The organism is Agrobacterium sp. LMR679 (assembly GCF_027157905.1).
GTDB lineage: Bacteria > Pseudomonadota > Alphaproteobacteria > Rhizobiales > Rhizobiaceae > Agrobacterium > Agrobacterium leguminum.
The window spans coordinates 1,057,692-1,115,362 of sequence record NZ_JAPVOJ010000002.1; the positions used below are offsets into that span (position 1 = coordinate 1,057,692).

Genomic DNA, 57,671 nt, shown 5'->3' on the forward strand with positions numbered 1-57,671 from the left:
GATCATGCGAATGGCGATATCCGCCTGCTCTTCGGTAAAGGCGGACAAATCCGCCTCCTCGCGAATGATGGCGAAGGAGCGCTCATAGATCGCATTGCCGTCGCGAATATAGTCATAGTCGGTCATCGGTCATCCTGTCGAAGCGCCGCACCGATCGTCTGTTTACCCAGCCGGGCAAACAGGGTGGCGGCGTTTTCACCGGGCTTATGTTCTTTTTCGTAAAGACGGGCAAGCCGCGAAAGCGCCGTCCTGTGATGCTGGAAAGGTAAAATGCCATCCGGCAGGTCACCGGCGCGACCCGAAATCGAAAAGGCCAGGCCATCGGCGGTGCCGGAAAAAGTGAGAAGCGACGGCGCGGGGTGCGCGCAACCTTTGCCGCAGCCGGAAATATGCAGCGTGAAGGAGCCATCCAGCAACGAGGCGCATTCCTCAGACGCAAAGGCGGCCAATTCATGGGTGGGGAGAAAAGCCGAAGCGCAGCCCGGCGCGCCGGGACAGGCGGCAATAGAAGAGCGCGCGTCACCTGCCGTCGTGACGAAACCGGACGCCCTTGCAATCTCAAGCAATGCGCCGCAGGCAGATGACGATCCAAAGAATAGCAGGCTATGGTTTGGTGCCGGCCGCAGGGCCGTGATGCCGAGGGTACCGGCCCGTTCGCAGAGATGCGACAAATCGTAGGCCCGGATTTGCCCGAAAGCAGGCGCGACAGCAATGGCGAAGCGATCCTTTCCCGTCATCATCAGTCCCAGAGACGCAGAAGCCGCTCTGGCGTCATCAACAATCACCCGATCCAGCAGGCGATCACCGCAGATCGCTTTTATCGTCGAATGGCCCAGATCGCGGCCACGGGCAAGCGGCCCTTCGCCGGCAAGATAGACGAGCAGCGACAGGACGACACTCGCCGCTATGTCCGTCTCGACCAAGCCGGCATTCAGCGCCCTGCTTTCCGGTCCACCCACGAGCAATCGCCAGACGGTCCGCCCATCAAACGACACAGCTTTCAGGCGAATATCGGCCAGCAAATCTTCCATGGAGAGGCGCCCGCCGCCATCGATGACGACAGACATTTTAGCGGCAAGCTTTTCATGGAGAACGAGCCTGTCGGCCTCTTTTCGAATCTCCTCGGCGAGAGGGCGACCATCAGCAATTTCCGCGTCATCCCGACCGGCAAGAGGCGACGTCTCAACCGCAAGCCCCGCACGCAACGGCAAATCCAGCGCCAGAACATCTTTTTCCAGAGCGCGGCCACTTTCCGGCGTCAGGCCGCGAAATTGCAGGCCGCCGCGGGCGGTAATGTCGATCAATCCGTTGCCATGCCGCTCGGCAAGCTGACAAAGCACCACCATGTCGCGCGGGTCGATATCCGCCTCGAAAGCGATCCGCGACAAAAAACCGTCCCCGGTGCGCATGGGAGCGGACAGGGCCGGGCAGAGGCCACGGCGGCCAAATGGCTGAACGGGATCGGCAGCGGCCATCATCACGCCTCCACCCTTTGGAGGCGCGGAAGGACCAGCATTTCAAGTTCCGCATCCACCGCGTTGCGGCGGCTGTGCCACAGCCCGCGACGGCGGGCAGATAAGAACCGTTCGGCCATCACCTGCGCAGCTTTCGGGTTTTCCCGCAGGATGAAGTCGCGCACATCCTCATTGCCGAAATAGGCATCGTAAAGCGCCTCGATCAACGAGGAGGACACCGCATGGGTGGTTTCGGCAAAGCCGATCAACCGATCCACCGTCTCGAGGAATTCCGCCGCCCCGCGCGGACCGTGCCGCATCTGGCCGGCAATGAAGCGGGGATTGACGGCGCGCGCGCGCACCACCCGCGTCAGCGCCTGCGTCATCGACCTTGCACGCGGACGCGCCGGATCTGTCGTGTCCAGAGCAACAATATCGGCGGCGACGCCAAGCACGGCTTTCGCGGCGGAAAAACCGCCGATGAAGGCGACATCCGAAGAACCGTCCAGAAGGTCGCGGCCCGGATCGTCACCGGTATGAACCAGAAGATCGGCGCGCCTGACCAGCTCCACAAAACCGGTATCTTCGAAAATCTCCAGCCCGTCCGCACCGCCGAAAGCGTGGCTCGCCGCATCGAGATAGGCCTGCCCCAGCTCCTCGCGTTCGTCCCATTTGCCGCTGGCAAGCTTTTCTTCGATGCCCGCACCATAGGTGCCGGGCGCGGAGCCGAAAATGCGCGCCGGAATATGCCCGAGCGTGGCGGCCTCTTCCGCAAGCGGATTGTCGCCCGGCGCTTCCTCCCGCCGCGCAACGGCCTTGGCGGCGGCGTCGAGAAGCGCGATCAGCGCCGGGAACATGTCGCGGAACAGGCCGGAAATGCGAAAGGTGACGTCGACACGCGGCCGCCCCAGGCTCGCCGGCGGCAGAACCTCAATGCCGGTGACCCGGCCCGTGGCGGGGTCGTGGATCGGTCTTGCCCCCATCAGATGCAGCGCCTGCGCTACATCCTCACCGCCATTGCGCAGGCTGGCGCTGCCCCACAGATCGAAAACCAGATGTTTCGGCCAGTCGCCATGGGACTGCAGATGATGGCGCAGCACCTCTTCGCCCGCCATGCGGCCCAGCTCGAAAGCCGTCGGCGTCGGCATGGTGCGCGGATCGGCGGCATAGAGATTGCGGCCCGTGGGCAACACATCGAGCCGCCCGCGCGCAGGCGCGCCTGAAGGGCCGGGGACGATATGCCGGCCATCGAGCGCGGCAAGCAGGGCGGTTTTTTCCGATTTGGCGCTTTCGAGCCTCAGAAAGTCGGTCTCACCCTCGGAACTGCGGCCAAAAACATGCTGGCCGTCCTTGATGGCGAAATCCTTGAGGTCGCAGAGAAAGGCGTCGATGCGTGAGAGGGCCGCATCGGCATCATCCTTCGCAGCCACGCCCGCTTCCGCCGCAAGCCCGGTCTCCAGCGCCTTTTCGACGATCAGTTTCGCCAGCCGGTCACGCCGGCGGCGATCCAGCCCATCCGCCTGCGCATATTCATCGACGAGCTGCTCCAGCGCCGACTGTTCCGGCGAAAGTCCGGCGTTCACGAGTGCCGGCGGAACATGGCCAATGGTTACAGCCGCGATCCGCCGCTTGGCGACCGCCGCCTCGCCCGGATTGGAAACGATGAACGGATAGACTACAGGCAGCGAGCCGGTTACGATTTCGGGAAAACAATTGCGGGAAAGCGCCACCGTCTTGCCCGGCAGCCATTCCAGCGTGCCGTGCGCGCCCACATGCACGATAGCATGCGCACCCGCAACCCGCTGCATCCATGCACCGAAGGCAACAAGCGCGTGACGCGGCGGCAGGGCAGGGTCGTGGTAGTCCACCCGACGATCCTCATTGCGACCCCTGTCCGGCGCGAGCGCCACGAATACTCCGCCGAAACGGGCAGCGCGGAACCGGAATGCACCATTGACGAGTGCATCGTCATCGGTTGCCACGCCCCATGTCGCGTTTACGGACCCGGCAGATGCCGACGGCAGGGCGGAGAAAAAAGCCTCGTAGGTGGAAAGATCGATTGCCGCTTCCTGTTGCTCGACGCAGTCGAGCAGCGCCCGCGCGGTCTTAGGAATATCCTTGACCGTATAACCGGCCCCGGCGAGATCCTGCAGCATTTCGAGAACGCTTTGCGGCACATCGAGACCGACGGCATAACCGGTTCGCCCGGGCGCCGCACCGGGATAATCCGGCATCAGGATGACAATGCGGCGATCCCGTGGAAGGGCATTCCTCAGCCGCAGGAAAGCAGCGATGCGATTTGCCACCTGCTCGACACGATCAGCCTCGGGTACATTGAGCAAACTCGCGCCGCCATCCACGCGCGCCTGTTTGAAAGAAATCGCACCGGCGAGAATCCGGCCATCCAGTTCCGGCAGGACGACATGCATGGCAAGATCGGAGGGATTGAGACCCCGCGCATTTTCCGCCCATCCGTCCCGCCGCGTCGTCGCCATCACCACCTGAAACACCGGCACGCCGAGACGGTCGAACAGGGTTGTTCCGTCGTCATTCGTCTGGCTGGCGAAGGCGGTGGCGGCAATGATGGCGGCGGGCTTCTGATCGGGCAGTACCGTTTCGAGGAGATGAATCGCCTCCCCATCCTTCAGACCACTGACAAAAATCGGCAAGGGTGCAAAACCGCGCTGCGAGAGCGCATCGAAAAGCGCGTCCACCGGTGCAGCATCTGCCGCCAGAAGCATGGAACGGTAAAACAGAATGGGCAGAACGGGCGCGCCGTCGGGAAAACCCGCGCAGGCTTCCGCCCTGTCCACAACGCCCCCGCCAGGCCGGTAGAAACCGGCTTTCGGCAGCGGTTCGGCTTCGATATCCGGCCATGACTCGCCCCTTGCAAGAGCGGTGAGACCAAGAGCAAGCCGGTCCATATTCTCCTGCCCGCCCTCACGGAAGAAGGAGAGGACCGAGGCCAAAATCCGCCGATCGACGGTCGAGGCCGCTTCGAGTTTCTCGTCCCTTTCGCTGCACTCACCCGGCAAAAGCAGAAGCTTGATGCCGCGCCTGCGCGCAAGAGCGGAAAGCTGATCGACACCGTAACGCCAGCGTTCCGCCCCGCCGAGAATCCGGATAAGAATTACCCTGGCGTGTTCCGCCGTCTTTTCGATCCAGAGATCGACCGACATGGGATGTCGAAGCTCGGACAGATTGGCGGCTGACACGGAGGGGAGCGCACCTTCTGTTCGCCGCCAGGCCTGTTCCAGCCCGGCCAGATCGCTTGCCGAAAAAGACAGCACCACCACACCCGACCGGGGCTGGTTGAGATCAACCGGCTCGATCAGGTCGTCCAGAGACGAGGATGTGGTGGCGAGGATGTGCATCGTCAGGCGGCCAGCATCTGTTCGATCTTTTCGCGGTTGATGCCCTTTTCGCCGATGACGACGAGGCGGCTGCGGCGTTCCTCACCCGCGGCCCAGGGTCGGTCGTAATAATGGTTGACGCGGCTGCCGACAGCCTGCACCTGCAGGCGCATCGGCTTTGCGGAAACCTCGATGAAGCCCTTGATGCGCAGAACATTTTCCGCAGCGGCTGTCTCGGCGATACGGGCTGCCAGCGCTTCCGGGTCGGCCACGGCCGGCAGATCGATGACGAAGCTGTCGAAATCGTCATGCTCGTGGTCGAGTTCACCATCATGGTGGGTACGGCGGTTTTCGATATCCTCTTCCACCGCAAGGCCAAGACCGATCAGCACGGCGGGGTCGATGGCGCCGTTGGAAGCCACGACGATCTTTGCCGCCTTCGGCAGATGCTCGAGAACATGCGCCTTGGCCTTCTCCAACCCGGCATCGTCAAGAAGATCAGCCTTGGTCAGCACGATAAGATCGGCGCAGGCGACCTGGTCTTCGAAAACCTCTTCAACCGGGTCATCGTGATCGAGCGCCTCGTCATTGGCCCGTTGGGCGGCGAGTGCTTCCATATCGTGCGCCACCTGCCCTTCGGCAAGGGCGGCGCCATCCACCACGGCAACGACGGCATCCACCGTCACGCGGCTCTTGATCGCCGGCCACTGGAAGGCCTGCACCAGCGGCTTCGGCAGAGCGAGGCCCGAGGTTTCGATGAGGATATGCTCCACCTTCGGCTGGCGGCTCAGAATCTGTTCGATGGCAGGCTGGAAATCATCCGCCACCGTGCAGCAGATGCAGCCATTGGCCAGTTCGACGATGTTTTCTTCCGGGCAGCTTTCAATACCGCAGCCTTTGAGAATCTCGCCATCGATGCCGATATCGCCGAACTCGTTGACGATGATCGCCAGCCGCTTGCCGTCCAGCTTTTCGAGAAGGCCGCGCAGCAGCGTGGTTTTGCCAGCCCCCAGAAAGCCGGTAACGATGGTGCAGGGAACGCGGTCCAGAAGGGTGCTCATGATCTCTCCTCGGTAAAATCGAATGGGGGAATGCGCGCCACCATGCCGCGCTTTAAGGGTTCGGGGCGGCCGCGCCAGGGCATCAGACCGTCGGAGGCGGCCGCCAGCAGCCGTGCGCCGGTCAGCAAATCTTCCGCATCACCGGTCGTCAGCCCGCCGAAGACATAGGACCACCCATTGGCGCTGCGCAGCACGGCGCTGAGCCCGCGCTTGCAATTGGCGAGGCAGTTGACGGAACGAACGGTGACACCCGTTTCCTCCGCTTTTGCCATGACGGCATCGGCGAGGCGTGAGCCGGGGCGCGGTTCGGCATTGGGATCGGCTTCATCACGACAGCTTCTGCAAACGAAGACGGTCACGCCGGACGCCGTTTCGTCCTGCGTGTTTCCGCCTGCACATGAAGATGTCGCTGAAATATCCAAACCGTATCGTTTCCCGCGCCTTGCAAAAAATCTCGGGGGTGCGGATGTCGAAAACGGCATGCGGGCAGGCGCAAACCGGATGTTCGATCTAACCGACTGACCGGAGCACCCCGCCCGGCAGACGTTTTTCCTGAAACGGCAGGTCTCCTGGCTCGCGGCTTTACATCCTGACACCGCCTTCCCGAACCCGTTGAGGTGTCCAGTGGCTTTACGGTGCGGGCTTACCGCTTACAGTTGCGGGGGCAGCCACGGAATGACCCGGTAGTCGGGCTGGAACCGTGTTCCCTCTTAGCTTTTCCCGTTGCCGGGAAAAGACCGTCAGTCCGTTACCCTTAGGCTGAACGGGCGTGAGGGTCAATGCCGCGGCCCTGTGGCACGCACATTGCCGGGTGCGGCAAATTGGGTATAGTCGCCGCTCCGAATGGCGGGGGCACCGGGTCCCGCGCCGCTGGATGAAAAGGAAAACGCGATGACACGCGACATCAGCGACAGCGAAGCCGAACGCCACCGGCAGAAAATGGTCAACCGCAAGACGGTGCAGGACGCCGAGGTTGCGGAAAAGACCATCGAAAAAGGTCTGCTGATGATCAATACCGGTCCCGGTAAGGGCAAATCCACCGCCGCTTTCGGCCTTGCCCTGCGCATGCTCGGCACCGGGCGGCGGGTCGGCGTCGTTCAATTCATCAAGGGCGCATGGTCGACGGGAGAACAGCAGACGCTGACTTTGTTCGGCGACAGGGTCGTGTGGCGCACCATGGGCGAAGGCTTCACCTGGGACACGCAGGATTTGAAACGCGATGTCGCAGCGGCGGCAAAGGCCTGGGAAGAAGCCAAGATCCTGATGGCGGACGAGACCATCGGCCTGCTGATCCTCGATGAGCTGAACATCGCGCTCCGTTACGATTACCTGCCGCTGGAAGAGGTGGTCGAGACGCTTTCCAGCCGCAGGCCCGATCTGCATGTCATCGTCACCGGCCGCAACGCCAAGCAACCGCTCATCGACGCGGCCGATATGGTGACGGAAATGACCCTCGTGAAACATCACTTCAAGGCGGGCGTGAAGGCGCAGGCGGGGATAGAATTCTGACATGGCTGCACGCGTGCTGATGTTTCAGGGAACCGGCTCGGATGTCGGCAAATCGCTGATGGTGGCCGGCCTTGCCCGCGCCTTCGTCAGGCGGGGCCTGTCCGTCATGCCGTTCAAACCGCAGAACATGTCAAACAATGCGGCGGTCACCGCCGATGGCGGCGAGATTGGCCGCGCGCAGGCGCTGCAGGCACGGGCGGCGGGCGTGCCGCTTTCCGTGCACATGAACCCGGTGCTCCTGAAGCCGCAGAGCGAGACCGGCGCACAGGTGGTGGTGCAGGGCAAGATCGCCGGCAATGCCAAAGCGGCCGATTATCAGCACATGAAGGCCGGGCTGATGCCGCGCGTGCTCGAAAGCTTCAACCGCCTGAAACAACAGGCCGATCTGGTGCTGGTGGAAGGCGCGGGTAGCGCGTCTGAAATCAACCTGCGTGCCAATGATATCGCCAATATGGGTTTTGCGAGAGCTGCGGACGCGCCCGTGATCCTGATCGGCGATATCGACCGGGGCGGCGTCATCGCCAGCCTCGTCGGCACCAAAGCCGTGCTCGACGCTGAAGACGCGGCGATGATCGAAGGTTTTATCGTCAATCGCTTTCGCGGGGATCCGGCCCTGTTTTCAGACGGCATGCGGATAATTACAGAAAAAACCGGCTGGGCCTCCATCGGGCTCCTGCCACATTTTGCCGACGCCGCGAAGCTACCGGCTGAAGATGCTCTCGGGCTTTCCGGCCCGGCTGAGCGAAAGCCGGGCGCGAAGATCCGCATTGCAGTGCCGATCCTTCCGCATATTTCCAATTTCGATGATCTCGATCCGTTGGACATGGAACCGGATGTCGAACTGATCCGCGTGCGGCCGGGCGAAACCATTCCCGCCGGTTGCCGGCTGGTGCTGCTTTGCGGCTCGAAAGCCACCATCGCCGATCTTGCCGTGCTGAAAAATACAGGGCTCGACATCGATATCAAGGCGCATGTGAGATGCGGCGGCCATGTTCTGGGCCTCTGCGGCGGATACCAGATGCTTGGGAAAACAGTTGCCGATCCCGAAGGCATCGAAGGACCGCCGGCAACAGTCGACGGGCTCGGTCTGCTGGACGTCGACACTGTTCTGACGGGCGACAAAAGGCTGGTTTCCGTTACAGGGAAGAGTTTCGACGGAATTGGTTTATCCGGCTATGAAATGCATGTCGGTGAAACCACGAGCGGAACCGACGGCCTGCCTTTTTCGAAAATTAATGGGCATGAAGACGGCGCCGTGTCGCCTGACGGCCGCATCTTCGGCACTTATATTCACGGCCTGTTTTCGGATGACCGCCAACGCGGCGCGTGGCTTGAGCGGCTTGGCGGACAGAACACGGAACTGAACTACGATGCGCAAGTGGACGCCATTCTTGATCGCCTCGCGGCGCATATGGAACAGCACCTCGATCTCGACCGTCTGCTTGCTATAGCGCGATAAAGATCGCCAAAAGTCCCAGCAGGCCGATCAACAACAGATCGGCGACCCGTGTGAGCCGCAGCGCCCTGCGAATATCGCCGGCGACCAGCGCCGCCCTCCCGCCTTCGCCCATGAAACGCGCCTCGATCATCTGCCCGCCATAGGAGCGCGGCCCTGCGAGCGCAAAGCCGAGAGCGCCGGACAGCGCCGCCTCCGGCCAGCCGGCATTGGGAGAACGGTGATGATGGGCATCGCGACGTATCGCGGCCATGGCTCCGCCGGGTGATGCGCCCTTAACAAAAAACGCCGCGGCCACGAAAAGACCGCCGCTCAACCGTGAGGCCGGCAGATTGACCAGATCGTCCAGCCGGGCGGAGGCCCAGCCGAAGGCCTCATGGCGGGGTGAGCGATGGCCGATCATGCTGTCGGCCGTATTGATCGCCTTGTAAACCGCACCGCCCGGCAGGCCCAGGAGACCGAGCCAGAAGGCAGGCGCGACGATGCCGTCGGAAAAATTCTCGGCCAGACTTTCGATCGCCGCCCGGCAGATCGCCGCCTCGTCCAGCTTTTGCGGATCGCGCCCGACGATCATCGATACCACCTTGCGGCCGCCTTCCACACCCTCTCGTTCCAGCGCAGTGGCGACAGCCTCCACATGCTGCTCGAGACTTTTCTGCGCCGGCAGCGAAGCGCCAAGCACGGCAACCAGCAAAAGGCCGAAGGGCAGGAAGAGGAGAACGAATTGCGCTAACCATGCAACAAGCAGCGTCAGCCCGACGAAAACGACGAGCGCCGCCACACCTGGCCCCTTGCGCTGTGAAAATGACGCGTTCTCCCGGTTCCATTTTTTGTCCAGCAGCGCGATAAGCGAACCGATCCAGGTGACGGGATGGCCGATGCGTTTGAACAGCCAGTCCGGATAGCCGGTCAGGCGTTCGATCACGAGCGACAGGAAAGCGAGAGCAAAGAACATGGGCGAGACAGTACCAGAAAAGGCGAAAGCTGCGATCCGTCACGGCGGCAATCTCGGCAGGGCGCGTCTGATGTTTCCTGAAGCGCCAGAACCATGGATCGACCTTTCGACCGGGATCAATCCGCACTCCTACCCGCATTCGCCGATCCCCGCCAGCGCATTCGCGCGCCTGCCGGAACCGGACGCCGCCGAAGAATTGAAACATCTGGCCGCAGCGCATTTCGACGCGCCTTCCGCCCGGCATGTGGCGCTTTCCCCCGGCACCCAGATGCTGATGCCATTGCTGGCTCAGATCGCTATCGCGCGCGGGGCCAAGAGCGGCGCCGTTCTTTCACCCGCCTACGCGGAACATGCCCGGACCGCACGCATGGCCGGGCTGGCTGTGACTGAAGTGGAAAACATCAACGCGATGTCGGCTCACGACTATGCCGTGGTAATCAATCCCAATAACCCCGATGGCCGCATCACGGATCGCGCCGTATTGTTGTCGCTGGCCGAAACCATGCGCCGCAGGGGTGGGCTGCTCGTCGTGGACGAAGCCTTCATCGAGACAGGAGGTGCCGAAAGCCTCGCAGATGCCGCCGGTCAGGATGCGCTGGTGGTCCTGCGCTCCTTCGGCAAATTTTACGGCATGGCGGGCGTTCGGCTGGGTTTCGCGATTGCGCAGCCCGATATCGCTGCTGAACTGGAGGCAAGGCTCGGACCCTGGGCGGTTTCCGGCCCGGCGCTGCATATCGCGACACAGGCTCTGGCGGATGGGGAATGGCAATCATCCATGCGTCGGCACCTTGCCGAAGACGCCCGGCGCATGAACGCCATGCTGGAGAAAGCGGGGCTGGCAATTGCCGGCGGCACCTCACTGTTTGCTCTGGTGCGGGATCCCCGCGCGGCAGACCTGTTCAGCCATCTCGGCCGGCACGGCATTCTGGTCCGCATTTTTGATGAAAGGCCGAACGACATGCGTTTCGGCCTTCCCGGTAGCGAAACGGAGTGGCAGCGCCTCAAGAAGGCGCTGTCATCCTTTGACTATTCCTCGAAGGTGTAGGTCTCAATCGACTCCGGCTTCATTTCGATGGAGAAGCCCGGCAGTTTCGGCGGCATGTAAGCGGCATTTCTGATATCGCAGGGCTCGATGAAGTGCTCATGCAGGTGGTCGACATATTCGATCACGCGGCCTTCCTTCGTACCTGAGACGACCAGATAGTCGATCATCGACAGATGCTGCACATATTCGCAAAGGCCGACGCCGCCGGCATGCGGCCAAACCGGCAGATTGTATTTGGCGGCGATCAGCAGCACCGCCAGCACCTCGTTCAGACCGCCCATGCGGCAGCTGTCGATCTGCACCACGTCGATCGCGCCTTCGGCGATGAACTGCTTGAACATGATACGGTTCTGGCACATTTCACCGGTCGCCACCTTCACCGGGCCGATGGCCGCGCGGATCTTGCGATGGCCGGCGACGTCGTCCGGGCTGGTCGGCTCCTCGATGAAGAATGGCTTGGCGAAGGCGAGCTTCTTCACCCAGTCGATTGCCTGATCCACTTCCCATACCTGGTTGGCGTCGATCATCAGGTAACGGTCGGGACCGATCACCTCACGGGCGATAGTGAGACGACGAATATCGTCTTCCAGATCGCGGCCGACCTTCATCTTCACATGATTGAATCCGGCATCGATGGCTTCCTGGCAAAGGCGGCGCAGCTTGGCGTCGTCATAACCGAGCCAGCCGGCCGACGTGGTATAGCAGGCATAACCTTCGTTCTTCAGCGTCTCGATACGTTCCTTCTTGCCGCTTTCGGCTTTTTTGAGGATTGCAAGCGCTTCGTCACGGGTCAGCACATCGGTCAGATAACGATAGTCGACGATATCGGCGATTTCTTCCGGGCTCATATCGGCAACGAGCTGCCAGACCGGCTTGCCCGCCTTCTTGGCCAGCAGATCCCACACGGCATTGACGACGGCGCCGGTGGCGAGATGCATCGCGCCCTTGTCCGGACCGATCCAGCGCAGCTGGCTGTCGCTGGTCAAATGCCGCCAATATTTGCCGGGGTTATCAGTGACGGTAGCAAGATCGGTGCCGACGACCAGATGACGCATCGCTTCGATGGCCATGCAGCAGATGTCATTACCGCGGCCGATGGTGAAGGTCAGCCCGTGGCCTTTGAGACCCGGCTCATCGGTATCGAGAATGACATAAGCCGCCGAATAATCCGGGTCGGGGTTCATCGCATCCGAACCGTCGAGGCTCTGGGACGTCGGAAAACGCAGGTCGAAAACACGCAGATCAGTAATTTTGGTCATGGCCGTTCACTCGCGGTCAGTGTCAAAGGAAATCGTTCAATCGTGGTGGAAGGTTTCTTCCATCATCGCCCACCACTCGCCTTCCTTCCGGCTTTCGAGCGGTTGCTGGCAGGGAATGGTGAAGGACCACCATTCCTGGTTCTTGGGGTTTGCGGCCATCTTCGCCATGTCGGCGCTGATATCGCTGCCGTGATATTCCCAATAGCCGAAGAGCAGATTTTCCGGCTCGCGCAGGAAGATCGTGTAGTTGCGGATATTGCAGTCGCTGATAAGCGCCAGAATTTCAGGCCACACAGTCGCATGCAGCCTTTTATATTCCGCGATCATCTCCGGTTTGACGCCTATGACCATGCCCATGCGCTGCATGAAAAACTCCGTTATTGCTTGATGGTGGCGAGCGCAGCGCGCAACTTCGACTGCGGCAGGCTCAATCCCAGCCGCTCCGCTGCGGCAATGATCGGGGCGAAGCGGCGGCGCTTCTTTTCATCGTGGTTGCCGGCGATATCCGAGAGCCGATGCGCGAGAAAGGGGTTGCGCAAACGCTCCCGCAGCACGCCAATATAGGCCTGCGCATCATCCCCCATGCCTTCAGCAGCAAAGACCGGCAGAACCTCGTTGCGCCAAAGCGTCTCCAGATCCGCAACGAGAGCATCGTCGGCCATTGCCTGACACACCGTCTCGTCCTTCGCACGCGCATCCTGCAACCAGCGTTCCGCCAGATAGGAATGGCCGAGATTGAGCAGGAAAAGCTTCAGCTTTTCATAGTGATCGAGATCGTCCGTCAGCACCACGGCAGGGTGCGTGCAGGGAAGGACAAGCCCATCCTGCCTCTCTATAGCCCATAACGCATAGGGTTCCGCCACCGCACCCACCGGGTCGATAGGCTCAGAGACGATTCGATCCACCAGACTATTGGCAAAACGGCACTTCTCATTCAGATAAAAGGCAAAACCAGCCGGCAATTGCCACTCATCGGCAAGCCGGCGAATGACCTGTTTCAGCTTTTCGCCATTGCGCGGTACGAGCTCGCAGGGGAAGATGGACACAGGCGCTTCCGGATTGCGCTGAAAACGCTCCAGCAGCAACATGCAGAGTTTCGCCGGAAAGCTTTTCGGTACGATCGTGAAATCGCCAGCAAGCTCGGCACTATCAGCCGAATCCAGCTCATAACCGCGATCGCCCGTATTGGACAGAATGACCTCGACCTCGCAGGCAAGGCGGCGCACTTCGGCCCAGTCGGTCGCAGCCGTCAATGCCCGCGCGACGGCCCCGCCCTGAATTTCCTCATCCACTTCCTGCCCATCGCGGATGCCGCGAATACGCACGGGGTAGGGTGTCCCGCTGTTCAGCGCCGCAACACGCTTCAGGCTCTCCGCATTGCCGGTCGTCTGGACAATCGCGATGCGCCCGAGAGCCTCGCCCTTGTCCAGCGCCTGCGAAACAAAGAGATCCGCATGCGCCAGAAGAAAGCGGCTGGTGCCGAATTGCAGGATGGGCGTATCGGGCGTCATGCGACCTCCACCATGCCTTTGATCACTCCGGCCTTCGGATCGGTCAGGCCGGCGAATCTGGAGGGCACATCGGCAAGCGTCATGCGATGGGTGATCAGCGCTTCCGGTATCTTGCCTTCCCGCAGCGCCTGCAGGACGCGCTCGAAATCCTGAGGCGTGGCATTGCGGCTGCCGAGCAGCGTCGTCTCCCGCTTGTGGAACTCCGGATCGTTGAAGCTGATATCGCTAGCGACGATGGAGACCAGCACATAGGAACCGCCATGGCCGACAAAGGAAAAGCCGCGCTCCATGGCTTTCGGATTGCCGGTCGCATCGAAGACCGCATCGAAGAAATCGCCGTCGGTGATTTCGGAAAGACGATCTTTGTCACCTTCGCCGAGTGTCACCGTATGCGCAACGCCGAGATGCTCCTTACAGAACTCCAACCGGTCGGTCCGTCCGTCGATCATGGTCACTTCGCCACCATCGAGAACCGCGAAAACCGCAACCGCCATACCAATCGGCCCGGCGCCGACGATCAAAACCTTCTGCCCCTTCTCGACTGCGCCACGGCGCACCGCATGCGCACCGATGGCCAGAAATTCGGTCATCGCCGCCTGATCGAGGCTCAACCCCTCCGCCTTCAGCACGAATTGCTGCGGCACGCTCAGATATTCGACCATGCCGCCATCGCGATGAACGCCCAGCACACCGATATTGCGGCAGCAATTGCTCTTGCCCTTCAGGCAGGCGCTGCATTTGCCGCACGAGATATAGGGAATGACGGTGACCACATCGCCTGCGGAAAGATGGCTGCCTTGCGGCGCCTCTTCAACCGTGCCGGAAAGCTCATGGCCCATGATACGCGGATAGGAAAGATAAGGCTGGTTTCCGGTGAAGATGTGCAGGTCCGTGCCGCAAACCCCGATGCGGCGAATACGCACCAGCACTTCACCTTCGCCACGCGCTGGCTTTGGCATTTCCTTGGAGACGAGTTGACCTGGGGTTTCGCAGAAAATCGCCAGCATGCATCACCTGTGGGAAAGGGAATAAAAACGAGCGGCGTTACCGCCAAAGACTGCCGCATGGTCCTTTGCCGGCACGATATCGCGGCAGAAATCCAGCCATGCCTGATAGTCGCCTGCCAGCCGCAACACCGGCCAGTCACTGCCAAAAATCACGCGGTTGCCGCCAAAGAGTTCCAGAATCGTCTCGGCATAGGGTCGTACCGCTTCCGGCCGCTGCTCACCGCGCTCTGTCAGCAGACCGGAGAGCTTGCAATGGACGTTCGGCAGAGCCGCCAGAGCGGCCATATCCTTGCGCCAGTCGCTGTAGTGACCGGTAGCAATCAGCGGCTTCGCGCCATGGTCGATGACTATCGGCAATTGCGGATGGCGGCGGGCAAAGGCGAGGAGATGCGGCAGATTGGGCGGCAGGACCAGCGCATCGAACGCCAGACCGTGCTTTACCAGCGCCGCCACGGCGGGATCGAGTGCCGGATCATCGATCCAGGCGACATCCTCCATGCCCTGCAACATCGGGCGGGCACCCTTGAACGCCGGATGTTTTGCCCGACGGGCGATTTCACTCGCTGCATCGGCGGATTTCATATCCACCCAGCCGACAACACCCTTGATGAAATCGGTCTTTTCCGCCAGCGCCAGCATGAAATCCGTGTCGGCCGCCGTCTCCATCGTCTGAACCAGCACGGTACCGGTAACTCCGGCAGCGGCCAGCAAAGGCGACAGATCAGCGGGGAGAAAATCCCGGTAGATGGCGGCGAGCGACGGCGGCGGCCATTGCCCGGCGCGATCCTTCATCAGCCAGAAATGCTGGTGGGCGTCGATGAGCATTGCCTCAGGCCTTTCCGCCCGGTACGGGCGCACCTTCGGCAATCAGACCGCGCCTGTGCAGTTCGGACCAGAATTCATCCGGGATCGACTGTTCGAACCATTCGATATTGGAGGCGAGCTGCTGCGCATTGCGCGCACCCGAAACGACCGTGACCGACGCCGGATGGGCAAGCGGAAATTGCAGAGCGGCCGCCTGCAGCGAGACGCCGAGTTCCTCGCAAACACCCTGCAGCGCATCGACACGCGTGAGAATATCGGCGGGCGCATCGGCATAATTGAATTTGCGGTTACCGGCCAGAATGCCGGAATTGAACGCGCCCGCGACAACGATGGCGACACCGCTTTCAGCGCAACGGTTCATGAAAGCAAGGCTCTGCTGCTCCAGCAGCGTATAACGGCCGGCGAGCATGGCGACGTCGATATCGAAGACATCCATCGTGTCGCTGACGATTTCCCATTCATTGACACCAAGACCGACGGCCCCCGTCGATCCCTCCTCGCGTAGTTTGCCAAGCGCCCGGAACCCACCGCCCGTAGTCAGCTGCTCCCAGTAATGCTGGTGCTTTTCGCCATGGGTGAAGGAGCCGATATCGTGCACATAAAGAATATCCGGCTTCAGAACGCCGAGCCGCTGCTGGCTTGCCTCGAAGGAGCGCAGGATACCGTCATAGGAATAATCATAGACCGGGCGGAACGGCAGGGGCGCTATATAGGCATCCTCCTCCGGACCGACGGTCTCGTCAGGCACCATAACGCGGCCGACCTTGGTGCTCAGCGTATATTCGCTCCGGTCATGCTCCGTCACCATGGTGCCGAGGCGACGCTCCGACCGCGTATAGCCGTAAAACGGCGCGGTATCGAAATAACGCATGCCACTTTCCCATGCCTTGTCGAACGCACCCTTGGACTCTTCATAGGGCGTGACGCGGTAGAGATTACCCATCTGGGCGCAACCGAGGCCCATGACGGTGACGTCGACGGCGCGGCGCGGCAATTTACGTGTATCGGAGACTTTCATCGCAGGGACTTTCCAGCTTGTCTTTGGAAAGACGCGCCGCCGCAAAGCGGCGCGTCATCATGCAATCAATAAAGAACGTTCTTGGCTTCGGGCTTTTCGATATTGTCCTTGGTGACAACAACGACGCCGGTGTCGACGAACTTCTCGACCTTTTCCTTGCCGATGAGCTTGGAAATGGTCTCTACGCCCTTTTCACCCATCTGGTAGGAACCCTGAACCACGATACCGGCCAGTGTGCCATCCTTGACGAAGCCCTGAAGGTCCTGGTTGCCGTCGAAGCCGATGGCGACGACCTTGCCGGCCTTGCCGCTCTGGGCCAGCGCACGGCCGACGCCGATTGCAGTCGGCTCATTGGCGCCGAAAATGCCCTTGAGGTCGGAATTGGCGGCCAGAACGTCGGTGGTCTGGTTCAGCGCGGTCGCCATCTGCGACTGCGAATAGAACGGGCCGACGATTTTCAGGTTGGAATTCATCTGGATGTAGTCGGTGAAACCGCCGACACGACCGATTTCAGAACCGGCACCGGCGACATAGGACATGACGGCGATCTTGCCTTCCTTGCCCACCTTGTCGATCAGCGCCTGCGCTGCCAGTTCGCCGGCTTTCTTGTTATCGGTCGCCAGGAACGACTGGTAATATTGCTCCGAGCCCTTTGCGAGCTGCGAGTCGATCAGAACCACCGGAATACGGGCTTCCCAGGCCTTCTTGACGGCAGGCACCAGCGCGTCCGGATCGGAAGGTGCCAGAACAATGCCCGCGACCTTACGGTTGATGGCGTTTTCGACCATGTTGACCTGGTCGGCAATGGCGGACTCGGCAGCCGGACCCTGGAAAGTCATGGTATTGCCGGAAGAGTTCTTCATCGCCGCATCAGCGCCCTTCTGGACGTTCTGCCAGAAGGTGGAGTTGACGGTCTTGACGATGACGGCGATTTCACCGGCCTGCACGGTGTAAACGCTCCACAGCGCGATTGCGGATGTCAGAAGGGCAGTCGCAATTTTCTTCATTTCTTCCTCCGTGATGTCGGCATACCGGGCCTCCCCTTGCCGATCTTTTTTGCGGAAAGGGTCCGCAGGCCCTTGATCAGCGGCGGTTGCGCAACTGGTCGATCCAGACGGTGACCAGAATGACGAGGCCGATGATGATCTGTTGCGTGAAGGCGGACACGCCGTTCATGTTGAGACCGTTGCGCAGGATGCCGATGACGAAGGCGCCAATGGCCGTGCCGGAAATCGTGCCCACGCCGCCGATCAGCGATGTGCCGCCGATAACGGCGCTGGCAATGGCGTCCAGCTCATACATCACACCCTCGTTCGGCTGGGCGGTGACGAGGCGAGACATCAGCACGCAGCCCGTCAACCCGGCGAGCGTGCCGGACAGGATGTAGGTAAAATTGGTAACGCGGGCGACATTGACACCGGAAAGGCGCGCGGCTTCGGCGTTGGAACCGACAGCGTAAATGTGACGGCCGAGGATCGAGCGGTTGAGCATGAAGGAAACCGCAAGCGCAATCACCACCATCAGGATGACGGGGTAGGGGATGCCGGGAAACACCACATTCGGAAAGCCGTCATCGCCAATGTTAACGATGCGGAAGAGGGCGCCGTTGCCGAGTTCGCCGAAAGATTCGCCAAGGCCGGAGACGGCGCGCGCACCGGTGATCTGCAGCGCCACGCCGCGGGCGATCAGCATCATGCCAAGGGTGGCGATGAAGGGCGGCAGCTTGAAACGGGTGACCAGAAGACCATTGATGAGCCCGCAGAGCGACCCCGTCAGAATGCCGAGCAACATGCCGACCGGCACCGGCATGCCGAGTTCCTTCACCGCAAGGGCGGCGACGACGCCGGCAAGCGCAAGCACCGAACCGACGGAAAGATCGATGCCGCCGGTGATGATGACACAGGTGGCCCCGATGCCGAGCAGGGCGATGGACGTGACCTGCAACGCAATCGTCATGCCGTTATTGACGGTGAAGAAGGCGCTGCTGGTAGCGGAAAAGACCGCGACAAGCGCAAAGAGGCTGCCAAGTGCGGCAAACTTCTGGATAATGTCCTTCTGGCGGTCGCTGACTGCGAAGCTCTTCTTGGTTTCTGCAATATTGGCCATGTCGTTCCTCACTGCGCGGTCCGGCCGTAACCGGACGCATACCGCATGATTTCTTCCTGATTGGTCTTGGCGGTTTCGAGTACGCCCGTAATCCGGCCCTGGTGGAAAACGGCGATACGATCCGTCAGCCCCAGAATTTCCGGCAGTTCCGAGCTGATGAGAATGACACCGATACCCTGCGCGGCGAGCTCGTCCATGATCTTGTAGATCGCGAATTTCGCGCCGACATCGATGCCGCGTGTCGGCTCGTCAAAGAACAGCACGCGAGATTGCCGGAACAACCATTTGCCGATGATGATTTTCTGCTGATTGCCGCCGGAGAGCAGCCGCACCGTCTGCCCGATCGAGGGAGTACGGATATTCAGGAGATCGACGTAGCGCTTTGCCACATCGTCATGTTTCTTGAAATCGATCAGGCCGAAACGGTTGGAAACCTCGCCGAGATTGGCAAGCGTCGTATTGGCCGCCACCGACATCTTGATGGCGAGGCCATCGCTTTTGCGGTCTTCCGAGAGATAGGCGATGCCCTCCTCGATGGCGTCCTGCGGCGAGCTGATCGAAAGCTCCCGCCCGTTGAAAACGATCTTGCCCGCATCGAGCGGATCGGCGCCGAAGATCGCCCTGGCGACTTCGGTGCGGCCGGCGCCCATCAGCCCGGCAAAACCGAGGATTTCACCACGTCGCAGCGAAAAACCGACGTCATGGAACACGCCACTGCGCGTCAGGCCCTCGACGGAAAAAATAACATCTTCCGTGGGACGCGATGTGCGCTCGGGGAATTTGTCTTCCAGCGAACGCCCGACCATGCGCGTGACGATGTCGTCAACGGTGATCGAAGCGAAATCGTCGGTCGAAATATAACGTCCGTCACGCAGAACCGTCACACGGTCGACGATTTCGGCCATTTCATCGAGACGGTGGGAAATATAAACGATCCCGACACCGGATGCCTTGAGATCGCGGATGACCTTGAACAGGAGCCGGGTCTCCTGCTCGGTCAGCGAAGAGGTCGGCTCATCCATGATGAGCACTTCAGCGTCAAGAGAAAGCGCCTTGGCGATTTCCACCATCTGACACTGGGCGACCGAAAGGCCGCGGACGATCTGGTCGGGGTCGATATCGACACCCAGCCGGTCGAGACAGCGCTTGGCATCGAGACGCAGCTTCTTGCGGTCAACGAGGAAACCGCGACGCGGTTCGCGCGCAAGATAGATGTTTTCGGCAACGGAAAGATGCGGAACGAGGTTCAGTTCCTGATGGATGATGGCGATGCCGGCGGCTTCGGATTCCAGCGGCGATGCATATTGCACCTTCACGCCTTTATGAAGGATGGTGCCGTCGCTCGGCTGATAGACGCCGCTGACGATCTTCATCAGCGTCGATTTTCCCGCGCCATTTTCGCCGCAGACGGCGTGCACCTCGCCGGCGCGCAGATCGAAATGCACGTTCGACAGTGCTTTGACGCCGGGAAATTCCTTGCTGATATTATCGAGGCGCAGGAGCACCGCACGTTGTCCATGCGCCATCTGTTCAGGCGAAAAATCGCCCCGAATTGTCGATGCGCCCTGCGACATCTGGAAACCTCCCACCCGTATCCCCGCTCCACCGGGGTCATGAACAGGCCAAATGGTTAGGCCGGTTTTTCAGAATGGTCAAGCCAATTAGGTCAAAATTTGCGAAGCCATATCCAAAACAGAAACAATACATGAAACGACAACTGATAATAAATACGTAATTTCATATATTTAAGTAATTCCTTGCGTATTGAAACGCTTGGCGTTACGGTAAGGCCAAATATGAATTGCAGACAGGACTCGTCAAAAAACACATGAGTGGTCAGGCCAAAATAGCGGAACCGCGCAGGCTTTATCAGCAGATTGCGGATCAGATACGCGAACTCATCGATATGGGTGAATTCCTGCCCGGCACGCGGCTTCCCGCCGAGCGGGAACTGGCACAGAAGCTCGGTGTATCGAGGCCTTCCTTGCGCGAGGCGCTGATTGCGCTTGAAATCGACAACACCGTCGAAATTCGCATGGGTTCCGGGGTTTATGTGTCGGCGGAAGCGTTGCAGACGACCCACCATACCAAATCGCTGGGTGACAGCCCCTCCGAACTGATGCAGGCGCGCGCCGCGCTGGAGGGGGCGACCATTGTGCTGGCGGCAAGCCGGATGACCGATGAGACAATCGCGACCCTCCGCCAGATACTCAATACCATGCAGCGGGAAATAGAGGCCGGCCGCAAGCCTCTGGATCAGGATCGACTGTTTCACGTCACCATCGCCGAGCAATCCGGTAACAGCGTTTTGGCGCGAATCGTGGCCAACCTCTTCGATGAGCGCCACAGCCCCATTTCGGCCCAGCTTCGCGTGAAATTCGAAGACCGCGATACCTGGACCCATGCGCTTCAGGAACACGAGGCCATTCTGGCGGCGCTTGAACTGAAAGACCCGCTGCTGGCGCAGGCCGCCATGCATACCCATCTGGAAGGTTCGAAGAGACGCTGGGTCGAAAACTGATCTAGAAACATAGCAGGCAATATACCGGGAGGAGGAAAACCCGTGAGTGAGAATTCCGAGGCAACCATTTTGCTGAACGCCAACGACAATGTCGCGGTGGCGCGTCGGTCCATTCCGGCCGGCGGCGCGACGGGCAGGGGCGATCTGGCGGCGCTCGAGCTGATCGGGCGCGGGCATAAGGTGGCCCTCAAATTCATCAAATCGGGCGACGAGGTGCTGAAATACGGACAGGTCATCGGTATCGCCACCCAGGATATCGAGCCCGGCCGGCACGTGCACCTGCATAATCTCGCCATGGTGCCTTCCGAACACGCGCATCAGTTCAGCGTCGATATCGAAGAGAAGGGCATGGTGCCGGAAGCTGAACGCCGGACGTTCAAGGGTTATGACCGCGGCCTCGGTGGTGTCGGAACGAGAAACTATATCGGCGTCATCGCTTCGGTGAACTGTTCCGCCACGGTTTCGCGTTACATCGCGGATTATTTCAACAAGCAGGGTGGCCTTGATGGTTTCGATAATGTCGATGGCGTCGTAGCGCTGACCCATGGCGGCGGCTGTGCGCTGAATACGAAATCGGAAGGTTACCGCCTGCTGATCCGCACCATTCAGGGCTATGCCCGCCATCCGAATTTCGGCGGCATTCTGCTGATCGGCCTCGGTTGCGAGACCAACCAGATCGCGCCCATTCTCGAACATTACAAGATGGAAGAGGGTGAGCGGCTGCGCACCATGACGATCCAGCAGCATGGCGGCACCCGCAGGACGATCGATGCGGCAATTGCCGAGATCAAGGCCATGCTGCCGATGGTCAATGCAGCCCGCCGCACGGAGCAACCGCTTTCCAAGCTGAAGGTGGCGCTGGAATGCGGCGGTTCGGATGGTTATTCCGGCATTTCCGCCAACCCGGCTCTGGGTTATGCCTCAGACCTCATCGTGCGCAACGGCGGCACCACAGTCCTCTCGGAGACGCCGGAGATTTACGGCGCTGAACACCTCCTGACGAAGCGCGCCGTCACCCCCGCCGTCGCCGAGAAGCTGCTACAGCGTATCGACTGGTGGCGTGATTATACCGCCCGTAATGGCGACGAACTCAATAACAACCCTTCCCACGGCAACAAGCTTGGCGGCCTGACCACCATTCTGGAAAAATCGCTGGGCGCGGTCGCCAAGGGCGGCTCCATGCCGCTGAAGGCGGTTTATGAGTTCGCCGAAACCGTGACGGAACAGGGTTTCGTCTTCATGGATACGCCCGGCTATGACCCTGTTGCCGTCACCGGCCAGGTCGCCGGCGGCTGCAACGTCATCTGTTTCACCACCGGCCGCGGCTCGGTTTCGGGCTTCAAGCCGTCACCCTGCATCAAGATCGCCACCAATTCCGAAATGTATGAACACATGAAGGAAGACATGGATATCAATTGCGGTGAGATCGTCACCGGTGCTGAAACCATCGAAGAATCCGGCAAACGAATTTTCGAGCATATTCTGGCGGTGGCTTCCGGCGACAAGACCGTCAGCGAAATCTACGACTACGGCGACAATGAATTTGTACCGTGGCAGGTTGGGGCCGTAACCTGAACCTGCCGCACCAAGACTGTCCCACGTGAAACAAAAGGCCCGGAAAGTGATTTCCGGGCCTTCGTTATTCCTGGTTGTTTCCGCGCTTAGTGGCGGAAGTGGCGCATGCCGGTAAAGACCATCGCCACATTATGCTCATTCGCGGCGTCGATCACTTCCTGATCGCGCATGGAGCCGCCCGGCTGGATGACAGCGGTGGCGCCTGCGGCAATCGCGGCGAGCAAACCGTCGGCAAAGGGATAAAATGCTTCCGAAGCGACGGCGGAGCCGCGCGTCAACGGTTCGGCAAGGCCAAGGGCCTTGGCGGCATCTTCCGCCTTCTGGGCAGCGATACGGGCCGAATCCACACGGCTCATCTGGCCGGCACCGATGCCCGCGGTCTGCCCATCCTTGGCGTAAATGACGGCATTGGACTTCACATGCTTGGCGATCTTGAAGGCAAACTTCATGTCTTCAAGTTCCTGCGACGTCGGCGCACGCTTGGTAACGACCTTGAGGTCCAGATCCTCGACCATGCCATTGTCACGGCTCTGCACCAGCAGGCCGCCCGAGACGGTCTTCGCGGTAATACCGGCCGCGCGCGGATCAGGCAGGCCGCCAGCGGCCAGAAGGCGCAGGTTCGGCTTGCGGGCGATGATGGACTTGGCTTCTTCGGTGACATCAGGCGCAATGATGACTTCGGTGAAGAGCTTGACGATTTCCTCCGCCGTTTCCGCATCGAGCGTGCGGTTCAGGGCAATCACGCCACCAAAAGCGGAAACGGAATCGCATGCCAGCGCCCGCCGGTAAGCTTCGGCAAGTGTCGGACCCGTCGCCACGCCGCAGGGATTGGCGTGTTTGATGATGGCGACTGCCGGCGCATTTTCCGGCAGGAATTCCGCCACGAGCTCGTAAGCTGCATCGGTGTCATTGATGTTGTTATAGGAAAGCTGCTTGCCCTGAAGCAGCGTCGCGGTTGCAACGCCAGGACGCTTTTCGCCGGTGAGGTAAAAACCAGCGCTCTGGTGCGGGTTTTCGCCATACCGCATCTTTTCCTTCAGCGCGCCGCCGATAGCCCGGTAATCCGGCGTTTCGATTGCAAGCGCCTCGGCGAACCAGTTGGAAATCACCGCATCATAGGCAGCGGTGCGGGCATAGGCCTTGGCGGCAAAACGCTGGCGCAGCGCATAGGACGTTTGACCGTCATCGGCCTGCAGGGCTTCAACCAGATCGGGATAATCAGACGGATCGGTAACCACCGTGACATAGGCGTGGTTCTTGGCGGAGGCGCGGATCATCGCCGGGCCGCCAATATCGATGTTCTCCACCGTCGTCGGATAATCGCCGCCCTTGGCGCGAACTTCCTCGAAGGGATAGAGATTGATGACCGAAAGATCGATCGCCTCGATACCGTGCGCCTTCATCGCTTCGACATGCTCCGCATCGTCCCGGATGGCCAGAAGCCCGCCATGGACATTCGGATGCAGCGTCTTGACGCGGCCGTCCATGATCTCGGGAAAATTCGTTACGTCGGAGACATCCGTCACAGGCAGGCCTGCTTCGGCAATGGCCTTCGCCGTTCCACCGGTCGACAGAAGCTTGACGCCAAGCTTCGACAGAACCGTCGCCAGCTCGATAATGTCAGTCTTGTCGGACACGGAAAGAAGCGCCGTGCGGATTTTGACCTTATCGGGGGCGGGGATTTTCTTGGACACGACGGCCATCAGGCATACTCCGTTTAACGGGGAGGACAGGCTGGAATGGGATTGATCCAGCAATTGCCGCCGCGTTAACACAGCTTACCGGATTAATAAACAGCGGGGATGCCGAACGGTGAAAACTATGGTGGTTTTTGACCGGCACCGCCGGAAATTGTCTAGGCCTGACGTTCGATGAGCCAGCGGATTTCCCGCGTATTTGCGAGATTGAAGGGGAGCTCGATCTGCTGCGACGGGCGCATACCGGATGCATCGGCCATGAAGACATCCTCGGTGACGAAAAGCTCGAGCCCGGGTGCTGAAAACAGCCAGACGGTTCCATCCGCTGCCTCCAGATAGACCGACTCCTCATCCCGTTGGTGTATCTGAATGTGGGGATGAATATGGAAACGTGAAACCGCCGTGACCGACTGCAATTGCGTTTTCGCCGCACTTGCATCGGCCCGAAGCAGATCCCGACCCTTTATCTTGGTACCGGCCGCATTCAATTCTATTTCCCGCTCATGGTAGCAGCCGAAATTCTGCAAATAACCGTCATGAGACGCCCAGAGAACGTCATTGCCGTTTGCATCCGTTCCACGCCGGCTGTCGACGTGGCTGACGCCTGATACCATGATCGGACCAAGCAGCCGCGAGCGCGACAGTCTGCAGGATGATGTATCCGCAAGCGTGACGGTGGAATGCGCCGCTGTGGACCGGCTGGCCCGCTGATATTCCGGCGCGGCATTGCGCGGAAAGCCGGAATTGACGATAAAGCGGTTCTTGCCGCAGGACATTTCGAAAGACAGGCAACCCGAATGGGCATTGCGTGAAAGCTCCGCCGAGCCAGGATAACCAGTATCCACGATGATGACCGTGTCGTCCGTCGCAAGCCGATGGTAGTTCACGTCCGGCAGGACTTTGGAAGGCCGGCCTGCCGTTTCATCATAGCGCAGCACGGAAACAAGCTCATTGGCAAGCGTCGCCGTGGCGCCGTTGAACAGCGCGAGATCGCCACCCTGATGCCGGAAGAACCGGATCGCCGGGAACATGCGGTCTATGGCCGGCACCAGGCCGGAGGGCAGATCATGGCCGAGATTGATATAACTTTGCCGAAGCGGCAGGAGATCGAGCAGCAGGTCCAGCATGACGCGCGGATTGCGGGAAACATGCCCGCCATCAGGCAAAATCTGGCGTTCCATTTCCTGAGCCAGCTTCATTCCATTCCGCGTTATCCGCGAAAGGCGCGTTGGCATGGCAATGGAAGCCATGGCCAAGGCAATCCTGATCCTCAGCCGCGCTTCGCCATCGGGCGCGTGTCTGACGATTCTTTCGAGATAACGCACATGAAAGGCGAGGCTTTTCAGGAACCGGCGATAAAAACCGGCATCGGCCTCGTATAAAACCACGGGAGAGTGCGAAAGCCAGGCAATCAGCCTTTGTGCGGCGATTTCCGGCGACCAGGCAGTGCCTGCGAGCCGTTTGCCATGAAGCACCATCCATTCCGCAACGATACGACGCGCCCGTTTGCAGGCCTCGCTCGATTTATCGGAGCGAATATGCCGTAGCCAACTGAATGCATGCAGCCGTTCTTCAAAGACCGCCGAGGGATATTCCACCTGAAATGGCGAAGCTCCGCCGGTTTCGACGACACGCCCGGCCAGCGCGATGCGGCCCCGCAACAGTTCCTCGGCGAAATAAGGATCGATGGCTCTGAGATCGGTCGGCGCCGCCACCAGACCGTCTGGCGCACGAGTGGCAAATCGCGACACATGCAGGCGCAAAGGGGTGAGGCCGACACACAGATGACGATACGCCATCCGCGACAGAAGACCGGCGGCATTCATGCTGCCTGCAAAGGACCCTAACAAGCTGTGTTTCCCGTTTCACATGTTTTGTTTTTATCAGTGAACCGCGACGACCGGAACGTTTTCGATAAATATCTAATGATTCGCGAAAGCTTGGCTTTTTTCTACTTCTTACGCAAGACACTGCTAAAAAACCCATCGACGCCCCCGAACATGTCCGGTGTCGTGCGAAGATCGCCACTGGGGCTGATGGCCGCTTCCATTCCGGGCCAATCCTCGGGGCGGACGGCGACACGCTCCACGCCGGGATTTTCCGCCAGAACCTCGGCAATCATCGCTTCTCCTTCGGAAGGATCGAGCGAGCAATTGGAGAAGACCACAAGACCGCCGGGACCAACAAGGGTCAGCGCATGCCGCAGCATCTGGCCCTGAAGGGCAGCGAGTTTGGAAATGTCGTTCTCATCCTTGGTCCAGCAGACATCGGGATGTTTGCGAAGTGTCCCGGTGGAAGAACAGGGGGCATCAAGGAGCACCGCGTCAAAAAGCTGTTCCGGCTGGTACTTCAGCATATTGGCCTCCACCGTTTCGGCACGGAGGCCAAGTCGGTCGAGATTTTCCCTGAGACGACGAAGACGGTTACCGGACTGATCCAGTGCCGTCACATTGGCGCCCGCCAGTGCAAGCTGGGCCGTCTTACCGCCAGGAGCAGCACAGAGATCTGCGACACGTTTGCCCGCGATGTCGCCCATAAGCCGAACCGGCATGCTCGCGGCGAGATCCTGCACCCACCACGCACCCTCAGCGAAGCCTTCGAGCGATGGGATCTGCCCCTCGAATTCACCCAGACGCACGCTGCCATTTGGCATGAGCGTACCGCCCAGTTTTTCCGCCCAGAGAGTGGGATCAGCCTTGATCGTCAGATCAATCGAGGAGGGTGTCAGCTGCGCCTCCGAAATCCTTTGCGCAACCTCATTGCCGTAAGCGGAAACAAGCCGCGCATGGAACCAGTCCGGCAGTACGGGAACGCTGGCGACGGCCTTCTCGATATCCGCTTTTTCACGACCGAGCCGTCGGAGAACGGCGTTCACCAGCTTGACGAAACGCCGGTTGCGCGGATCGCGGTGAGCCTGCTCAACGGCGAGATCGACAGCGGAATGATCCGGCACATCGAGGTAAAGCATCTGCGCCGCACCGACGACAAGAACGTGATGCAGCGATCGCGCGCCCTGCGGCAGCGGACCATCAAGCAGCATCGACAATGCCGTTTCAATCCGGGGGAGGTGGCGAAGCGCGCTGTTGACGATGGCTCTGACCAGCGCCCGGTCCGCAAGCGACAGGGCTCGATAGACGGGATTGCCGTTTTCGCTGTCGAGCATCCCATCCAGCGAAGTCTTCTTTTCCAGAACGGCGGCCAGAATGCGGGTGGCGGCAATGCGCGCAGCGAGACCCGGCTTGTCCTGGAACGACGAAGGGCCGTCTTCACGGCCCCTCCCATTTGCCGGTCTCGGTTTTCTGGACCGCGCCGGCTTATTCTGAATATCGGATGTCAAGACCACGGCCCCTTGCGCTCGTTTTCATTGCCTCGTCCCCAGCCTGTTTTGGGAACGGAGCCTGATTTGCGCAGAGGTCTATCACCCGATGGCGGCGGCGTCGATCCTCGCGGGGAAAACTCCTGCGCCATCGCATGCAGCGCCGCCACGCGGTTTTCCGTATTCGGATGCGTGGAGAAGAGATTGTCCATGCGCTCGCCAGAAAGCGGATTGATGATGAACATATGCGCCGTTGCCGGGTTGCGCTCGGCATCGTCATTGTGAATGCGCTGCGCCATGCCTGAAATCTTCTGCAGGGCGGAAGCAAGCCAGAGCGGGTTGCCGCATATTTCCGCGCCGCGCCGGTCGGCGGAATATTCCCGCGTGCGGCTGATCGCCATCTGCACCAGCATCGCTGCCAGCGGCGCCACGATCATCGCGACCAGCACGCCGATAAAGCCGAGCGGGTTATTGTTGTTCTCCCGGTTGCCGCCAAAGAAGAAGGCAAAATTGCCGAGCATCGAGATGGCGCCCGCCAGCGTGGCGGTGATTGTCATGGTCAAAGTATCCCGGTTCTGCACATGCGCAAGCTCATGCGCCATGACACCGGCCACTTCCTCGGGCGTCAGACGCTCCAGCAGGCCTGTCGAAGCGGCAACAGCGGCGTTCTGCGGATTCCGCCCGGTCGCGAAGGCATTGGGTTGCGGGCTATCGTAAATATAGACCTTCGGCATCGGCAGACCGGCATTCTGCGACAGGTCGCGGATCATGTGAAAAAATTCGGGCGCATTCGCCTCGTCGATCTCCCGCGCATGATAGGCGGAGAGAACCATCTTGTCAGAGTTCCAGTAGGAAAAAATATTCATACCGGCCGCGATGACCAAGGCAATCATCATGCCGCCCTTGCCGCCAATCAGAAAACCGACACCCATGAACAATGCGGTCATGAAGGCCAGAAGCATTGCCGTGCGCATCATGTTCATCCGTTAAACTCTCCTCGTCACTCACCGGGAATATTCCGGGGTTTATAAAGCCCCTCGGATTATATAATCTGGTAAGCGGAAAACGTATTTCAATATCCCGTCATAGGGAGGATTTCATGCAGAATGCGGATAATGACAACGCCACAGACAGTGGCGCGGAAAGTGTAAAGCGACTTTCACCGGCGGCGCAGCGAGCGTTGAAAGAAGCGGAAGAACGGCGCAGGCAACAGGCCGATCTCCAGCTGCCGCCGGAAACCGGCGGCCGGGGCGGCGCGGAACCCGTGCGTTTCGGCGATTACGAAATAAAAGGCCGGGCCATCGATTTTTGAGCGCCACACATAAAAATACCCGCCAAAGGCGGGTATTTTATATTTTAAAACAAATAGTTATTTATTTCTGCTCGAGAAGCCGGCATACCGCTTCAAGCTGCTCCAATGTGCGGTAACCGATACGGATTTGCCCCGATCCGCCCTTGTGGCTGATCTTCACATCCAGCCCGAGAGCATCGGACAGGCTGCGTTCGAGTGCGATCGTATCGGAATCCTTTTCCGCCGCAGGTCGCTTCTCCGCAACATCGCCCTGCGATTTGATATCGTTCTGCGCCAGGCGCTCGGCATCACGCACCGAAAGTCCCTTGGATACGATTGTTTTCGCGAGCGTCGCCGGATCGGAAGTGGAAACAAGCGCGCGGGCATGACCCGCGGAGAGCGAACCATCCGCCAGCATATCCCGTACCGGATCGGGAAGCTTCAAAAGCCGCAGGCTGTTGGCAACGTGGCTTCGGCTTTTGCCGATGATTTCGCCGAGATCATTCTGCGTATAGCCGTGTTCGGCGATCAGCTGCTCATACCCCATCGCTTCTTCAAGCGGATTGAGGTCGGAACGCTGTACGTTTTCGACAATTGCCAGTTCCAGCGCCGTGCGGTCATCCACATCGCGAACGATGACGGGAACATCGGTAAAGCCCGCCAGCTGTGCCGCACGCCAGCGTCTTTCACCCGCAATAATCTCGTACCGATTGACTCCAACCGTTCTTACGACCACAGGCTGAACAATTCCATGCTGACGAATGGAGGCGGCAAGATCCTGCAGCTCATTCTCATCGAAATGACGCCGCGGGTTTCTCTGGCTGCGAGCGATGAATTCGATGGGAATGGTACGATCGGCGTTAACAGCGCGCTGGGGCTCACCCACCGGCACAGGCTGGTCCATTTCTCCGATCAATGCGGCAAGACCGCGCCCCAGCCGACGCTTGGAAAGATCATCACTCATAAGATATTACTCCATACATTCCGGCAAACGTCAGGCGGCTTTACGCAGACGCTCTCTCTGAATCACTTCGGACGCCAGTTGCAGATAGGCCTGGCTGCCGGCACATTTCAGATCATAGAGAATTGCCGGTTTACCATAGGACGGCGCTTCGGAAACACGCACATTGCGTGGAATGAGCGTGTGGTAAACCTTTTCGCCTAGATGCGTGCGCACATCCGAAACAACCTGCTGTGCAAGATTATTTCGCGCATCGAACATCGTAAGGACAATGCCCTGTATATCGAGCTGCGGGTTCACCGATCCACGAATCTGACTGACCGTATCCAGCAACTGGCTAAGACCCTCCAGCGCAAAGAACTCGCATTGCAGCGGCACTAGCACGGAATGTGCGGCCGTCATGGCATTCATCGTCAAAAGATTGAAAGAAGGAGGGCAGTCAACGAGAATATAGGAATAGCCTCTGGCTTCCTGCGTCTCCATTGCCGCACGCAGCAGGAAAACGCGGTTGGAAACATTCGCGACCTGCATCTCGAAACCAAGCAAATCCATCGTGGAAGGCACGATGTCGAGATTGGGAACGGCGGTCGGAACAGCAACTTCCGCTACTCCATGATCCCCCACCAGAAGATCATAGGACGAAAGCTTGCGCTCCTTGCGGTCGATTCCAAGTCCGGTACTCGCATTACCCTGCGGGTCCAGATCCACGATCAGTACGCGCTCACCAATAGCCGCCAGCGCGGTAGCCAGATTGATGGCGGTTGTTGTTTTACCAACGCCGCCTTTCTGGTTTGCAACTGCGATAATCCGGTTTTTTTCCAAAGTCATGCCGCACCTGGCCAGCTCATCAGCGCCTCAAAGCGAGGTTGCTGATTTCAAGAACAACAGAATCTGCCTCAATGGCACTCTGGTGTTTTACCAGATCAAACTCCCAGCGACCATGTGCTTTCTGCACTTCAGAATCATAATCCCGGCCTTTATTAAAATAGGCCTTGAGATTCGGATTATACTGCGCCCAAGGATGAATATAATCGAAAAGCAGATCCAGTTCGGCGAGTGCGCGCGCTGAAACAGCGTCGCAATTTTTGATGATTACCGGTGCTGTTTCGATCCTGACGGGATGAACTGCACCTCTTGCACCGGTTTCCTTCAGTGCAATTCGCAAGAATGCCGCCTTTTTATTATTGCTTTCGACCAGATCGACCCAACCCTCGCCAAGCTCCGCCAGAAAAATCGCGGTGACAACACCGGGGAATCCGCCGCCGCTTCCGAGATCAATCCACTTTTTTGGCTGCGGAGAGAGTTGGAATATTTGCGCGCTGTCGGCCACATGCCGGTTCCAAAGCTCGGCGAGAGTGGAAGGCGCTACCAGATTTGTGGTTCTGTTCCACTTCTTGAAAAGCTCGACAAAATGTTCGAGCCTTTCCTGTGTTTCACGTGAAACACTCTGGCCGTTTATCTTCATAATCCGACTCGCTATTGGTGCATGCGTAATTTTTCACTTCGCGTTGCGGAATCTTTCCGCAGAAGTGCGAGCAGCAGCGATATCGCAGCCGGCGTCATGCCGTCAACACGCGCGGCCTGGGCAATATTCTCAGGACGGGCTTTTTCCAGCTTTTGTTTAAGCTCGTTGGAAAGACCGGACAGACTCTTAAAATCAAAGTCATTAGGGATTTTTCTGTCTTCGTCCCGTTTGATATCAACGATATCAGCGCTCTGCCTCTGCATATAGACCGCATAACTCGCCTCGATCTGCAAGACCTCGGCAACTTTTCTGTCAAGTGCGCCCAATTCCGGCCAATGTTCGGTAAGGACTTCGAGAGTCATATTCGGATAGGCCAGCAATTCATAAACGGACCGGCGTTGGCCGTCCTGATTAAGTTTCAATCCCTGCTTCGCCGCCTGGGATGGGCTGATGGAAATCGCCTTCATCAGCTCTCGACCGCGATCCAGATCGGAAATGAAATTTGCGAAGCGTTCCTGCCGTACACGGCCGACAATGCCAGCCATCTGGCCAACTGGTGTAAGCCGTAGATCAGCATTGTCCACGCGCAGGGATAGACGATACTCCGCTCTGGACGTAAACATGCGGTAGGGCTCGCTGACACCCTTCGATGTCAGGTCATCAATCATGACGCCAATATAAGACTCGGTTCGGCTAAAATAAACAGGATCGGCACTCCCCGCATAAAGCGATGCATTCAAGCCGGCAACGAGACCCTGAGCACCCGCTTCTTCATAACCCGTCGTTCCATTAATCTGGCCGGCCAGAAACAATCCCGGAATCTTGCGGCATTCCAGCGAAGGCTTCAGCTCACGCGGATCGACATAGTCATATTCGATCGCGTAACCCGGCTGCAGGATCGTCACCTGCTCAAGGCCCGGTATCGTTCGGATAAATTGCTCCTGGACGGAAGCGGGAAGGGAGGTCGATATGCCGTTTGGATAAATGGTGTGATCGTCGAGACCTTCCGGCTCGAGGAATATCTGATGACCGTCCCGTTCACCGAAACGGGTGATTTTATCCTCAATCGACGGGCAATAACGCGGACCAACCCCTTCGATCTGTCCCGAATACATCGCCGACAGATGAATATTGTCCTGAATGATCTTGTGCCCAGCCGGAGTGGTACGAGTTACACCACATTCTATTTGCGGATTGAGAATACGATCCGTCATGAAGGAAAAAGGGACAGGATCCTCATCGGCAGCCTGCCGATCCACCGCATTCCAGTCAATCGTGCGTCCGTCCAGTCGGGCAGGGGTGCCGGTTTTCAGGCGCCCCATAACGAGACCCAGCCGCGAGAGCGTGTCCGAGAGGCCAACAGATGGCATTTCTCCAACGCGTCCCGCCGGAATCTGTTCGGAACCGATATGAATGAGACCGCGCAGGAAGGTGCCACTCGTCAGCACGACCGCGCCACAAGGAATCCGGCTACCGTTCTTCATGATAACGGCGGCGACGCGATCATTGGCCATCTCAATATCGAAAGCATCGCCTTCAATGATGGTCAGGTTTTCAATCGCATCGATCTCACGCTGCATGGCTTCGCGGTAGAGTCTCCGGTCGGCTTGAGTACGCGGACCACGGACGGCCGGTCCCTTTTTGCGATTGAGCATGCGGAATTGGATGCCTGCTGCATCGGCAACCCGACCCATCAAGCCATCCAGCGCATCGATCTCACGAACGAGGTGTCCCTTTCCCAGACCGCCGATGGCGGGGTTGCAGGACATGACGCCAATCGTCTCTCGCTTATGGGTAACAAGGGCGGTTTTTGCACCATGCCTTGCAGCAGCGGCCGCGGCTTCGCTGCCCGCGTGGCCACCGCCAATAACAATGACATCGAATGACTGGTGCATATCCTTGCGCCCTGTTCTCTCAGCATCGACATCGCCGCCTCGGCCATCGATGTTTCACGTGAATCATTTTCCTATGCAGAATTCCGAGAAGATCACGCCGAGCAAATCTTCCACATCAACGCGGCCGGTGATCCGTCCGAGCGATGTCGCCGCGAGTCTTAAATATTCCGACCTTATCGCAAGGTCCAGGGTCTCGGAATCGAGCGCATCACTAACATAGTTCAGCGTCTCTTCAAGTCGTTTTTTATGCCTGGCGCGCGCGGGAACCAAAGTCTGGCCGGCACCGACGCGTTTTTCTATCTCCTGCTTCAGCATCGAACGCAATTCGTTCAAGCCTATTCCTTCCCTGGCTGAGATAGACAAATCAAATCCATCATCCAAGACAGGGGAATGAAGCGCTGTTTTCGTTCTAACCCGTAAATAGCTCTGGTTCTTGAACGATTCTAGAGATTGTTTCGGAAACGAATCCTTATCCTGCAGCAGCAGAATGAGATCTGCTGTTTCCGCTGTCAGAACCGCGCGCCTCACGCCTTCTAGCTCCACAACATCCTGTGTTTCCCGTATTCCTGCCGTATCGAATATCCGGACCAGATATCCTTCCAGATTGATATCGACGCTCAAGACATCTCTCGTGGTACCGGCAATATCGGTAACGATAGCAACATCGCGGCCGCTAAGGGCGTTCAGAAGAGTGGATTTGCCTGCATTCGGTTCACCGACGAGAGCGACCTTGAATCCGTCGCGAATGATTTCGCCGCTTTCGCCGCCCTGGAGATGATCACGGATTTCCTTTTTGAGAAGCGCCATGGCTTCCCAAACTTGAGCCGCCACGGAATCTGGAACGTCCTCCTCGTCGGCAAAATCCAGTTCCGCTTCGATGAGAGCACGAGCGCGCGTCAGGCGGCTGGCCCAGCCGTCATAGAGTGCCGATAATTTACCGGTACTCTGCTCTACCGCCAACCGTCGCTGCATTTCCGTTTCAGCCTGCAACAGGTCGGCGAGACCTTCGACCTCAAGGAGATCCATCTTCCCATTCTCGAAGGCTCTACGAGAGAATTCACCGGCATCGGCAGGCCGAAGTCCGTCAAGATTTTCCAGTTCGGCGAAAATCGAAGCCATGACCGCGCGACTGCCATGGCTATGAATTTCAACGCAATGTTCACCCGTGAAAGAATTTGGAGCTGGAAAGGCGATTACCAGCGCCTGGTCGATGATCTCATCGTTTCGATTCCGAATCGAGCAGAGCGTAGCCTTTCGTGGTGAAGGAAGTTCCCGGCCCGTCAACATCTCTAGGGCATGGAAAGCCTTGGAGCCACTGATCCTGAGAACAGCCACACCCGCCGGCAGCGCACCGCTGGAAAGCGCATAGATCGTATCGGCGGAAGCTGGCATCATTCACCTCGGTCTAAAACAGTCAAGCCGCATCCGAATAAACGGATACGGCTTTAAAGCTCTTATGATGAATCCGGCTAAAGTTCGGATCAGGTATTCATCGATTCGAAGAAATCGGAATTGTTCTTGGTCTGCTTCAGCTTGTCGATGAGGAACTCGATGGCATCCATCGTACCCATCGGCGCGAGAATACGGCGAAGAACGAAAATCTTCTGCAGATCCTGACGCGGCACCAGCAGGTCTTCCTTACGCGTACCGGATTTCAGAATATCCAGTGCCGGGAAGATGCGCTTATCGGCAACCTTGCGGTCAAGCACGATTTCCGAGTTACCGGTACCCTTGAATTCTTCGAAGATGACTTCATCCATACGGCTGCCGGTATCGATCAGCGCGGTTGCGATAATGGTCAGCGAACCGCCTTCTTCGATATTACGAGCGGCGCCGAAGAAACGCTTCGGACGCTGCAGGGCGTTGGCGTCCACACCACCCGTCAGAACCTTACCGGAGGAGGGAACAACCGTGTTGTAGGCACGGCCGAGGCGCGTGATGGAATCGAGCAGGATGACGACGTCACGGCCGTGTTCGACCAGACGCTTCGCCTTTTCGATGACCATCTCGGCGACCTGCACGTGACGAACGGCCGGTTCGTCGAAGGTGGAGGACACAACCTCGCCCTTCACGGAACGCTGCATGTCGGTCACTTCTTCCGGACGTTCATCGATCAGGAGAACGATCAGGTAGCATTCCGGATGATTTGCCGTGATGGAATGGGCGATGTTCTGCAACAGAACGGTCTTACCGGTACGCGGCGGCGCCACGATCAATCCGCGCTGACCCTTGCCGAGCGGCGCAACGAGATCGATCACACGCGACGACAGGTCCTTCGAGGTCGGAACATCCAGTTCCATCTTGAAGCGCTCATTCGGATAAAGCGGCGTCAGATTGTCGAAGTGAACCTTGTGGCGGATCTTTTCCGGATCGTCGAAATTGATCGTATTGACCTTGAGAAGCGCGAAATAACGTTCGCCTTCCTTGGGGCCGCGGATCGGTCCTTCAACGGTATCGCCGGTCTTCAGCGAGAAGCGGCGAATCTGCGACGGCGAGATATAGATATCGTCCGGACCGGGCAGATAGTTTGCATTTGCGGATCGCAGGAACCCGAAACCGTCCTGCAGGACTTCAACGACGCCCTCGCCGATGATTTCGATGTCCTGGCTCGCGAGAACCTTGAGGATTGCGAACATGAGCTCCTGCTTGCGCATGGTGCTCGCATTTTCAACTTCCAGGGATTCGGCAAAAGTCAGCAAGTCGGTAGGCGATTTGCTCTTAAGTTCCTGAAGCTTCATTTCAGCCATGAAGAGAAGACCGTTTGATAATGTAATGTCGGGGGAGGGCGTGTTCGCGAATCAGATGCTGTGGGAGATACCGCAGATGACTGAATAATTCACATGCCACGAAGATGAGTGGCCCGAAAATAGCGATTGAACACGGCCGCTGCAAGAGGAAAGCACGAATTCCGCGAAATTTATCGTCGCACGGTCTTAACCGAAGGGTTTCACAACCACAAGTATGACGATGAGGATCATCAGCACCGTCGGAACCTCGTTCATCAACCGCCAGTGACGGGCAGGCCGTGTATTTTCATCCCGCGCGAAACGTTTTGCACTGCGCGTGAAATAAACATGGGTCGCGGTCAGAAGCATCACCAGCGCGATCTTGGCATGCAGCCAGCCGCCGGAAAAACCATAAACCGACCATGCGAGATAAAGTCCCAATATCCAGGATATCATCATCGCCGGGTTCATGATCACCTTGATCAGCCGCTGCTCCATCACCTTGAAGGTTTCAGACTGCTGCGAACCGGCGGGTGCATCGGTGTGGTAGATGAAGAGCCGCGGCAGGTAAAAAATTGCCGCCATCCAGGAGATAACGGCGATGATATGCAGCGCCTTGATCCAGAGATAGAGATCCGCCGGATCGACATAGAATAACAGGGCGACGAAGGCAGCAAAGACACCGAGCGCGATGCCGGCGCGCAAAGCCGCCCGGTTTCCGGAACGGGCGGAGGTCTGTTTTTCGCCGCTCATGCCCCGGCTCCGCCGGCACGCACCTGCTGCACCAGCCGGGTGACGTTTTCCGGGTCAGCCTGCGGGGTGATGCCATGGCCGAGATTGAAGATCAGCGGACCCTGTGCAAGAGCCTGCAGCACGGCATCTATACCATCCTGCAGCGCCTTGCCGCCCGCCACCATCAGCATGGGGTCAAGATTGCCCTGCACGGGCCCTTCCTTCTGCAAATCCCTTGCAAAGCTAAGCGGCACCGACCAGTCGAGCCCAATGGCGTCGGCGCCCGTCTTGCGACGATAATCCTTGAGAAGATAACCAGCCCCCTTGGCGAAGGCGATGATTTTTGCCGAAGGCCGACGGGCGCGCACCGATGCGATAATGCGTGCAACGGGTTTTATCGCATAATCCTCAAATTCCTTCTCACCGAGCACGCCGGCCCAGGAATCGAAGATTTGAACCGCATCCGCACCTGCATCGATCTGCGCCACCAGGTAATCGGCGGAAACGTCGGCGAGGAAAGCCAGCAGCTTTTCCATGGCGGCCGGCTCCTGATAACCGAACAGCCGCGCCGGGGCCTGATCCGGCGTTCCGTGTCCGGCGATCATATAAGTCGCAACCGTCCACGGCGCGCCGCAGAAACCGAGAAGCGTCGTTTCATCGGGCAAAGAGGTACGCAGACGGGAAACGGTTTCGAAAACAGGAGAAAGATGCGTCATGACATTTGCGGCGTCCAGCTTCTCGATACCGCTGACATCGATCGGGTCCATGGCCGGACCTTTTCCTTCGCTGAAAGACACGTTGCGATGAAGCGCATCGGGTATCACCAGAATATCGGAAAAGAGAATGGCGGCATCCAGCCCGAACCGGCGAATGGGCTGAAGGGTCACCTCGGTCGCCAGTTCGGGATTATAACAGAGATCGAGGAAACTACCGGCGCTCTTTCGCGTTTCCCTGTACTCGGGAAGATAACGCCCAGCCTGTCGCATAAGCCATATGGGCGGCGGTGTGACCGTCTGCCCGTTCAACACCGTCATAACCTTGCGTTCGCTCATGGCACCCAGCTTCTAAAAAATAAAATCAAAGAGATTTAAAAGATTTTCTATTTCTTAGAGTCTGTGGGTAGCAAGGATTAAAATCGTTCCAGTCGAAATGCCGCAGCCGCAAGGTTTCAAGCGAGACTGCGCATGTTATCGCTCCGCTTGTTTTGGAATAATCCGGAAAATAGGAATTTTGTAAATAATTTCAGTTATTTGTGACGGACCAGAAAAACAGAGAGATTGTGGATAATCTGGGGAAAATTTTGAACAGCTCCCCATTCTTCCAACAATTCACAAGCACGCCGGAGACGATTGAAGCCACTTGCGGATTGTGGAAAAACACCACTTTATTCACGTCGCGGTTCGACCCGCAGGACAATTCGGAGATTTGTCCCGGTTTATCAACAGCGGGAGAAAAACAGCGTGGAGAACAAAAAAAGCTTCTTCCATCTGCACCTGATTTCGGACTCAACGGGAGAGACTCTGATGTCGGCCGGTCGGGCCGTTTCGGCCCAGTTCCACGCCTCCATGCCGGTGGAACATGTCTATCCGATGATTCGAAACCAGAAGCAGCTCGCGCAGGTCGTCGATCTCATCGACAAGGAACCGGGCATCGTTCTCTATACGATCGTCGACCAGCAGCTGGCCGAGTTTCTGGATTTGCGGTGCCATGCGATCGGGGTGCCCTGCGTAAATGTCCTTGAACCCATCATCGGCATCTTCCAAACCTATTTAGGTGCGCCGTCCAGACGGCGGGTGGGCGCGCAACATGCATTGAATGCGGATTATTTCGCCCGGATCGAGGCGCTCAATTTCGCCATGGATCATGATGACGGGCAAATGCCTGAGACCTATGACGAGGCTGATATAGTCATCATCGGCATCAGCCGCACCTCCAAAACACCGACCAGCATCTATCTCGCCAACAGGGGAATAAAGACCGCCAATATACCGGTCGTTCCCAATGTGCCTTTGCCCGACAGCCTCTATGCGGCCACGCGGCCGCTGATCGTCGGGCTGGTTGCGACATCGGACCGGATATCGCAGGTGCGTGAAAACCGGGAACTCGGCGCGACGGGCGGATTTGACAGTGGCCGCTACACGGATCGAGCCACCATCATGGAAGAGCTGAAATATGCACGAGCGCTCTGCGCCCGCAACAATTGGCCGCTGATCGATGTCACACGCCGCTCCATCGAGGAAACGGCGGCAGCGATCCTTGCCCTTCGTTCGAGGACACGATAATCCGAATCGCACCATTCGGAGCAGACAGTCGATGCAACAAGAATTGATCCTCGCCTCGTCCAGCGCATCCCGCCAGATGCTAATGCGCAATGCGGGGCTGACATTTTCGGCCATCCCGGCGGATATTGACGAGCGTGCGCTCGATGAACAACTGGAACGAGACGGCGCCAGTCCGGAAGAGGTTGCGCTGGAACTCGCCAGGGCCAAGGCTCTTGCGGTCGGCGCGCTTTATCCGGAAGCACTGGTTCTCGGCTGCGACCAGACCATGGCGCTCGGCGCCTGCGTCTATCACAAGCCGAAAACCATGGCGGAGGCCGAAGCGCATCTGCTGTCATTGTCCGGCAAGGTCCATCGCCTGAACAGCGCTGCCGTTCTCGTCCGACATGGTGAGGTGGTATGGCAGATCGTTTCCAGCGCCGAGCTGACCGTTCGGACTTTGAGCGCAGAATTTGTCTCCCGCCACCTGCAACGGGTGGGAGAAAAGGCCCTGAGCAGCGTCGGCGCGTATCAGCTCGAAGGAGAGGGAATCCAGCTATTCACCTCTATCGAGGGCGATTATTTCACCATTCTCGGTTTGCCGCTTCTGCCGCTTTTATCGAAACTGCGCGACATGGATGTCATCGATGGCTGATTCACGTGAAACATTAACCATAAACGCCTTCGTTGTCGGCTATCCGATCAAGCATTCGCGATCGCCTATTATCCATTCCTATTGGCTGAGGAAATTCGGCATTGCCGGTTCCTATAAGGCCGTGGAAATCTCTCCGGACGATTTCGCGAATTTCATTGCAACGCTGAAGCAGGGTAGGCCAGGCACGGCCGTCGGCGGCAATGTCACCATTCCCCATAAGGAAGCGGCTTATCGGCTGGCAGACAGACCGGATGCTCTGGCGGAAGAACTCGGCGCCGCCAACACTGTCTGGATGGAGGAGGGCGAGCTTCACGCCACCAATACGGATGGTTATGGTTTCGTCTCCAATCTCGATGAGCGGCATCCGGGCTGGGACAGGACCGAGCGAGCAGTGGTTCTGGGTGCCGGCGGCGCAAGCCGAGCGGTCATTCAGTCGCTGCGTGATCGCGGTATCGCCGAAATCCATGTTCTCAACCGTACCGTCGAACGGGCGCGCGAACTGGCCGACCGTTTTGGGCCGCGGGTTTTTGCCCATCCCCAGGCAGCACTTCATGAGGTCATGCAGGGTGCCGGGCTTTTCGTGAATACGACGTCGCTCGGCATGGATGGAACGGAAGCGCCACATATCGATTTCTCGCCGCTGGCCGCCCAGGCCATTGTAACCGATATCGTTTATGTGCCGTTGAAAACCCCGATCCTGAAAATGGCGGAAGAGCAGGGCGTCGCAACCGTCGATGGGCTCGGCATGCTGCTTCATCAGGCGAAACCCGGTTTCAAGCGATGGTTCGGCAAAACGCCGGAGGTCGATGAGGCCCTGCGTTCTCTCATCATCGAGGACATGGAGAAACATTGATGATCGTCATCGGTCTCACCGGCTCGATTGGAATGGGAAAAACGACGACGGCGAAGTTGTTTGCCGGGGAGGGGGTTCCGGTTCTCGATTCGGATGAGGTGGTGCACGGGCTTTACCGGGCGGAAGCCGTTCCGCTGATCGAAGCGGCCTTTCCGGGCACAACCGTTTCCGGCACGGTGGACAGGCAGAAACTCGGTGAGGTATTGCGGCAGAATCCGGCTAATTTTAGCAGACTGGAAGAGATCGTGCATCCACTGGTGCGCGGAAGGCAGGAGGCTTTTCTGGAGCAGGCAAGGAAAGAGGATCGGCAATTCGCCCTCCTCGACATTCCTCTGCTGTTCGAAACCGGGGCGGAAAGCCGCGTCGATAAAGTCGTTGTCGTCAGCTGCGCGCCGGAGATTCAGCGAGAGCGTGTTCTGTCCCGGCCGGGAATGACGGAAGAGAAATTCGAAATGATCCTCGCCCGGCAGATGCCCGACGCCGAAAAGCGCCGCCGTGCCGATTTTATCGTCGATTCCGGAAATGGTGTCGAAGCGGCACGGGATCAGGTAAGAGAGATTCTGCAGAAACTGGCCGCTGAGTCGCGCCGCGGAGAGACGAATGCGTGAGATCATTTTCGATACGGAAACCACGGGACTGGAATCCAAGCTGGACCGCGTGATTGAAATCGGCGGCATCGAGCTGATCAATCACTTTCCCACCGGCCGCACGCTGCATCTCTACATCAGCCCGGAAGATCGCAAGGTTCACCCCGACGCACTTGCCGTTCACGGGATTACCGACGAGTTTCTGAAGGATAAACCCAAATTCGCCGAGGTCGTCGACCAGATTCGTGACTTCTTCGAGGGTGCGCGCTGGGTGGCGCATAACGCCACATTCGACATGGGCTTCATCAACGCGGAATTCGCCCGTCTCGGTATTGAACCGGTCGCTGCCGATCTGGTGACGGACACGCTTTCGCTCGCCCGTCGCAAGCACCCGATGGGACCGAACTCGCTGGACGCGCTTTGCCGGCGTTACGGCATCGACAATTCCCACCGTACCAAGCACGGCGCGCTTCTCGACTCCGAGCTGCTCGCCGAAGTTTATATTGAAATGATCGGCGGGCGCCAGACGGCGCTTGGTTTCGGTTCCGCCGCCAAGCAGGAAACCATCATCATCGAGGAGGACGTTCCGCTTGAGCCGCTGCAAAGGCCACGGGCTTTGCCCTCAAGGCTGGATGCGGAAACGGTAGCGGCCCATGGAAAACTCGTTCTCGGCATGGGCGACAAGGCGATCTGGAACCGTTACCAGAATTGATACCTGTCCAGGCACCGGAAACGGTGAATGCCGTCAAAGAAAAACCCGGGCATGAACCCGGGTTTTGTTTTGTCTGAATTCTTCAGCGCAGAGCCGTGTCGCTCAGTTCGGTACGGCCTGAACCTTGGCCTTTGCCTGTTCCTCGGCAACGCGCTGGGCGAACATCTGCGCGAAATCGATCGGATCGATCATCAGCGGCGGGAAACCGCCATTGCGGGTAACGTCCGCAATGATCTGGCGCGCGAAGGGGAACAGCAGGCGCGGGCATTCGATGAACAGCACCGGCAGCATATGTTCCTGCGGGAAACCGGCGATGCGGAAGACGCCGCCATAAACCAGCTCGGCCGCGAACAGCACCTTGTCGCCATCCTTGGCTTCCGCGTTCAGCGTCAGGACAACATCGAAATCCGAACCCGAGATCGGGTTTGCGTTGACGTTGACATTGATGTTGATCGACGGCGGATTGTCACGGGCCTGAAGCGAGCGAGGAGCACCCGGATTTTCGAAGGAAAGATCCTTGATGTACTGGGCAAGAATGTTGAGGGAAGGACTTACTGCGCCCTGTGCACCATTTTCAGCGGTCATTACATTTCCTCACGGCGTGAATTCGTGGAAGGCGGTCTATCATTTCGACCGGGGGCTTACAACCCTTCGTGATCGGGTCATAGCGATCCATTCCGACCGGGATCAGGGTTTGGGCAGATCGCGATCGTCCGGCTTGCGCGACCAGGGGGAACCCTTTGGCTCTTCGCGATGAAACTCCTCCTCATCGAGATCCACCACCTTCGAATTGCCCGCACGTCCCGGATCGTTCCGAAAGCCGGAAAAATCGCCGGGCTGAGGACCGGATTGCTGGCCGGATTGCCGAAACGAACCAGCAACGACGACACGCGGCCCGAAGGCTTTCCAGAAAAAGCGCCGCACGGTGGGCGACAGAAGCAGAAGGCCGAGAATGTCGGTAATGAAACCGGGAATGAAAAGCAGGATCCCGGCAACGACGCGCATGGCGCCATTCACCAGCTCATCCGCCGGCTGCGCACCGGTACGCCCCGCATCCTGAAGGTTTCTCACCATGCCGATGCCGCCGAGCCGCAGGATGAGCAACCCCAGAAACGAGGTGAACAGGACAAGCGCCAATGTCAGCCACAAACCGATTGCCTTGCCGACGATAATGAAGCCGGCAATTTCGAGGATGGGCATCATCAGGATGACGATGGGGAGAAAGGAAAAACGCATCTTCTAGCCTTGCGTGTGCATCTCTGGCAGATTGCCGGTTCCCGGGACACCGATGATTGAATCTGCACATTTGAATGATGATAAGATGCAGACTATATGATGGTGTGGTTTTCGAATTTAAATGGCGGTTTTGGTAAAAGATGGGCTTCAGCGACTTTATCACATTGTTTTTTCTCGTTGCAGCGGTGCTGATCTTCTTTCAGCTGCGCAGTGTCCTCGGTCGCCGCACGGGCAATGAGAAGCCGCCATTCGACCCCTATAGCCCGCGAGATGTGGCGAAGGGTCCCGTTGCAGACGATAACAAGGTCGTGACCCTGCCGAGGCGCAGCGAGGGTGACGACGAAAACCGTTTTGCCGAGGCGGATGCGCTTGCGCCTGTCGATACGCCGCTCAATGCGTCGCTGCGTGAGGTGATGACCAGGGACCCGTCCTTCGGGCCGAAGGAATTTCTGAACGGTGCCCGCATGGCCTATGAAATGATTGTCATGGGCTTTGCAGATGGCGACCGCAAGACGCTCAAGAACCTTCTGTCGAAGGAGGTTTTCGACGGTTTCGAGGCGGCCATTTCCGAGAGGGAAGGTCGTGGCGAGGTGGTGAAGTCCACCTTCGTGGGTATCGAGAAAGCAGATATCACGCAGGCCAGTGTGCGTGATTCCGAAGTGCAGATCACGCTGAGGATCGTCAGCCAGCTGATTTCAGCGACCTATGACAAGGATGGCAAGCTGGTGGATGGCGATCCGGATGCGGTTGCGGAGGTGGACGACATCTGGACCTTCTCGCGCGATATACGCTCGCGCGATCCGAACTGGAAGCTGATCGCTACCGAATCCGAGCAATGACTGCGCCCTTTTCGATCGAAGAAGTTTCTTTCAGCGACCTGCCCGGATGGCGGCAAGACGATCCGGGCAAGCTTTTTCCGGCGATGGCGACAATCCTGTCGCATCTTCGAAATGCAAAACCCTACAGGACCGGCGCGCTCGGGGTCACGGCGGCGGAACTGGTCCCGCTTCTGGAAAGCGCCGAGAAAAACCAGACAAGCAGTCCGGAACAGGCGCGCCGGTTTTTTGAAACCAATTGCGTGCCTTTCAGGATTTCTCCGGCTCAGGGAAAAAGCGGTTTCGTAACCGCCTTTTACGAACCCGAACTGGAAGTGTCGTCCGAGCCCGACGACATCTGGCGTTATCCGATTTACCGCCGGCCGCCGGAGTTGGTGGATATCGACGATGCCAATCGGCCTGCCGGTTTCGATACGTCCTATGCTTTCGGCAGGGAGGATGAAAACGGTATTTCCTATTTTCCCGACCGCCGGGAGATTGATGAAGGGCATCTGAAGGGCAGGGGCCTTGAGATTGCCTGGGCAAGATCGAAGGTCGACCTGTTTTTCGTTCATGTGCAGGGTGCGGCGCGTCTGGTGTTTCGCGATGGCGCGGTAAAGCGCATCACCTATGCGGCAAAGGCCGGCCACGCTTTCTCACCGATTGGCCGTCTGCTGCTCGATCGCGGGGAACTCGATCCGAAAACCGTGTCGATGCAGACGATCCGCAAATGGCTCGCTGACCATCCGGACGAGACGGACACGGTATTATGGCATAATCGCTCCTATATTTTTTTCCGGGAGGCGGATGTCGCCGATCAGCATATGGGGCCGATTGCAGCTGCTAAGGTTCCGTTGGTCGCGGGGCGAGCCCTTGCGGTGGACAGGCTCATCCACACTTTCGGGCTTCCCTTCTTCATCCATGCGCCGTCGCTCACCCATCTCGATGACGGAAAACCTTTTGCGCGTCTGATGCTGGCGCTCGATACCGGCTCGGCCATCGTTGGCCCGGCGCGTGGCGATATTTTCACCGGCTCCGGTTTCGAAGCGGGAGAGCTGGCTGGTACGGTGCGCAATGAGGCCGATTTTTATATACTGATACCGCAGGTGGCTGCGCAGAGGTATCGGCGATGAAGAGCAGTCGCAAGCTCGGCAAGGAAGAGCGCATTCTGTGGGGAAAGGTGGCAAAAACCACGCGGCCGATCTCCGGCAGACTGGAAGACCTGCTGGCGTTTGACGACATAGAGGAATCTCCAGTGGAGCCCGATGTTCCGCAGACCGGCAAAGGTGCCTTTCCGCGCATGCTTTTGGAGCCGGCCGAGCCGTCGCCACCCGCTCCGGACAAGAAGCCGAAGATTCATCAGCCGATGGAAAAACCGGTCAAACGCAAGCTCACCCGGGGCCGATTGCCGCTGGAAGGGCGGATCGATCTGCATGGCATGTTCCAGAGCGAAGCCCATGCGGTGCTGCTTGATTTTCTGTTGCGCGCGCATGAACGCGGTCTGAGACACGTGCTCGTCATAACGGGTAAGGGCCGCTCCATCGGCAGCGACGGCGCGTTGAAAAGGGCGGTGCCCATGTGGTTTTCCAAGCCGGAATATCGCCACCTGATTTCATCCTATGAGGATGCATCCGCCAATCATGGCGGCGACGGCGCGCTTTATGTGCGGCTGGCGCGTCGGCGGGGTGAAAAGTCATGACGCCCTTTGCGGAGGCCGTGCGGCAGCTTCGTGAACGCAAGGGCGTGACGCAGAAACAGATGGCCGCCGCAATCGGCGTGTCACCCGCCTATCTTTCGGCGCTGGAGCATGGCAAGCGCGGCAAGCCGAGTTTCGATCTCCTCCAGCGCATCGCCGGATATTTCAACATCATCTGGGACGAGGCGGAGGAATTGTTCTTTCTGGCCGGTTCGTCCGACCCGAAAGTGGTGATCGACACCATCGGTCTGCCGCCGCAATATACGGCTTTCGCCAACAGGCTGGCACGGGATATTCGCAAGCTGCCGCCGAGTGTGGTAGAGGAACTGTCAGCCGTGCTGCAAAAAAGCCGTTCTTGCGATTGAAACCCCTCTATCCCCTGCTTTATGCAGCATCCTGAAGCATGCGGCCTTTGGGATTGGGTGTAGAATTTCTATAGTCGCATGTCGGATTTGAGTGATTCGCTGGCTTCAGGCCCTCTCACTGGAAACCTGGCCCGAGAAAACTTTGGAAAGAGTATTTATGACCGAAACATCGTCAAGCGAAGTCGGCGCGAACGCGGAATATGGAGCCGATTCGATCAAGGTCCTCAAGGGCCTTGATGCCGTGCGCAAACGGCCCGGCATGTATATCGGCGATACCGATGACGGTTCCGGCCTGCACCACATGGTCTATGAAGTCGTCGACAACGCCATCGACGAGGCGCTCGCCGGTCATGCCGATCTGGTGACGGTGACCCTGAATGCCGACGGCTCGGTGACGGTGACGGATAACGGACGCGGCATTCCCACCGACATTCACTCCTCCGAAGGCGTTTCCGCCGCCGAAGTCATCATGACCCAGCTGCATGCGGGCGGCAAATTCGACCAGAACTCCTATAAGGTGTCGGGCGGCCTGCATGGCGTCGGCGTCTCCGTGGTCAATGCGCTTTCCGTCTGGCTGAAGCTCAGAATCCGCCGTAACGGCAAGCTGCACGAAATCGGCTTCACCCATGGTGTCGCCGATGCGCCGCTTTCCGTCATTGGCGAATATGAAGGCCGCTCGGGCACGGAAGTGACCTTCCTGGCGAGCCCGCAGACCTTCACCATGACGGACTATGATTATGGAACGCTGGAGCATCGCCTGCGCGAACTTGCATTCCTGAATTCCGGCGTGCGCATCCTGCTCACCGACAAGCGCCATTCAGACATCAAGCAGGAAGAGCTGCTCTATGATGGCGGTCTCGAAGCCTTCGTTCGTTATCTCGACCGTGCCAAGAAGCCGCTGGTGGACAAGCCGGTCGCCATCAAGGGCGAAAAGGACGGCATTACGGTTGAGGTCGCGCTCTGGTGGAACGATAGCTACCATGAGAACGTGCTTTGCTTTACCAACAATATTCCCCAGCGCGACGGCGGCACCCATATGGCCGGGTTCCGCGCGGCGCTGACCCGTCAGGTGACCTCCTATGCCGAAACCTCGGGCATCCTGAAAAAGGAGAAAGTCAGCCTGCAGGGTGAGGACTGCCGTGAAGGTCTGACGGCCATTCTCTCCGTCAAGGTTCCCGACCCCAAGTTTTCCTCGCAGACGAAAGACAAGCTCGTTTCGTCCGAAGTACGTCCGGTCGTGGAAAGCCTTGTCAACGAAGCGCTCTCCACCTGGCTGGAAGAACATCCTTCCGACGCAAGAATCCTCGTCGGCAAGGTGGTGGAAGCGGCGGTCGCCCGCGAAGCCGCCCGCAAGGCGCGCGAACTGACGCGCCGCAAGGGCGCACTCGATATCGCCTCTCTGCCCGGCAAGCTTGCCGATTGCTCCGAGCGCGATCCGGCGAAATCCGAACTATTCCTTGTTGAGGGTGACTCCGCTGGCGGTTCGGCCAAGCAGGGCCGCTCACGCGAAACCCAGGCGATCCTGCCGCTGCGCGGCAAGATCCTGAACGTCGAGCGCGCCCGTTTCGACAAGATGTTGTCCAGCCAGGAAATCGGCACGCTGATCACCGCGCTCGGCACCTCCATTGGCAAGGACGAGTTCAACGCCGACAAGCTGCGTTACCACAAGATCATCATCATGACGGATGCTGACGTCGACGGCGCCCATATCCGCACCCTGCTGTTGACCTTCTTCTTCCGCCAGATGCCGGAACTGATCGAGCGCGGCCATCTCTATATCGCCCAGCCGCCGCTCTATAAGGTCACGCGTGGCAAATCCGTGCAGTACCTCAAGGATGAAAAGGCGCTGGAAGAGTACCTGATCTCCATGGGTATCGAGGAAGCTTCGCTGACTCTCGGTTCTGGCGAAGTGCGTATCGGCGCCGATCTTCGCGAAGTCATTCTGGATGCGGTGCGCATGCGCTCGCTGATCGACGGGCTCCATTCCCGTTACAGCCGCTCGATCGTGGAACAGGCGGCAATAGCCGGCGCGCTGAACCCCGAACTTTCGGCCGATGCTGCCCGCGCCGAGGAAACCGTTGCCGAAGTGGCTCGGCGTCTCGACATGATCGCGGAAGAAACCGAGCGTGGCTGGTCCGGCACCGTGCTGCAGGATGGCGGCTTGCGCTTCGAGCGCATGGTGCGCGGCGTCAAGGAAGTCTCGACGCTGGATATGGGACTGCTCGGTTCGGCCGATGCCCGCCATATCGATCAGCTCGCAGCCCGCACGCGCGATATCTACGCCACGCCGCCGGTCCTGCAACGTAAGGATGGCACCATGGAATTGGCCGGTCCGCGCGCGCTTCTGGATGCGATTTTCGCCGCCGGCCGCAAGGGTCTTTCCATGCAGCGCTATAAGGGCCTCGGCGAAATGAATGCCGAGCAGCTGTGGGAAACCACGCTCGACGCCAATGTCCGCTCGCTTCTGCAGGTAAGGGTGAGTGACGCGACGGACGCCGACGGCCTGTTCGCCCGCCTGATGGGCGATGAAGTGGAACCGCGCCGCGACTTCATTCAGGAAAATGCGCTGAGCGTCGCCAACCTCGACATTTAATCCTGTGGGGTGTTTCGCGTAACGATTCACGTGAAACGAAAATTTAACAAAAGGCCCGGCGGTCAATTTCCGCCGGGCCTTTTGTCATTCGGAGAACATCAATCAACCTTGCCGGTGAAGCGCCCTTCGAAGGCCACATCCGAAAGGGGCAGACGCTTGCTCGGCACTTCCCGTTCCGCCAGATCCTCAGGGAGAACGGACTTGTCGGTCAGCGTGCCGATGGCGACCCCGGCCTCCACCTTGTAGCCTTCCGGGATGTTCAGTTTTTCAACGATCTTGTCCTTCAATATGCCAGCCATGCCATGGGCATGGTAACCGAGCAGGTGGGCCTGCATGGCAAGCGAAAACCAGGCAGCGCCCGCATCGAAGGAATGGGTCGCGGATGGTTTTTTCTCACCGTCGCGCGAGATGTTGTAGTCGCGGGAAATGACAAACAGCAGCACGGAGGCATTTTTTGCCCAGCGCTGGTTTCCCTCCATCAGCAGTTCCACGAAGAGCGGCCAGTCGTCGCTATCCTTGTGCGCATAGACAAACCGCCATGGCTGATAGTTGGAGGCTGAAGGCGCCCAGTGCGCGGCATCCAGAATGGTCATCAGATGCTGGGCCGGCATGGAGCTGCCGTCAAAGGCACGCGGAGACCAGCGGTCGAGGAAGAGGGGATCGACGGGATATTCGGATTGCCGGGAATTGCTGTTCGTCACGGGCCATGTCCTTTTGATTGACGGGAAGGAAAAGGTATTTTTCGAAACTTGGCGCAGTCAAGGGGTGACAAGTATGAATGCATCGTTCATATATGCATCACCTTGTCTGACAACCGGGAGAGAGTTCCATGAAATTGATGCGTGTCGGCCAGCCCGGCCAGGAAAAACCTGCAATCCTCGATGCGGAAGGAAAAGTCCGCGATCTGTCCGCCCATGTCAAAGACATTGGCGGCGAAGCTATTTCTCCCGAAAGCCTCAAGAAGATCGCCGCGATCGATCTCGGCACACTTCCGGTGCTGAACGAAGAGCGCATCGGCGCCTGCGTTGCCGGAACGGGAAAATTCATCTGCATCGGCCTCAATTTCTCGGACCACGCCGCTGAAACGGGCGCCACCGTACCGCCGGAACCGGTCATTTTCATGAAGGCGACCTCGGCCATCGTCGGTCCGAATGACAACGTCACCATTCCGCGCGGTTCTGAAAAGACCGACTGGGAAGTCGAACTCGGCGTCGTCATCGGCAAGACCGCCAAATACGTCTCGGAAGCCGATGCTCTCGACTACGTCGCCGGTTATTGCGTTTCGCACGATGTGTCCGAACGCGCCTTCCAGACGGAGCGTGCGGGGCAATGGACCAAGGGCAAGTCCTGCGACACCTTCGGCCCTATCGGCCCCTGGCTGGTGACGAAGGATGAAATCACTGACCCGCAGAACCTCGGCATGTGGCTGAAGGTCAATGGCCAGACCATGCAGGACGGCTCCAGCAAGACCATGGTGTACGGCGTCGCGCACGTTGTCTCCTATCTCAGCCAGTTCATGTCGCTGCATCCCGGTGATGTCATCTCCACCGGCACCCCGCCCGGTGTAGGCATGGGCCTGAAGCCGCCGCGTTACCTGAAGGCTGGCGATGTCGTGGAACTCGGTATCGAGGGCCTCGGTTCCCAGAAGCAGACCTTCGTCGCCGACATCTGATCGCCGGACGGCGTTCAACGGAAAGTGAGGCGTCGGCGGGAAACCGCCGGCGCCTTCGATTTTGTGCACCTGCGAAAAGCTGCTATGGTTGAAAAAAAGAGCGTGATCGCGAGGGAGGCGTCATCAGTGTTCTACCACCTCTATGAAATGAACCATGCGGCCATGGCGCCGCTGCGCGCCGGCGCCGACATGATGCGCCAGGCTTGCAACAATCCGCTCAACCCGCTTTCCAGCACGGCTTTCGGGAGAAGCCTCGACGCCGGTTTCGAGGTCTTTGAGCGCATGACGCGCCGTTACGCAAAACCGGAATTCGCTCTTTGCAGTACGATTGTCGATGGCGAGACCGTCAATATTGTCGAAGAGACGGTTTGGTCACGTCCGTTCTGCAATCTGCTTCATTTCAAGAAAGAACTTGATCCAGCCAGCCAGTCCGATCCGAAGGTGCTGCTGGTGGCGCCGATGTCCGGCCACTACGCTACCCTCTTGCGGGGGACTGTGGAGGCCCTGCTGCCTTCGGCGGATATTTACATCACCGATTGGGCCGACGCCCGCACGGTGCCGGTGAGTGAGGGCACTTTCGATCTCGATGATTACATCAGCTACGTCATCGAGATGCTGCGCGCGATCGGGCCGGGGGCGCATGTGGTCGCCGTCTGTCAGCCGTCCGTACCGGTGCTGGCCGCCGTTTCGCTGATGGAGGCCGATGGCGATAAATTCGCGCCGGCATCCATGACGCTGATGGGCGGTCCGATCGATACGCGCATCAACCCCACTGCCGTCAACGGTCTTGCCAAGGCGAAACCCATTGAATGGTTCTGCGACAATGTCGTCATGCAGGTGCCGTGGCCGCAGCCCGCTTTTGGCCGCAATGTCTATCCCGGCTTCCTGCAACTCTCCGGCTTCATGTCGATGAACCTCGACAAGCATATGACGGCGCACAAGGATTTTTACCTCAACCTCGTCAAGAATGACGGCGATTCCGCTGAAAAGCATCGCGAATTTTACGATGAATATCTGGCTGTCATGGATCTGACGGCGGAGTTCTATCTGCAGACAGTGGAAACGGTCTTCATTGATCATGCGCTTCCGAAAGGGAACATGCTGCACCGGGGCAGGGCGGTCGATCCCGCGGCCATTCGCAATGTCGCATTGTTTACGGTGGAAGGCGAGAACGACGATATTTCCGGCGTTGGCCAGACAAAGGCCGCGCATGATCTCTGCCGGAACATTCCTGAAGACAAACGCGCCCATTACATGCAGCCGGATGTCGGTCACTATGGTGTCTTCAACGGTTCGCGCTTCCGCAAGGAAATCGTGCCGCGCATGCTGGACTTCATCCGCAAACACCAGGCAGCTTAGGGCAGACGGCCGGCCGTGCCGCGCATTTGCATGGCCAAGCGATGGACGAATCGGCTATGAAGGGTTCATGTTTTCGCTCCTCAGAAAATCCCTGAAATCGCCGGCCCCAAAGAAGGTTGCACCGAGCCAGCGCACCGTCGCCGTGGCGGGCAGGCAGGTGCCGATCACGGTCAGGGAGAATCCGCGCGCCACGCGCATTACGCTGCGCATCGAACCGGGTGGCAGGGCGCTGAAGTTGACGATCCCGATGGGCCTGCATCACCGTCAGGTGGATGATTTTCTCGAGAGGCATCAGGGCTGGCTGGAAGGCAAGCTTGTAAAATTCAGCCCCGACGACGGTTTACGTCCCGGTGCGACCATCGATATTCGCGGCATAGCCCACCGTATTGACCATACTGGCAGCCTGCGAGGGCTTACACATACCGCGAAAGACGCCGACGGGGTGGCCGTTCTGAAGGTCAGCGGCGCGCCGGAACATCTGAGACGACGGATAGCGACATTTCTGAAAAAGGAAGCGAAGGCGGATCTGGAGCGACTGGTTGCCGTTCACGCGCGCGCAGCCGGGCCGGCCGGTGCGTTCCATCAGCATGAAGGATACGCGCAGCCGATGGGGTTCCTGTTCCCATGACGGCAATCTGAGCTTTTCCTGGCGCATCGTCATGGCCCCCGAAAGGGTCATCGACTATCTCGCCGCCCACGAGGTTGCGCATCTGAGCGAAATGAACCACGGCCCGAAATTCTGGGCATTATGCGAAAAGCTCTGCCCGCATACGGAAGAAGCCAAGAGCTGGCTGAAACGCCACGGTTCCAAACTTCACGCCATCGATTTCGATTGAAACCTGCGGCGCGGATCGCCATCTGGATTCACGTGAAACATTCCATCGGAAATGGATGCGATTTGGCTCGACTCTTGTCGCATTTCATGTCAGGTCGCGGGTATGAAACCGGATATCAAGATTTGCGGATTGAAGACACCGGAAGCGCTGGAGCGCGCCGTCAGGCGTGGCGCGTCCCATGTCGGTTTTATTTTCTTTGAAAAGAGCCCGCGCAACATCGAGCCCGATATTGCCGGCAGGCTGGCGGAAGCCGCCCGAGGCGCCGCCAAGGTGGTTGCCGTCACCGTCAATGCCGATAATGATTATCTCGATGAAATCGTCGATCTCGTAAAACCGGACATCCTGCAGCTGCACGGCAATGAAAGCCCGGAGCGGCTGCTGAACATCAAGGCGCTGTATGGCCTGCCTGTCATGAAGGCGATTTCCATTCGCGATGCCGCTGATCTTGCCAAAATCGACCCTTATATTGGAATAGCCGACCGTTTTCTGCTGGATGCCAAGGCGCCCGCCGGTTCCGAGCTTCCTGGCGGCAACGGCGTCTCCTTCGACTGGACCATCCTGCGATCACTTGACGGAAGTGTGGATTACATGCTTTCCGGGGGATTGAACAAGGACAATGTCGCCGAGGCGCTGGCGGAGACCAGGGCAAGCGGACTAGATTTATCGTCCGGTGTGGAAAGCGCGCCGGGCGTCAAGGATCTGTCCATGATCGACGCATTTTTCGATGTGGTGAATGATTGGTCGAAAGGCCCAAAGGGAGCTTGAAGTGAACGACGCGCCAACACCCAATTCTTTTCGCGCTGGTCCCGATGAGGACGGCCGTTTCGGCATTTACGGAGGTCGCTTCGTTGCCGAAACGCTGATGCCGCTCATTCTGGATTTGCAGGCGGAATGGGACAAGGCCAAGACCGATCCCGCGTTTCAGGCAGAACTCAAGCATCTCGGCGCGCACTATACCGGTCGTCCGAGCCCGCTTTATTTTGCGGAACGCCTGACCGCGGAACTTGGCGGCGCGAAGATCTATTTCAAGCGCGAAGAGCTGAACCACACCGGCTCGCATAAGATCAACAATTGCCTTGGCCAGATACTGCTTGCCAAGCGCATGGGCAAGACCCGCATCATCGCCGAAACCGGCGCCGGCCAGCACGGCGTTGCCTCCGCTACCGTCGCTGCACGCTTTGGCCTGCCCTGCGTCGTTTATATGGGCGCGACGGATGTTGCCCGTCAGGCCCCGAATGTGTTCCGCATGAAGCTTCTGGGCGCCGAGGTGAAGCCGGTAACGGCTGGCCACGGCACCCTGAAGGATGCCATGAACGAGGCCCTGCGCGACTGGGTCACCAATGTCGAGGACACCTATTATCTGATCGGCACCGCGGCCGGCCCGCATCCCTATCCGGAAATGGTCCGCGACTTCCAGGCCGTTATCGGCGAGGAAGCCAAGGCGCAGATGCTGGAGGCGGAAGGCCGCCTGCCGGATCTGGTCGTGGCAGCCGTGGGCGGCGGCTCGAACGCTATCGGCATCTTCCATCCTTTCCTCGATGACAAGAATGTCCGCATCGTCGGTGTCGAAGCCGGTGGCAAGGGTCTTTCGGGCGACGAGCATTGCGCTTCCATCACCGCCGGTTCGCCAGGTGTGCTGCATGGCAACCGCACCTATCTGCTGCAGGATGAGGACGGCCAGATCAAGGAAGGCCATTCGATCTCCGCCGGCCTCGATTATCCCGGCATCGGCCCTGAGCATTCCTGGCTGAACGATATCGGCCGCGTGGAATATGTGCCGATCATGGACCATGAGGCGCTGGACGCCTTCCAGATGCTGACGCGCCTTGAAGGCATCATTCCGGCTCTCGAGCCGAGCCACGCCTTGGCCGAGGTCATCAAGCGCGCACCGAAGATGGGCAAGGATGAAATCATCCTGATGAACCTCTCCGGTCGTGGCGACAAGGATGTCCACACCGTCAGCAAGTTCCTTGGAATGGATGTATAAGATCATGACTGCACGTATGGACAAGCGCTTCGCCGATCTGCGCGCTGAAAATCGCCCGGCCCTGATTACCTATTTCATGGGCGGCGACCCGGATTTCGAAACCTCGCTCGGTATCATGAAGGCCCTGCCGGAAGCAGGCGCCGACGTCATCGAACTCGGCATGCCCTTTTCCGACCCGATGGCGGATGGTCCGGCCATTCAGCTGGCCGGCCAGCGCGCGCTGAAGGGCGGCCAGACGCTGAAGACGACGCTCGATCTCGCCCGCGAGTTTCGCAAGCAAGACGATGCAACGCCGATCGTGATGATGGGCTATTACAATCCGATCTATATCTACGGCGTCGAAAAGTTTCTGGACGACGCAATCGCGGCCGGCATCGATGGCCTGATCGTTGTCGATCTGCCGCCGGAAATGGACGATGAGCTCTGCATCCCCGCACTCGCGCGCGGCATCAACTTCATCCGTCTGGCGACGCCAACGACAGATGGCAAGCGCCTGCCTGCCGTCCTTAAAAATACCTCAGGTTTCGTTTATTACGTCTCGATGAACGGTATCACCGGTTCAGCACTTCCCGATCCCTCGTTGATCTCGGGCGCTGTCGGTCGTATCAAGGCGCATACGGAACTGCCGGTCTGTGTCGGTTTTGGCGTCAAGACGGCCGATCATGCAAAAGCGATCGGTGCCGTTGCGGATGGCGTTGTGGTCGGTTCGGCCATCGTCAACCAGATTGCGGGTAGCCTGACCAGGGACGGGCAGGCGACCGCCGATACCGTGCCGGCCGTTACGACGCTGGTAAAAGGACTTTCAACGGGCGTGCGTGCGTCGCGCCTTGCCGCTGCGGAATAAGCGCGCGGCCCAGTCAGGAGTAGACAGTTGAACTGGATCACCAATTACGTTCGGCCGCGGATCAATTCCATGCTCGGCCGCCGCCCGGAGGTTCCGGAGAACCTGTGGATCAAGTGCCCGGAAACGGGCGAGATGGTCTTCCACAAGGATCTGGAAGACAACAAGTGGGTCATCCCGGCTTCCGGCTACCATATGAAGATGCCGGCCAAGGCGCGCCTTGCCGATCTTTTCGATGGCGGCGTCTATGAGGCACTGCCGCAGCCGAAGGTGGCGCAGGACCCCTTGAAGTTCCGCGATTCCAAAAAATACACCGACCGTCTGCGCGACAGCCGCACGAAGACCGAGCAGGAAGACACGATCCTTGCCGGTGTCGGCCTCCTGAAAGGCCTGAAGATCGTCGCCGTCGTGCATGAATTCCAGTTCATGGGCGGATCGCTCGGCATTGCCGCCGGCGAAGCCATCGTCAAGGCCTTTGAGCGTGCCATTTCCGAGCGTTGCCCGCTCGTGATGTTCCCGGCCTCGGGCGGCGCGCGTATGCAGGAAGGCATTCTTTCGCTGATGCAGCTGCCGCGCACCACGGTTGCCGTGAACATGCTGAAAGAAGCCGGCATGCCCTATATCGTGGTTCTGACGAACCCGACGACCGGCGGCGTCACTGCCTCCTACGCCATGCTGGGCGATGTGCATATCGCCGAGCCGGGCGCCGAGATTTGCTTCGCAGGCAAGCGCGTGATCGAGCAGACCATTCGCGAAAAGCTTCCCGAAGGCTTCCAGACCTCGGAATATCTGCTGGAACACGGCATGGTGGACATGGTGATCGACCGCCGCGAAATTCCCGACACGCTGGCCAATCTGCTCAAGATCATGACCAAGGCGCCTGCTGACAACGCAAATGCGGTCATCCCGCTGGCCGCTTCGGCCTGAGGAAAAAAATATGTCGCCCGGAGGCATAAACTGCCTTCGGGATGATGCTATACGTTGCATGATTTCATCTTTGGTGCGGCGGACAAATGGCAAGCAAAACGCCTGAAAGGCGAACGGAAGACATGACGAAGCCCGCGATCGGTGAGGCCGAGAAGATCATCGAAGAGCTGATGCAGCTCCACCCCAAGGGGTTCGATCTTTCGCTCGATAGAATTTCCCGGCTCCTTGAGAAACTCGGCAATCCTCAAAATAGAATGCCGCCCGTCATCCATGTCGCCGGCACCAACGGCAAAGGCTCGGTCAGCGCCTTTTGTCGGGCCTTGCTGGAAGCAGCCGGACTTCCCGTGCACGTGCATACCAAGCCACATCTCGTCAATTGGCATGAACGCTATCGCATCGGTGTGGCCGGTGAGAGGGGGCGCTTTGTCGATGATGCTGTCTTCGCGGATGCTCTGCGCCGTATTGAAGTTGCCAACGAAGGCCAAAAGATTACCGTCTTCGAGATTCTGACTGCAGTTATGTTCCTTCTTTTTCGGAACATCCGGCTGACGCAGCTATCGTCGAAGTGGGTCTTGGTGGGCGTTTCGATGCGACCAATGTGATCAACAACCCCGCTGTCTCTATCATTATGCCGATTTCGCTCGATCACGAGGCTTATCTCGGTGACCGCGTTGAGTTGATCGCGGCGGAAAAGGCGGGAATCATGAAAAAGGGTTCCCCCGTCGTCATAGGCCATCAGGAATATGATGCGGCGCTCGAAACGCTCGTCGCCACGGCGGAGCGGCTCGGTTGCCCGGTATCGGTCTATGGGCAGGATTTTTCCGCCCATGAAGAATTCGGCCGTATGGTCTATCAGGATGAGTTCGGCCTGGCCGATGCGCCGCTGCCGCGTCTTCCCGGCCGCCATCAGCTTGCCAATGCCGCTGCCGCGATCCGCGCCGTCAAGGCCGCCGGTTTCGAGGTGACGGAACGGATGATCGAAAAAGCCATGACCTCTGTGGAATGGCCCGGCCGTCTGCAGCGCATCCTGACCGGCAAAATCGCTGAAATGGCCCCGAAGGATTCGGAAATCTGGATCGATGGCGGTCATAACCCCGGCGCGGGCGAAGTCATCGCCGAAGCCATGGCCGGCTTTGAGGAAAAAACACCCCGCCCGCTGTTCATCATTGCAGGCATGATCAATACCAAGGATCCGGTGGGCTATTTCAAGGCCTTCGCCGATATTGCCGAATATGTCTTCACCGTGCCGATTGGCGGCACGGATGCGGCGATCGATCCCGTCGTGCTTGCTCATGCGGCCTTCGATGCCGGTCTGGTGGCAGCGCCGACATCGTCTCTGACTCATGCCTTGGAGGAGCTGTCGCGCCGCTTCGACCCTGAAGGGCCGGCGCCGCGCATCCTGATCGGCGGTTCGCTTTATCTTGCCGGCAACGCGCTTGCCCTGAACGGCACGGTTCCCCAATAAAAAAGCCCGGCAGCGATGCCGGGCTTTTTTCATTCCATTGGTGTCGCTTACGCGGCGCCGGAAATCCAGGCGGAAA

General features: G+C 58.9%; 53 protein-coding genes, 2 pseudogenes and 1 riboswitch (2 of these 56 cut by a window edge). Of the genes and pseudogenes, 24 read left to right on the top strand and 31 right to left on the bottom strand.

From position 1 onward, the window contains the following. The 5 genes in view from O3W47_RS15835 to O3W47_RS15855 are tightly spaced (at most 2 nt apart) and all read right to left on the bottom strand, a layout consistent with a single transcriptional unit that may run on beyond the window. Window positions 1-126, bottom strand: partial view of a precorrin-8X methylmutase gene (locus O3W47_RS15835; RefSeq protein WP_003520242.1) — the beginning only. 507 nt of this gene lie to the left of the window's left edge; the window shows 126 of its 633 coding nt (coding positions 1-126); the start codon lies at window positions 124-126; its stop codon lies off the left edge, out of view. Continuing rightward, window positions 123-1,478, bottom strand: coding sequence for a precorrin-3B synthase (gene cobG / locus O3W47_RS15840; RefSeq protein WP_127756467.1), 1,356 nt, complete (start codon window positions 1,476-1,478; stop codon window positions 123-125). Before cobG ends, O3W47_RS15835 begins: the two co-directional genes overlap by 4 nt. Beyond that, window positions 1,478-4,828: a cobaltochelatase subunit CobN gene (gene cobN / locus O3W47_RS15845; RefSeq protein ID WP_269314114.1), complete on the bottom strand. Its 3,351-nt coding sequence runs from the start codon at window positions 4,826-4,828 to the stop codon at window positions 1,478-1,480. Before cobN ends, cobG begins: the two co-directional genes overlap by 1 nt. 2 nt (window positions 4,829-4,830) lie before the next feature. Then, window positions 4,831-5,868 carry a cobalamin biosynthesis protein CobW gene (cobW, locus tag O3W47_RS15850; protein WP_269314115.1) on the bottom strand — a complete coding sequence of 346 codons (1,038 nt, stop codon included), beginning with the start codon at window positions 5,866-5,868 and terminating at the stop codon, window positions 4,831-4,833. Beyond that, complete coding sequence (locus tag O3W47_RS15855) at window positions 5,865-6,290, bottom strand: DUF1636 family protein (protein ID WP_269314116.1); 426 nt, start codon at window positions 6,288-6,290, stop codon at window positions 5,865-5,867. The genes cobW and O3W47_RS15855 overlap by 4 nt, the downstream gene beginning before the upstream one ends. A gap of 120 nt (window positions 6,291-6,410) precedes the next feature. Beyond that, a riboswitch (cobalamin riboswitch) is annotated at window positions 6,411-6,625 on the bottom strand. A 134-nt stretch (window positions 6,626-6,759) separates the two neighbouring features. Here O3W47_RS15855 and cobO point away from each other — a divergent pair. Further along, window positions 6,760-7,377 (top strand): cob(I)yrinic acid a,c-diamide adenosyltransferase, encoded by a 618-nt coding sequence (gene cobO / locus O3W47_RS15860; protein ID WP_269314117.1) that lies wholly within the window; start codon window positions 6,760-6,762, stop codon window positions 7,375-7,377. A 1-nt stretch (window position 7,378) separates the two neighbouring features. After that, a complete protein-coding gene (locus O3W47_RS15865; RefSeq protein ID WP_269314118.1) occupies window positions 7,379-8,836 on the top strand; it encodes a cobyric acid synthase in 1,458 nt (485 codons plus the stop codon). Here the strand turns inward: O3W47_RS15865 and cbiB are convergent. Further along, window positions 8,823-9,788, bottom strand: coding sequence for an adenosylcobinamide-phosphate synthase CbiB (gene cbiB, locus O3W47_RS15870; RefSeq protein ID WP_269314119.1), 966 nt, complete (start codon window positions 9,786-9,788; stop codon window positions 8,823-8,825). The genes O3W47_RS15865 and cbiB overlap by 14 nt on opposite strands. Here cbiB and cobD point away from each other — a divergent pair. Continuing rightward, window positions 9,787-10,833: a threonine-phosphate decarboxylase CobD gene (gene cobD, locus O3W47_RS15875; protein WP_269314120.1), complete on the top strand. Its 1,047-nt coding sequence runs from the start codon at window positions 9,787-9,789 to the stop codon at window positions 10,831-10,833. The genes cbiB and cobD overlap by 2 nt on opposite strands. On the opposite strand, the gene O3W47_RS15880 is transcribed toward cobD, so the two are convergent. From O3W47_RS15880 to O3W47_RS15920, 9 genes are all read right to left on the bottom strand, one after another. Next, on the bottom strand, window positions 10,815-12,092 hold the full coding sequence (locus O3W47_RS15880; RefSeq protein ID WP_269314121.1) for an L-fuconate dehydratase: 1,278 nt from the start codon (window positions 12,090-12,092) through the stop codon (window positions 10,815-10,817). The two genes, cobD and O3W47_RS15880, sit on opposite strands and share 19 nt — an antisense overlap. A gap of 36 nt (window positions 12,093-12,128) precedes the next feature. Further along, window positions 12,129-12,458, bottom strand: coding sequence for an L-rhamnose mutarotase (locus tag O3W47_RS15885; protein WP_269314122.1), 330 nt, complete (start codon window positions 12,456-12,458; stop codon window positions 12,129-12,131). 11 nt (window positions 12,459-12,469) lie between these two features. Then, on the bottom strand, window positions 12,470-13,603 hold the full coding sequence (locus O3W47_RS15890) for a mannitol dehydrogenase family protein (RefSeq protein ID WP_269314123.1): 1,134 nt from the start codon (window positions 13,601-13,603) through the stop codon (window positions 12,470-12,472). Beyond that, entirely contained in the window at window positions 13,600-14,610 is a 1,011-nt protein-coding gene (locus O3W47_RS15895) for a zinc-binding alcohol dehydrogenase family protein (RefSeq protein ID WP_269314124.1), read from the bottom strand. The genes O3W47_RS15890 and O3W47_RS15895 overlap by 4 nt, the downstream gene beginning before the upstream one ends. Before the next feature lie 3 nt (window positions 14,611-14,613). Further along, entirely contained in the window at window positions 14,614-15,435 is an 822-nt protein-coding gene (locus O3W47_RS15900; protein ID WP_269314125.1) for an amidohydrolase family protein, read from the bottom strand. A gap of 4 nt (window positions 15,436-15,439) precedes the next feature. After that, a complete protein-coding gene (locus tag O3W47_RS15905; RefSeq protein WP_269314126.1) occupies window positions 15,440-16,453 on the bottom strand; it encodes an aldo/keto reductase in 1,014 nt (337 codons plus the stop codon). A 65-nt stretch (window positions 16,454-16,518) separates the two neighbouring features. Further along, on the bottom strand, window positions 16,519-17,460 hold the full coding sequence (locus O3W47_RS15910; protein ID WP_269314127.1) for an ABC transporter substrate-binding protein: 942 nt from the start codon (window positions 17,458-17,460) through the stop codon (window positions 16,519-16,521). Window positions 17,461-17,536: 76 nt separating this feature from the next. Beyond that, window positions 17,537-18,559 carry an ABC transporter permease gene (locus O3W47_RS15915; RefSeq protein ID WP_080815444.1) on the bottom strand — a complete coding sequence of 341 codons (1,023 nt, stop codon included), beginning with the start codon at window positions 18,557-18,559 and terminating at the stop codon, window positions 17,537-17,539. 8 nt (window positions 18,560-18,567) lie between these two features. Then, window positions 18,568-20,133 (bottom strand): sugar ABC transporter ATP-binding protein, encoded by a 1,566-nt coding sequence (locus O3W47_RS15920; RefSeq protein WP_170985804.1) that lies wholly within the window; start codon window positions 20,131-20,133, stop codon window positions 18,568-18,570. A gap of 254 nt (window positions 20,134-20,387) precedes the next feature. On the opposite strand from O3W47_RS15920, the gene O3W47_RS15925 reads away from it, so the two are divergent. Further along, window positions 20,388-21,080 carry a FadR/GntR family transcriptional regulator gene (locus tag O3W47_RS15925; protein WP_137452578.1) on the top strand — a complete coding sequence of 231 codons (693 nt, stop codon included), beginning with the start codon at window positions 20,388-20,390 and terminating at the stop codon, window positions 21,078-21,080. A 42-nt stretch (window positions 21,081-21,122) separates the two neighbouring features. Further along, window positions 21,123-22,655, top strand: a complete 1,533-nt coding sequence (locus O3W47_RS15930) for a UxaA family hydrolase (protein WP_137452577.1) — start codon at window positions 21,123-21,125, stop codon at window positions 22,653-22,655. A gap of 86 nt (window positions 22,656-22,741) precedes the next feature. On the opposite strand, the gene purH is transcribed toward O3W47_RS15930, so the two are convergent. The 4 genes from purH to htpX form a co-directional block, all read right to left on the bottom strand. Beyond that, on the bottom strand, window positions 22,742-24,358 hold the full coding sequence (gene purH / locus O3W47_RS15935; protein ID WP_059759717.1) for a bifunctional phosphoribosylaminoimidazolecarboxamide formyltransferase/IMP cyclohydrolase: 1,617 nt from the start codon (window positions 24,356-24,358) through the stop codon (window positions 22,742-22,744). Window positions 24,359-24,510: 152 nt separating this feature from the next. After that, a complete protein-coding gene (locus O3W47_RS15940; RefSeq protein ID WP_164865387.1) occupies window positions 24,511-26,178 on the bottom strand; it encodes a heparinase II/III family protein in 1,668 nt (555 codons plus the stop codon). Between the two features lie 125 nt (window positions 26,179-26,303). Then, window positions 26,304-27,689, bottom strand: a complete 1,386-nt coding sequence (locus tag O3W47_RS15945) for an RsmB/NOP family class I SAM-dependent RNA methyltransferase (RefSeq protein WP_127756455.1) — start codon at window positions 27,687-27,689, stop codon at window positions 26,304-26,306. Beyond that, the gene (htpX, locus tag O3W47_RS15950) at window positions 27,686-28,651 is read right to left on the bottom strand and encodes a zinc metalloprotease HtpX (RefSeq protein ID WP_003520211.1); all 966 of its coding nucleotides are present in this window, start codon (window positions 28,649-28,651) and stop codon (window positions 27,686-27,688) included. Before htpX ends, O3W47_RS15945 begins: the two co-directional genes overlap by 4 nt. A gap of 116 nt (window positions 28,652-28,767) precedes the next feature. On the opposite strand from htpX, the gene O3W47_RS15955 reads away from it, so the two are divergent. Further along, complete coding sequence (locus O3W47_RS15955; RefSeq protein WP_080852934.1) at window positions 28,768-28,980, top strand: DUF1674 domain-containing protein; 213 nt, start codon at window positions 28,768-28,770, stop codon at window positions 28,978-28,980. A gap of 61 nt (window positions 28,981-29,041) precedes the next feature. Here the strand turns inward: O3W47_RS15955 and O3W47_RS15960 are convergent, their stop codons facing one another. The 8 genes from O3W47_RS15960 to hemE form a co-directional block, all read right to left on the bottom strand. Continuing rightward, window positions 29,042-29,923: a ParB/RepB/Spo0J family partition protein gene (locus tag O3W47_RS15960; protein WP_003505321.1), complete on the bottom strand. Its 882-nt coding sequence runs from the start codon at window positions 29,921-29,923 to the stop codon at window positions 29,042-29,044. A gap of 30 nt (window positions 29,924-29,953) precedes the next feature. After that, window positions 29,954-30,748 (bottom strand): ParA family protein, encoded by a 795-nt coding sequence (locus tag O3W47_RS15965; RefSeq protein WP_003521142.1) that lies wholly within the window; start codon window positions 30,746-30,748, stop codon window positions 29,954-29,956. Window positions 30,749-30,767: 19 nt separating this feature from the next. Next, window positions 30,768-31,385, bottom strand: coding sequence for a 16S rRNA (guanine(527)-N(7))-methyltransferase RsmG (rsmG, locus tag O3W47_RS15970; protein WP_174022661.1), 618 nt, complete (start codon window positions 31,383-31,385; stop codon window positions 30,768-30,770). An 11-nt stretch (window positions 31,386-31,396) separates the two neighbouring features. Beyond that, window positions 31,397-33,280, bottom strand: coding sequence for a tRNA uridine-5-carboxymethylaminomethyl(34) synthesis enzyme MnmG (mnmG, locus tag O3W47_RS15975; RefSeq protein WP_269314128.1), 1,884 nt, complete (start codon window positions 33,278-33,280; stop codon window positions 31,397-31,399). 63 nt (window positions 33,281-33,343) lie between these two features. Continuing rightward, entirely contained in the window at window positions 33,344-34,675 is a 1,332-nt protein-coding gene (gene mnmE, locus O3W47_RS15980; RefSeq protein WP_269314129.1) for a tRNA uridine-5-carboxymethylaminomethyl(34) synthesis GTPase MnmE, read from the bottom strand. An 86-nt stretch (window positions 34,676-34,761) separates the two neighbouring features. Continuing rightward, complete coding sequence (gene rho, locus O3W47_RS15985; RefSeq protein ID WP_004444236.1) at window positions 34,762-36,027, bottom strand: transcription termination factor Rho; 1,266 nt, start codon at window positions 36,025-36,027, stop codon at window positions 34,762-34,764. Window positions 36,028-36,213: 186 nt separating this feature from the next. Further along, window positions 36,214-36,759 (bottom strand): protoporphyrinogen oxidase HemJ, encoded by a 546-nt coding sequence (hemJ, locus tag O3W47_RS15990; protein ID WP_269314130.1) that lies wholly within the window; start codon window positions 36,757-36,759, stop codon window positions 36,214-36,216. Next, the gene (gene hemE / locus O3W47_RS15995) at window positions 36,756-37,790 is read right to left on the bottom strand and encodes a uroporphyrinogen decarboxylase (protein WP_269314131.1); all 1,035 of its coding nucleotides are present in this window, start codon (window positions 37,788-37,790) and stop codon (window positions 36,756-36,758) included. Before hemE ends, hemJ begins: the two co-directional genes overlap by 4 nt. 408 nt (window positions 37,791-38,198) lie before the next feature. Between hemE and O3W47_RS16000 the strand changes: the two genes are divergently transcribed. Genes O3W47_RS16000 through dnaQ form a run of 5 tightly spaced genes read left to right on the top strand, consistent with a single transcriptional unit; the run spans window position 38,199 to window position 41,803 of the window. Beyond that, entirely contained in the window at window positions 38,199-39,020 is an 822-nt protein-coding gene (locus O3W47_RS16000; RefSeq protein WP_003521149.1) for a pyruvate, water dikinase regulatory protein, read from the top strand. A gap of 31 nt (window positions 39,021-39,051) precedes the next feature. After that, entirely contained in the window at window positions 39,052-39,651 is a 600-nt protein-coding gene (locus O3W47_RS16005) for a Maf-like protein (RefSeq protein ID WP_269314132.1), read from the top strand. Next, complete coding sequence (locus tag O3W47_RS16010; protein ID WP_269314133.1) at window positions 39,644-40,504, top strand: shikimate dehydrogenase; 861 nt, start codon at window positions 39,644-39,646, stop codon at window positions 40,502-40,504. The genes O3W47_RS16005 and O3W47_RS16010 overlap by 8 nt, the downstream gene beginning before the upstream one ends. Continuing rightward, window positions 40,504-41,112: a dephospho-CoA kinase gene (gene coaE, locus O3W47_RS16015; RefSeq protein WP_269314134.1), complete on the top strand. Its 609-nt coding sequence runs from the start codon at window positions 40,504-40,506 to the stop codon at window positions 41,110-41,112. Before O3W47_RS16010 ends, coaE begins: the two co-directional genes overlap by 1 nt. Then, entirely contained in the window at window positions 41,105-41,803 is a 699-nt protein-coding gene (gene dnaQ, locus O3W47_RS16020; protein ID WP_269314135.1) for a DNA polymerase III subunit epsilon, read from the top strand. Before coaE ends, dnaQ begins: the two co-directional genes overlap by 8 nt. Before the next feature lie 102 nt (window positions 41,804-41,905). Here dnaQ and secB read toward each other — a convergent pair whose 3' ends face one another. Both secB and O3W47_RS16030 read right to left on the bottom strand, forming a co-directional pair. Beyond that, a complete protein-coding gene (gene secB, locus O3W47_RS16025; protein ID WP_269314136.1) occupies window positions 41,906-42,388 on the bottom strand; it encodes a protein-export chaperone SecB in 483 nt (160 codons plus the stop codon). Between the two features lie 102 nt (window positions 42,389-42,490). Continuing rightward, window positions 42,491-43,039 (bottom strand): FxsA family protein, encoded by a 549-nt coding sequence (locus O3W47_RS16030; protein WP_269314137.1) that lies wholly within the window; start codon window positions 43,037-43,039, stop codon window positions 42,491-42,493. A gap of 140 nt (window positions 43,040-43,179) precedes the next feature. Between O3W47_RS16030 and O3W47_RS16035 the strand changes: the two genes are divergently transcribed. The 5 genes from O3W47_RS16035 to gyrB all read left to right on the top strand — a co-directional run bounded on the left by O3W47_RS16035 (window position 43,180) and on the right by gyrB (window position 48,508). Next, window positions 43,180-43,878 (top strand): Tim44/TimA family putative adaptor protein, encoded by a 699-nt coding sequence (locus O3W47_RS16035; RefSeq protein WP_003521156.1) that lies wholly within the window; start codon window positions 43,180-43,182, stop codon window positions 43,876-43,878. Continuing rightward, window positions 43,875-44,987 carry a murein transglycosylase A gene (mltA, locus tag O3W47_RS16040; protein ID WP_269314138.1) on the top strand — a complete coding sequence of 371 codons (1,113 nt, stop codon included), beginning with the start codon at window positions 43,875-43,877 and terminating at the stop codon, window positions 44,985-44,987. The genes O3W47_RS16035 and mltA overlap by 4 nt, the downstream gene beginning before the upstream one ends. Then, window positions 44,984-45,553 carry a Smr/MutS family protein gene (locus O3W47_RS16045; RefSeq protein WP_269314139.1) on the top strand — a complete coding sequence of 190 codons (570 nt, stop codon included), beginning with the start codon at window positions 44,984-44,986 and terminating at the stop codon, window positions 45,551-45,553. The genes mltA and O3W47_RS16045 overlap by 4 nt, the downstream gene beginning before the upstream one ends. Further along, a complete protein-coding gene (locus O3W47_RS16050; RefSeq protein ID WP_269314140.1) occupies window positions 45,550-45,915 on the top strand; it encodes a helix-turn-helix domain-containing protein in 366 nt (121 codons plus the stop codon). Before O3W47_RS16045 ends, O3W47_RS16050 begins: the two co-directional genes overlap by 4 nt. Before the next feature lie 157 nt (window positions 45,916-46,072). Further along, entirely contained in the window at window positions 46,073-48,508 is a 2,436-nt protein-coding gene (gyrB, locus tag O3W47_RS16055; RefSeq protein ID WP_080815419.1) for a DNA topoisomerase (ATP-hydrolyzing) subunit B, read from the top strand. 98 nt (window positions 48,509-48,606) lie between these two features. Here gyrB and O3W47_RS16060 read toward each other — a convergent pair whose 3' ends face one another. Further along, window positions 48,607-49,209, bottom strand: a complete 603-nt coding sequence (locus tag O3W47_RS16060) for a nitroreductase family protein (protein WP_174022650.1) — start codon at window positions 49,207-49,209, stop codon at window positions 48,607-48,609. A gap of 128 nt (window positions 49,210-49,337) precedes the next feature. Between O3W47_RS16060 and O3W47_RS16065 the strand changes: the two genes are divergently transcribed. From O3W47_RS16065 to O3W47_RS16100, 8 genes and pseudogenes are all read left to right on the top strand, one after another. Beyond that, a complete protein-coding gene (locus O3W47_RS16065; RefSeq protein WP_127756442.1) occupies window positions 49,338-50,180 on the top strand; it encodes a fumarylacetoacetate hydrolase family protein in 843 nt (280 codons plus the stop codon). Window positions 50,181-50,306: 126 nt separating this feature from the next. Then, window positions 50,307-51,539 carry a polyhydroxyalkanoate depolymerase gene (locus O3W47_RS16070; protein WP_269314141.1) on the top strand — a complete coding sequence of 411 codons (1,233 nt, stop codon included), beginning with the start codon at window positions 50,307-50,309 and terminating at the stop codon, window positions 51,537-51,539. Window positions 51,540-51,606: 67 nt separating this feature from the next. Next, window positions 51,607-52,375: pseudogene (locus tag O3W47_RS16075) on the top strand (M48 family metallopeptidase). A 102-nt stretch (window positions 52,376-52,477) separates the two neighbouring features. Continuing rightward, window positions 52,478-53,140, top strand: a complete 663-nt coding sequence (locus tag O3W47_RS16080; protein ID WP_003521169.1) for a phosphoribosylanthranilate isomerase — start codon at window positions 52,478-52,480, stop codon at window positions 53,138-53,140. A 1-nt stretch (window position 53,141) separates the two neighbouring features. Continuing rightward, window positions 53,142-54,362 (top strand): tryptophan synthase subunit beta, encoded by a 1,221-nt coding sequence (trpB, locus tag O3W47_RS16085; RefSeq protein WP_003521170.1) that lies wholly within the window; start codon window positions 53,142-53,144, stop codon window positions 54,360-54,362. Window positions 54,363-54,366: 4 nt separating this feature from the next. Then, window positions 54,367-55,206: a tryptophan synthase subunit alpha gene (gene trpA / locus O3W47_RS16090; protein ID WP_003521171.1), complete on the top strand. Its 840-nt coding sequence runs from the start codon at window positions 54,367-54,369 to the stop codon at window positions 55,204-55,206. 27 nt (window positions 55,207-55,233) lie between these two features. After that, a complete protein-coding gene (gene accD, locus O3W47_RS16095) occupies window positions 55,234-56,130 on the top strand; it encodes an acetyl-CoA carboxylase, carboxyltransferase subunit beta (protein ID WP_127756437.1) in 897 nt (298 codons plus the stop codon). A 122-nt stretch (window positions 56,131-56,252) separates the two neighbouring features. Next, window positions 56,253-57,595, top strand: a pseudogene (locus tag O3W47_RS16100) (bifunctional folylpolyglutamate synthase/dihydrofolate synthase). A 47-nt stretch (window positions 57,596-57,642) separates the two neighbouring features. Here the strand turns inward: O3W47_RS16100 and trxA are convergent. Further along, window positions 57,643-57,671: the 3' portion of a thioredoxin gene (gene trxA / locus O3W47_RS16105; protein WP_003505361.1), read on the bottom strand. The gene runs 292 nt beyond the window's last position; 29 of the gene's 321 nt are visible here — the last part of the coding sequence; its start codon lies off the right edge, out of view; the stop codon is at window positions 57,643-57,645.

Bases quoted from the DNA above. Each gene is read 5' to 3' on its own strand.
- cobG (WP_127756467.1), bottom strand. From the start codon at position 1,478: ATGATGGCCGCTGCCGATCCCGTTCAGCCATTTGGCCGCCGTGGCCTC.
- cobN (WP_269314114.1), bottom strand. From the start codon at position 4,828: ATGCACATCCTCGCCACCACATCCTCGTCTCTGGACGACCTGATCGAG.
- cobW (WP_269314115.1), bottom strand. From the start codon at position 5,868: ATGAGCACCCTTCTGGACCGCGTTCCCTGCACCATCGTTACCGGCTTT.
- cobO (WP_269314117.1), top strand. From the start codon at position 6,760: ATGACACGCGACATCAGCGACAGCGAAGCCGAACGCCACCGGCAGAAA.
- O3W47_RS15865 (WP_269314118.1), top strand. From the start codon at position 7,379: ATGGCTGCACGCGTGCTGATGTTTCAGGGAACCGGCTCGGATGTCGGC.
- cobD (WP_269314120.1), top strand. From the start codon at position 9,787: ATGGGCGAGACAGTACCAGAAAAGGCGAAAGCTGCGATCCGTCACGGC.
- cbiB (WP_269314119.1), bottom strand. From the start codon at position 9,788: ATGTTCTTTGCTCTCGCTTTCCTGTCGCTCGTGATCGAACGCCTGACC.
- O3W47_RS15880 (WP_269314121.1), bottom strand. From the start codon at position 12,092: ATGACCAAAATTACTGATCTGCGTGTTTTCGACCTGCGTTTTCCGACG.
- O3W47_RS15885 (WP_269314122.1), bottom strand. From the start codon at position 12,458: ATGCAGCGCATGGGCATGGTCATAGGCGTCAAACCGGAGATGATCGCG.
- O3W47_RS15890 (WP_269314123.1), bottom strand. From the start codon at position 13,603: ATGACGCCCGATACGCCCATCCTGCAATTCGGCACCAGCCGCTTTCTT.
- O3W47_RS15895 (WP_269314124.1), bottom strand. From the start codon at position 14,610: ATGCTGGCGATTTTCTGCGAAACCCCAGGTCAACTCGTCTCCAAGGAA.
- O3W47_RS15900 (WP_269314125.1), bottom strand. From the start codon at position 15,435: ATGCTCATCGACGCCCACCAGCATTTCTGGCTGATGAAGGATCGCGCC.
- O3W47_RS15905 (WP_269314126.1), bottom strand. From the start codon at position 16,453: ATGAAAGTCTCCGATACACGTAAATTGCCGCGCCGCGCCGTCGACGTC.
- O3W47_RS15910 (WP_269314127.1), bottom strand. From the start codon at position 17,460: ATGAAGAAAATTGCGACTGCCCTTCTGACATCCGCAATCGCGCTGTGG.
- O3W47_RS15915 (WP_080815444.1), bottom strand. From the start codon at position 18,559: ATGGCCAATATTGCAGAAACCAAGAAGAGCTTCGCAGTCAGCGACCGC.
- O3W47_RS15920 (WP_170985804.1), bottom strand. From the start codon at position 20,133: ATGTCGCAGGGCGCATCGACAATTCGGGGCGATTTTTCGCCTGAACAG.
- O3W47_RS15925 (WP_137452578.1), top strand. From the start codon at position 20,388: ATGAGTGGTCAGGCCAAAATAGCGGAACCGCGCAGGCTTTATCAGCAG.
- purH (WP_059759717.1), bottom strand. From the start codon at position 24,358: ATGGCCGTCGTGTCCAAGAAAATCCCCGCCCCCGATAAGGTCAAAATC.
- O3W47_RS15940 (WP_164865387.1), bottom strand. From the start codon at position 26,178: ATGAATGCCGCCGGTCTTCTGTCGCGGATGGCGTATCGTCATCTGTGT.
- htpX (WP_003520211.1), bottom strand. From the start codon at position 28,651: ATGAACATGATGCGCACGGCAATGCTTCTGGCCTTCATGACCGCATTG.
- O3W47_RS15955 (WP_080852934.1), top strand. From the start codon at position 28,768: ATGCAGAATGCGGATAATGACAACGCCACAGACAGTGGCGCGGAAAGT.
- O3W47_RS15960 (WP_003505321.1), bottom strand. From the start codon at position 29,923: ATGAGTGATGATCTTTCCAAGCGTCGGCTGGGGCGCGGTCTTGCCGCA.
- O3W47_RS15965 (WP_003521142.1), bottom strand. From the start codon at position 30,748: ATGACTTTGGAAAAAAACCGGATTATCGCAGTTGCAAACCAGAAAGGC.
- rsmG (WP_174022661.1), bottom strand. From the start codon at position 31,385: ATGAAGATAAACGGCCAGAGTGTTTCACGTGAAACACAGGAAAGGCTC.
- mnmG (WP_269314128.1), bottom strand. From the start codon at position 33,280: ATGCACCAGTCATTCGATGTCATTGTTATTGGCGGTGGCCACGCGGGC.
- mnmE (WP_269314129.1), bottom strand. From the start codon at position 34,675: ATGATGCCAGCTTCCGCCGATACGATCTATGCGCTTTCCAGCGGTGCG.
- rho (WP_004444236.1), bottom strand. From the start codon at position 36,027: ATGGCTGAAATGAAGCTTCAGGAACTTAAGAGCAAATCGCCTACCGAC.
- hemJ (WP_269314130.1), bottom strand. From the start codon at position 36,759: ATGAGCGGCGAAAAACAGACCTCCGCCCGTTCCGGAAACCGGGCGGCT.
- hemE (WP_269314131.1), bottom strand. From the start codon at position 37,790: ATGAGCGAACGCAAGGTTATGACGGTGTTGAACGGGCAGACGGTCACA.
- O3W47_RS16005 (WP_269314132.1), top strand. From the start codon at position 39,052: ATGCAACAAGAATTGATCCTCGCCTCGTCCAGCGCATCCCGCCAGATG.
- O3W47_RS16010 (WP_269314133.1), top strand. From the start codon at position 39,644: ATGGCTGATTCACGTGAAACATTAACCATAAACGCCTTCGTTGTCGGC.
- coaE (WP_269314134.1), top strand. From the start codon at position 40,504: ATGATCGTCATCGGTCTCACCGGCTCGATTGGAATGGGAAAAACGACG.
- dnaQ (WP_269314135.1), top strand. From the start codon at position 41,105: ATGCGTGAGATCATTTTCGATACGGAAACCACGGGACTGGAATCCAAG.
- secB (WP_269314136.1), bottom strand. From the start codon at position 42,388: ATGACCGCTGAAAATGGTGCACAGGGCGCAGTAAGTCCTTCCCTCAAC.
- O3W47_RS16030 (WP_269314137.1), bottom strand. From the start codon at position 43,039: ATGCGTTTTTCCTTTCTCCCCATCGTCATCCTGATGATGCCCATCCTC.
- O3W47_RS16035 (WP_003521156.1), top strand. From the start codon at position 43,180: ATGGGCTTCAGCGACTTTATCACATTGTTTTTTCTCGTTGCAGCGGTG.
- mltA (WP_269314138.1), top strand. From the start codon at position 43,875: ATGACTGCGCCCTTTTCGATCGAAGAAGTTTCTTTCAGCGACCTGCCC.
- O3W47_RS16045 (WP_269314139.1), top strand. From the start codon at position 44,984: ATGAAGAGCAGTCGCAAGCTCGGCAAGGAAGAGCGCATTCTGTGGGGA.
- O3W47_RS16050 (WP_269314140.1), top strand. From the start codon at position 45,550: ATGACGCCCTTTGCGGAGGCCGTGCGGCAGCTTCGTGAACGCAAGGGC.
- gyrB (WP_080815419.1), top strand. From the start codon at position 46,073: ATGACCGAAACATCGTCAAGCGAAGTCGGCGCGAACGCGGAATATGGA.
- O3W47_RS16065 (WP_127756442.1), top strand. From the start codon at position 49,338: ATGAAATTGATGCGTGTCGGCCAGCCCGGCCAGGAAAAACCTGCAATC.
- O3W47_RS16080 (WP_003521169.1), top strand. From the start codon at position 52,478: ATGAAACCGGATATCAAGATTTGCGGATTGAAGACACCGGAAGCGCTG.
- trpA (WP_003521171.1), top strand. From the start codon at position 54,367: ATGACTGCACGTATGGACAAGCGCTTCGCCGATCTGCGCGCTGAAAAT.